Raw genomic sequence first — 55531 nt, 5'->3', positions numbered from 1 at the left:
GCGTGACGGTCTCGTTGTCCAGGCCCAGCCGCGTGTACAGCCGGTAGCGGAAGGCCACGCCGCCGACCAGCGAACCGAGGTTCAGGTTGAAGGCATAGCTCACGAAGGTCACGGCCATCACGGTGCCGGCGCGCAGGCCGTGGCCGGTGATGTGCCGGCCCAGCAGGTCGAAGGTGCTGTAGAGCAGGAAGCTCAGCGCGACCAGGCCGCCCGCCATTCCCAAGGTGGCCGCGGGCAGGCGCGAGAACGCGGCCATCACTTCGTCCCAGTCGATGCCGCGCGCCTGCCGCACCAGCAACCACACGACCCCGGCGAAGAACACCCAGGTGCCGATGCGCTGGATCCAGGGCCAGGCACGGCGCCAGGTGCTCGCCGGCACTGCCTGCGCGGTGTCCGCAGGCACCGTGGCCATCACGCGACCTCGGTCGGCGTCGCGCCGGCCGGGGGGATCGGCGGCGGGTCGAGCGGCTTCAGGCGCGGTGCATGGCGCGGCAGCCAGCCGGTGAGCGAGGGATACCAGCGCAGCACGTGGAAGATGAAGAAGCTGCGCACCAGGCGCCAGCCGCTCCATTCGGTCAGGTCCTTGGCCTCGATCTGCTTGCAGCTGTGCGCCATCAGGTGGTCGAGCCGCTCGCTCAGCGTGCGGTTGAATTCGGCGTCGCGCACGATCACGTTGGCCTCGAGGTTGAGCGACAGGCTCAGCGGGTCGAGGTTGCTCGAGCCGACGGTGCTCCAGCGGTCGTCCATCACCGCGACCTTGCCGTGCAAGGGCCGCTCGCAGTACTCGTAGATGCGCACGCCCGCATGCAGCAGGTGGTGGTAGAGCAGGCTGGCCGCGGTCTTGACGATCGGCATGTCGGGCTCGCCCTGCAGGATCAGCCGCACGTCCACGCCACGCCGGGCCGCACGCCGCAGCTCCTTGATGAGCCGGTAGCCCGGGAAGAAGTAGGCGTTGGCGATCACGATGCGCTCGCGCGCGGTGCGGATCGCGGCGCGGTAGTGGCGCTCGATGTCGTTGGTGTGGTGGCGGTTGTCGCGCGTGACGAACTGCACCTGCGCCTCGCCCGCGGGCGCATTGACCTGGTCGTGGTGGGCCGCGCGCAGCCGGCGCCGGAACCAGCTCGGCCCCTTGCCGCCCACCGCGATCGCATGCAGCACGAAGCGATGGATCTCCGAGACGATCGGCCCGCCGATCTCGACCGCATAGTCCTGCTTGGCCTGCGGGCCGAAATCCAGCAGGTGGTCGGCCGAGTAGTTGATGCCGCCCACGAAGGCCCGTTGGCCGTCGACCACCACGATCTTGCGGTGCATGCGGCGGAACACGTTGAGGCGCTGGCCGAACACGCGCCGGCCCGGGTCGAACACCCGCACCTTGACGCCCACCGAGGTCAGGCCGCCGATGAATCCGGGCGACAGGTCGGGCGAGCCGAAGCCGTCGATCATCAGGTCGACCTTGACGCCGCGCTGCGCGGCCGCACGCAGGGCCGCATGCAGGCCCTCGCCGACCTTGTCCTCGAACAGGATGAAGGTCTCGACGATCACCTCGCGCTGCGCCTCGCGGATGGCGTCGAACACGCGCGGAAAGAACTGCTCGCCGTTCTCGAGCAGTTCGAGCTTGTTGCCCTCACTCCAGTGGCGCGCGTTCACAGCGCGATCTCCGCCACCAGCGGTGCGTGGTCCGAGAGATGGGACCAGGGGCGCCGCGGCAACACCACGGGGGAATGCACGCCGGCGTTGCGCACATAGATGCGGTCGAGCGGCAGCAGCGGAAAGCGCGCGGGAAAGGTCCGGGCCGCGGCGCCGTTGGCCTGCACGAAGACTTCCCGCAGGCCGGCACCGTCGGCCAGCACCGCATGCGCGCGGCCACGCCAGTCGTTGAAATCGCCGGCCACCACCAGCGGCGCATCGGGCGGCACCTCGTCGCGCACGATGTAGCAGAGCAGCTCGAGCTGCTGCTGGCGATGCGACTCGGCCAGCCCGAGGTGGGCGCAGATCACGTGCACCTCGCCGACGCGGCCCGGCACGCGCAAGGCGCAGTGCAGCAGCCCGCGTTTCTCGGGCCCGGCGATCGAGACGTCATGGTTGGTGTGGCTGACGATCGGGAATTTCGACAGCACCGCATTGCCGTGATGCCCCTTGGGATAGACCGCGTTGCGGCCGTAGGCGAACTGCGGCCACATGGTGTCGGCCAAGAATTCGTAGTGCGGCGCCTCGGGCCAGTTGCTGTGCTTGCGCGCATGGCGGTCGTGCGTGCCCTGCACCTCCTGCAGGAAGACCACGTCGGCACCCACGGTGCGCACCGCATCGCGCAGCTCCGGCAGGATGAACTTGCGGTTGAGCGCCGTGAAGCCCTTGTGGGTGTTCACGGTCATGACCTTGAGCGATGCAGGCGCCCGCGCCAGCGGCGTGGAAAGCGGCATCGTGGCCTCGGTGGAGGGAATGGCGCTCACGGCAGGAAGAAGGAAAGAGAAAGCATCGGGACGGTTGTAGGGCCCGGCGCGCGTGCGCGCTGTAGGACGCCTCACCTTCTTCGACCCATGGCCCGCCACGTCCTACAGCCGGCCGTGCCCACGCCCCACAAGAGCGCACCGAAGTGGCTCCTACGGTGAATTCAGGGCTTCACGAGAAGCCCGAATTTTTTGATCTCAATACTTCAAGGAAGACAACATGCGCACCACTTCACTGATCCAAGCCACCCTGCTGGCCGGCCTGATGGCCGCCGGTGCCGTCAACGCCCAGAGCGTGACCACACCCGCCACCTCCGGCCAGCCCAGCACCGAATCACGTGCCGGCGTGCCCAACCCGACACAGCGCCCGGACGGCAGCATGCCGGCGTCGCGCGAGGCCGTGAAGTCCGAGGCCCGCGTGAACAATCGCAACCCGGCCAACACCACCACGCCCGGCGGTGAGCCCAGCACCATGACCAACAACCAGCCGAACGCGATGCCCCAGGTGATGAGCGGCACCACGCGCGCCGAGGTGCGTCAGGATGCGCTCAAGACCAAGCCACAGTTCGGCGAAAAGGGCGAGCGCCCGGAAGTGCCGACCAATCCCAAGACGTCGACCGGCACGCCCAAGTAACATCCTGCGCCCGACGGCAAGAAGCCCGCGGCATCTCACGATGCCGCGGGCTTTTTCATGGGTCCGGTGCGATCAGCCCTTGGGCGGGGGCGGCGCGCGATGGCCCTCGGGGCCGCCGCCGCGCGGGCCGTGACCATGGCCGGGCGGACCGTGCTTCACGGCTTCGGTGTCGAAGGTCTTCTGCTGCTCCGGCCGCAGCGCCGCATAGAAGGTGCGCGTGGCATCGGCACGCTGGGCGAAGCGTGCGGCGCGTTCGCTTTGGCGGGCCTGCATGCGGTCGAGGCGCTGCGGCGTGGTCAGCTGGGCGAACTCGGCGCGTGCGGCCTCGCGGTCGGCGCGCGGGGGCGGGGGCGGTGGCTGCGTGGCGCTGGTGAAGGTGGTCCAGGCGCTTTCCTGCGACGCGTCGAGCTTGAGCTTGGCCTTGAGATCGGCCAGGTGCTTGACGCGGCGCTCCTGCATGCGTTCGGCGAACTTGCCGTCGCGCGGCTTGTGCATGCGCTGTTCGGTGCGTGCATCGGGGCCGGCAGGGGCGGCGGGCGGGGGCGTCTGCGCCGCTGCGGCGAAGGTGGCCGAGGCCAGCAGGCTGGCCCACAGGATGCGTTGACGTGCGGTGATCATGAGAGCATTTCCTTTCAAGGGGTGAGGGCACCGGCCTGCCGATGCATGTCCTCGCAAGAGGGATCGGGCCGGTGTCCTGCCTGTCGCCTCTCGGCAGCAGGTGAAGCGAAGTTTGGCGCCGCCATGTATCGGGGCCTCGGTCTTCAAGTCAACGCCGCGTGAGCGTGCGTAAAGAAGCGTTAAGCGGCGCAGACCGACGACGCGGTCTCACTTGGTGCGCGCCGGCTTCAGCCCTCGGTCCGGTGGCACCAGGGTGCCGGCGCGCAGCGCCTTGACGCCGGCAGCCACCGCCCGTGCCACGTTGCGCACTTCCTCCTGCAGCGCTTCGTCGGCATCGAGCGCCTCGTGGCTGGTGGCATAGGGCTCGTAGTAGCCAAGGTAGCGATCGAGCCGCGCCTTGAAGCCGGCATCGACCAGGCCCATCCAGTCGAGCCAGTCGCTGAGGTTGCGGCGCAGGCTCTCGATGCCGGCCACGTCGCCGTGCACCACCAGGCCGTAGACGCGGCCTTCGAGATGCTTGGGATAGTCCCAGCCCTCGAGTTCCAGCGCCTTGGCTTCGGCCGGCTTCTTGCCGTGCGTGCTGCTCGGGTCGGGGTTGCCGCCGTCGGCACAGACCAGCCGGTCGATCATGAGCTTGAGCACGCTGGGCGCCTGGTACCAGTGGGTGGGCGTGAACAGGATCACGCCATGGGCCGAGACCCACTGCTCGTAGATCTCGTTCATCCAGTCGCCGGTCTGGCGCAGCGAATGGTTGGGATAGCAGCTGCAGGGCCAGTGGCACAGCGGCATGGCGGTCGAGACGCAGCCCTTGCAGGGGTGGATGTGGCGGTCGTAGTCGGAGGTCAGCCGGCTCAGGTCGAGCACTTCGGCCTCGATGCCCGCGGCCGCGAACTCGGCCTGCGCCAGCTGCACCATGCGGTGCGTCTTGGAGATCTCGCCAGGGCAGCTGCCGTCGTTGCGCGGCGAGCCGTTGACCAGCAGCACGCGCGAAGGCGTCGTCGCCTCGCCCCAGGCTTTCTGGGCGCGCCGAAGGCGGCTGCTGGCCTCGAGCCACTCGACCGAGATCTCGTAGGTGGGATCGGCGAAGCCCTCGCCGGCCGGCCGCGTGACCGGCGCCTTGCGACCCTCGTCATAGGCGCTCCAGGCGATGTCCTCGAGCCGCTTCAGCGCCTCCTGCTCGGCCCCGAAGGCCGGGTCCTGGAAGTCCTGCATGAAGCGGGCATGGAATGCTTCGCGCGCGAGAGGGGCCGGCGCCTGGCCTTTGCGGATGTCGGTCATGTCCGCAATCTAGAAGCGCCGCCGCCTGCGCCGCGCATCGCCACGGCGCAAGATGCGGTAGGCGGGCGCCGACAGCCTCAGGCAGCGGGTTCGAGCGCGGCCAGCGCCGCGTCGATGGCGGCGGGGTCGGTGGGCCGCACCAGCCGCGCCACCTCCTGCCCATCGCGCAGGAACACCAGCGTCGGCCAGAGCTTGACCTTGAACGAGCGGCCCAGCGCACGGCCGCTGCCGTCCTCGACCTTGTGATGCGCCAGCCCCGGATGGGCATCAAAGGCGCGGTCCACCAGCGGCTGCGCGGCCTGGCAGTGGCCGCACCAGTTGGTGCCGAAGTCGATCACGGCGGCGCCTGACAGGGCGTCGACCTGCGCGCGGGTCTGGGTTTCGGGGAGGTAGGGCTGGGTCATGTCTTCGTGGCTCCGATCTGCCGCGATGGTGGCATGGCGGCCACGCTGCCGTCGTCAGCCGGTGCCAAAACCCGCCGTCAGTCGAGGGCCGCGAGTTCCCAGGAGACGTTCTGCCAGTCGACGCCGAAACCGCTGTCGAGGGCTTCCTTGCGCTTGAGCGCCTCGACGGCCCATTGCGCGCCGGCCTGCACGCTGTCGATCAGCGGCACCGGCACCTGCGACGCGATGTCCGCCGCCATGCCGGCCAGCCCGGCGCCGCCCAGGATCACGGCCTGCGCACCGAAGCGCTCGGCCGCCTGCCGGCAGGCGTCGGCCAGCAACTGGCGCGCACCCACCGGGTCGGCGGCCAGCTGCGCGCCGGTGGGCGCCACCGTGTGGATGCCGGCCAGCGTCTGCGTGTGGCCCAGTGCATGGGCCAGGCGCGCGAGCATCGGGCGCCAGCGGTCGCCGCCGGTCACGATGGCGAAACGGCCATGCCAGGCCGCCGCCGAGAACGCGGCTTCGGCCAAGCCGCCCACGGGCACGCCCGCGCCTTCGCGCAAGGCGAACAGGCCGGGGTCGCCGAAGCAGCCGATCAGCACCGCATCGGGCCGGCCGTTCTTGGCGACGTCGGCGGCCCAGGCGTCGAGCACCGCATGGTTGGCCACCGCATAGCCGGCCTCGGAGGCGATGTAGGGCGCGCCGAAGCGGGCGGTGAGGGTCTGCACGGCCAGCGCATCGCCGACACCGGCCTGCACGTGCCGCTGCAGCAGCGCCGACACCGCGCTCGAGGTGTTGGGGTTGATCACGAGCAGGCGCGGCATCGGGGACCTCAGCGGCGGGGGTGGGAGGAGCGGCGGCGCAGCCAGGCCACGCCACCCAGCGCGACGGCCATCACCACCAGCGAGACGAGCGTGGTGACCGTGCCCAGCGCGTAGATCGAGGGCGTGGTCACGGTCGAGGTCAGGGCCTGCAGCTCGAGCGGCAGCGTGTTGACGTCGCCGATGGCCTGCGAGGTGCGCGCGATCTCGTCCCAGCTCAGCGTGAAGCCGAACATGCCCACGCCGACGATCGAGGGACCGATCAGCGGCAGCACCACATGGCGGAAGGTCTGCCATGGCGTGGCGCCGAGGTCGCGCGCGGCTTCCTCGTACGCGGGATTGAAGCGGTTGAACACCGCGAACATGATCAGGAGGCCGAAGGGCAGCGTCCAGGTCAGATGCGCGCCGAGCGCGGAGGTGAGCAGCCCCAGCGCGGTGCCGTAGTTCTCGAGCGTGGCGGTCGCGCCCATCGCGGTGAGTGCGTCCTTGATGCCGGTGTCGAGCAGGCGGAACTGCAGCCCGATGCCCAGCGACACGATGATCGACGGCATGATCAGGCTGGCCACGGTGACGAAGAACAGCAGGTTGCCGCCCGCGAGCTTCTTGCGGAAGGCCAGGCCGGCGAGCACCGACAGCACCACCGTGAAGCCCATCACCACCGCGCCCAGCATCAGCGAACGGCGGAAGGCCGCGCCGATGTCGACCGTGCCCAGGCCTTCGGCCAGCTTGTGGAACCAGTGCAGCGACACGCCGCGCAGCGGAAAGGTCAGGCCGCCTTCGGGGCCCTGGAAGCTCAGCACCACGATGGTCAGCATCGGCCCGTAGAGGAACAGCACGAACAGCGCGAACACGGCGGCCAGCGGCCAGAAGCCGGCGGCGCGTCGTTCGCCGATGCGGGCGCTCATGTGCGCAAGCCTCCGAATGCAAGATGGACTTGACCGGACGCAGAGGACGCAAAGAAACGCGAAGGACGCAAAAGATTCAAACGAAGAAAGATTCGAAGTCTCTCTTTTGCGTCCTCTGCAAAACCTCCGCGTCCTCTGCGTCCGGATGCCCGTATTCTTGTCTGCATCACAGCTCCTTCCGGATGTCGACGAGCCGTGTGAGCCCCCAGATGATCATCAGCACCACGGCCAGCAGGATCATCGCGTTGGCCGCGGCCAGGGGAAACTGCAGGTACGAGGTCTGCACCTGGATGATCTTGCCGATGGACGCGATCTGCTGGCCGCCCATCACGCCGATGGTGACGAAGTCGCCCATCACGATGGTGATCACGAAGATCGAGCCGATCAGGATGCCGGTGCGCGACAGCGGCACCACCACGTTCCACAGCGTCTGCCAGGCCGAGGCGCCCGCGTCGCTCGCGGCCTCGAGCAGCGAGCGGTCGATGCGCATCATCGAGTTGAAGATCGGCACGATCATGAACATCGTGTAGAGGTGCACGAAGGCCAGCACCACCGAGAAGTCGGAGAACAGCAGCCACTCGACCGGCTGGTTCACCAGGCCCATGCCCATCAGTCCCTGGTTGACCAATCCGTTGCGCCCCAGCAGCGGCACCCACGAGATCATGCGGATCACGTTGGAGGTCCAGAAGGGCACGGTGCACAGCACGAACAACACCGTCTGCATCGTCGACGAGCGCACGTGGAAGGCCAGGAAGTAGGCCACCGCGAAGCCGATCAGCAGCGTGAGGCCCCAGACCAGCAGGCAGAACTTGAGCGTGCTGAGGTACGTGCTGAGCGTGACGCAGAGGTCGCCGTTGTCGGTGAGCCGCGAACAGCCCTCGAACAGGCTCAGGTAGTTGCGCAGCGTGATGGCCGGGATCAGCTCGTACTCGTTGAAGTTCCACAGGCTCACCATCGCCACCAGCGCCAGCGGGACCAGGAAGAACAGCAGGAACACCAGCGCGAAGGGCGCGGCCTGCCACCAGGCCTTGAGCGCGTGCGTGGGCGGGGAGGCGGCGTGGCTGGAGGCGACAGGTGTGCTCATGGAAGCGCTGGTGATTTTTCTTCCGGGGCAAGCAGCGCGAAGCCCGTTCGTGAGACACCGCGGAACCGGCTTTGCCGGGCCGCTGGTGTCGCCCCCTTACAGGGGGAGGGCGAAGCGAAGCGCAGCCTGGGGGTCGAATTGGTGGATTGCCTTCAGGCAGCCACAAATTCGTTCCACTTCCTCACCATGTATTCGTTCTCGTCCATCACCGCGTTCCAGCACGCGATGCCGCCCATGCGCTGCTCATAGCTGCCGCCGTCGCGCACCGAACCGGCCTTGGCGATCACGTCGCCACCGGGGCTCTTGATGTCCTGCGTGGCGGGCTTGCCCTCCATCCAGTAGGCCCACTCGTAGGCTTCCATCTTGGCCTTGGCGGTCTCGAGCACCGCGCTGTAGTAGCCCTGGCGGTTGAGGTAGGCACCGGCCCAGCCGTCGAGGAACCAGTTGATGAATTCGTAGGCACCGTCGAGCTTCTTGCCCGAGAGCGTGGCCGGCAGGCCGAAGCCCGAGGCCCAGGCGCGATAGCCTTCCTTGAGCGGCTGGAAGGTGCAGTCGATGCCCTTGCTGCGCACGGCCGTGACGGCCGGCGACCACATCGACTGGATCACCACCTCGCCCGAGGCCATCAGGTTGACCGACTCGTTGAAGTCCTTCCACAGCGCGCGGAACTGGCCGGCCTTCTTGGCCTCGATCAGGGTCTTGATCGTGAGGTCGATCTCGGCCTTGGTCATGTTGCCCTTGTCGGCGTACTTGTGGATGCCCTTGGCCTCCACCACCATCGCGGCGTCCATGATGCCGATCGAGGGGATGTTCAGGATCGCGGTCTTGCCCTTGAACTCCGGGTTGAGCAGCTCGGCCCACGAGGCAATCGGGCGCTTGATCAGGTCGGGGCGGATGCCCAGCGTGTCGGCGTTGTAGGTGGTCGGGATCAGCGACATGAACTGCGTGGGCGACTTGGCGAACACCTTGCTCTTCTCGCCCTCGAGGTAGATCACCTTGATCGGCGCCGTGCCCTGGTCGCCGACCTTCTTGCCCGCGACCTCGCCCTTGGTGAACAGCGAGGTGATCTTGTCGGCGTTCTTCACGCGCTTGCTGTCGATGCCCTTCAGGTTGCCCGTGGGCACGATCTTCTTCAGCGAGAAGTACTCGGTGTCGATCAGGTCGAAGCTGTTGGGCGCGGTGACGGCGCGCTTGGTCACGTCGTCGGTGGTCACGGCCACGTACTGGATCTCGATGCCGGTGTCGGCCTTGAACTTCTCGGCGATGGCCTTGTCCTGGTTCACCGCGGTGCCCAGGTAGCGCAGCACGATCTTCTCCTGCGCATGGACGAAGGGCGCCATGCCGGCGGCCAGGATGCCGGCCAGGCCGGCGCCGCCCTGGATCAGGGTGCGGCGCTGGAGGCCGGAAGTCGAAATGTCGAGGGGTTCGGACATGGGGAAGGTCTCCGGTTGCTGGGGAAATCGGGGTTCAGGCCGAGAAGGCGGCGATGGCCGCGGTGTCGTCGCGCAGGGTCGATGCCGGCGCGGGAGCCCGCTCGGCCGGGCGCTGAACGCCGGGCCCGAGCACGCGCACGTCGGCCTCGGCCCAGGACAGGCGCACGCGCTCGCCCGGGGTCCAGGGACGGGCCAGGAAGGCGGCTTCGCCGAGCAGCACCGACACGGCCTGGCGCGCCTTCTCGACGCCTTCCTGTTCGAGCCCGATCAGCACGTAGGTGCCCTGGTACTCGACATCGGTGATGCGGGCCGCCACGCCGGCGCCGCCCTCGGCCTCGGGCGCGATCTGCATGTGGTCGTTGCGCACCGCGACCGGTCCGGCCGGCGTGTCGAACACGTTGTGGCCGCCCATGAAGCGCGCCACGAACTCGCTGGCCGGGTGGTTGTAGACCCGGTGCGACGAGCCGACCTGCTCGATCAGGCCGTGGTTCATCACCACCATGGTGTCGGCCAGCGCCATCGCCTCTTCCTGCGAGTGCGTGACGTGGATGAAGGTCAGGCCCAGCGTCTTCTGCCAGCGCCGCAGCTCGGCACGCATCTGGATGCGCAGGAAGGGGTCGAGCGCCGACAGCGGCTCGTCGAGCAGCAGCACGCGCGGCTCGGTGATCAGCGCCCGCGCCAGCGCCACGCGCTGCTGCTGGCCGCCCGAGAGCTCGCCCGGCTTGCGCTCGGCCAGGTGGCCCATCGCGACGCGCTCGAGAAGGTCCGTGGCGCGACGCCGGCGCTCGGCCCTGGCCACGCCCTTCATCTTCAGGCTGAAGGCCACGTTGTCCACCGCCGAGAGGTGCGGAAACAACGCGAAGCTCTGGAACATCATGGCCGTGCCGCGCGCAGCGGCCGGCAGGTCGGTGATGTTGCGGTTGTCCAGCAGGATGTCGCCGCCCGAGACCGACTCGTGGCCCGCGATCATGCGCAGCGTGGTGCTCTTGCCGCAGCCCGAAGGCCCCAGCAGGCAGCAGTAGCTGCCGCTGGCGATGCGCAGGTCGATGCGGTCGACCGCGGCGGGTGTGCCAGCGGCGTAGCGCTTGGTCAGCGCCACGACTTCGATGGCGGCGGACGGGACGGGAGAGACGGCATCCATGGAAGCCGCTTCGCAAGACATGTGCCACGCCGGCCGCACCACTTTCGTGCATCTGGCAGCGGCCTCGTTAACATCGGCGCCTGCTGCCCCGGCTTCCCCCTTCCTTCACCCCTCCTTCCCTTCCTTCCTCCCCGCGGCCCCGTCAAGGGCCGCCGCGACGCTTCGACGCCCCCGAGACCATGGACCTTCAGACGACGATCGGACTCGGCTTGCTGACGCTGGTGGGCGCAGTCATCGCCATGGCCGGCACACAGCCGGAGAACCGCATACCGTACGCGATCCACATCACGGTGGTCACGACGCTGGCCTACATCGTCTCGAAGCTCGGCACTTGACCGGCTTCAGGACGGCGCCACGAAGCGCGCGGCCGCCACGCCCTTGAGCAGGGCCTCGCGCTGGGCGCGGCTGATGCCCCGGATGCCTTCGGCCACGCGCTTGAAACGCGCGGCATCGATGCTGCCGGTGGTCTGCCACTGCACCAGTTCGGCCGAAGGCTTGTGCAGCATGGCCGCGAGCCAGGCCGCCTGTGCGGGTTCGAGCGTGCGCGCGCTGCGGTTGAAGTAGCGCTTGGCCGCGGCCTCGGCACCGCACAGCGCGCCGCCCCAGGGGGCGTTGTCGAGGTAGAGCTGCAGGATGCGCGCCTTGCCCAGCGTCTGCTCCATTTCCACCGCATAGAGCAGCTCGCGCAGCTTGCGTTCGCCGCTGCGCTCGCTGCCGGTGATCGCCAGCTTGGCCAGCTGCTGCGTGAGCGTGCTGCCGCCGCGTTCGATGCCGCCGCGCTTCTGGTTGGCCGCCAGCGCCGCGCCCAGTTCCTCCAGATCGTAGCCCGGGTGCGTGAAGAAGCGCTGGTCCTCGGCCGAGATCACGGCGCGCGCCAGCCAGCTGTCCTTGGTCAGCTTGGCGCTGGCGCCGCAGCTGCTGCGCGCGCCCAGCAGGGCCTCGGAGCCCAGGCCGTCCACGCTGAAGCCCGCGATGCGCGGCTGCAGCGCGAGCGCACCCTCGGGCAGGCCCAGCTGGGCGCGCAGGCCCAGCGTGCCCGCGATGCGCGCCTGCTTGAGCTCGGGCAGCGTCGGCACCATCACCGCATACCAGCGCGCGATCGGGGCGTCCTCGGCGTCCACCGTGAGATGCAGCGCCTGCTGCGTGAGGCGGCCATCCCAGTGGCCCTTGAGCGCGTCGGGGGTGGCCGGGGCATTGCCCTGCGCACCTTCGGCCCCCTCGGGCTGGGCCTCGAAGCGACCCGCCAGCTGGTTGCCGTCGCGCCGCACCGTGGCGAACAGCTGCGCCACACGCACCGGCTGCGCGCCCAGCGCGGGCACGTTGACGCTGCAGGGCGCGCAGCGCATCTCGAGGTTCTGGCCGGCTTCGTTCCAGCCCAGTTGCAGCGTGCCGCTCGAGGTGTTGATCGAATGGCCGGCCAGGTGCGGTGCGAACCAGCTCGAGGTCGCCAGCCGGATGGCGGTCGGCACCCCGACCTCGAAGCGCAGCGGGCCGAGCGCGATCGGCGCCGCCCATTCGCCGCTGGCCGGGGCCAGCACCAGCCGGACGATCAGCACCAGGGCGACAAGGGCCGTCAGGCCCAGCGCCAGCAAACCCAGCAACACGAAACGCAATGTTTTCTTCACATCAAATGACTCACGAAATCCTCACATCGGCCGCGCCACGGTCACGGCCTGCCAGGGACCGTGCGACCGACCACCCGCCGCCGCCCAGTACCAGGCCGAAGTGTCGGTGAAAGCGCGGCCGTCGGCATCGACGATGCGCTCGCAGACACGCAAAGTCTGCCCTTGCTTGCGCTGGGCGGAAAAACAGCGCCAGAGCCGCTGCTGCGCATCCTCTTCCAACCGTACCTGCTCGACACGGTAACCCAGCGCGCGGTAGCAGTCGACCGCCGGATGCAGCATGCGCGTCGGCGCCTTCACCTGGCGCAGCACGAACATCGATTCGCCATCGGTGCGGCGCGCGATCGCGCCGGGAAATTGCTGTGCGAAGCGGTGCTCGACCTCGCTCAACGCCAGCGGCCGCAGCGGCGCGCCGTCCCATTCGGCGGGCCATTCGTGAAACGAGCTCGACACCGTCGACGGCACCGCCGGCGCTTGCAGCGCCTGGGCCAGCGAGAACAGCGTGCACAGCCCCATCGCCGCGGCGAACAGGCTCTTGTGCGCGATACGATGCACGAAGCGGTTGGCCAGCCAGCGGTCGAGCCAGGGCAGCGCCGACAGGTTGGGTTGCGGGCCTGCAGCCGGCGCGGCCGAGGGCCGCGCCATGGCCACGGCGATGCCGCCGCACACGATGGCCAGCAGCACCAGGCCCAGCGCGCCATGCGCCCATGGTCCGAGCGGCTGGTCCGCGCCCTCGAAGGCCACGAGGATCGCGTTGCGCACGATGTTGCCGGCCAGCACCAGCAAACCCACCAGCGGCAGCCGCGCGAAGAAGCTGCGGTCGCTGCGGCGCGCCCACAGCGCGACGACACAGGCGGTGAAGTAGCCCAGCCACACCATCTGCACGCCCGAGCAGGGTGCATCGACGATCACCAGCCGGCCGTCGACCAGCAGCGTGCTGCCTTCGCGCGACACGTCGAAGCCCGGCATCAGCAGCCAGCGGCTGGCCTCGGCGGTGAGCACGCGCAAGGGATAGCCGGCATAGAACTGCAGCGACGACAGCAACGGCAATGCCAGCACCGCCAGCCCCGCCACCGGGGCCGCGGCCATGCGGCGCGGCAGGAAGGCCAGCAGGCCGCAGGCCCAGGCCAGCACCGCGAGCAGGCCCGCAGCCAGCGGCGGCAGCACCGGATGCAGCACCGTGGCGGCCAGCGTGCCCAGCGACGCGCTCAGCAGCCAGCCCAGCCGCGGCGCGGCGCGCAGCTCGCGCCGCGCCTGCCAGACCAGGGCCGCCAGCGCGGCGATCGCGAGCAGGCCCAGCGGATCGTCGGAGCCGTCACGCATGCGCTCGACCATCCAGGTCCAGGTCGGCCAGAGCGCCAGGCCCTGCAGCGCCAGCCAGGCGGTGGCGGGCACGCGGTCGAGCCGGATGCCACCCTCGATGAAGCGTGGGTGGGTGGAGGCGATGGAAGCCAGCGACATCTCTGGACTCCTGCTCAGGATGTGAAACGACGCGTGTCGTTGCGGCGCGCGCGGCGGCGCAGCATGGCCAGCATCGCGAGCACCACGGCCACCGCGCCCAGCATCTCGGGTTCGGGCGTGCTGGGCACCTCGGCGCCCAGGGCCTGGCCCACCGCGCTGTCTTCCACGCCCTTGGACAGCGGCGAAGGCTGGTCGACGCCGGCCGCGTTCTGCGGCGCCGGGTTGCGCACCACCTTGTCGACCGCGATGAAGCTGGTGTACTGCGTGAGCAGGCTGTACTTCAGGCCCAGCTCGGTGATGCGCTTGGCGAAGGCGTCGCCGCCTTCGAGCGATTCCTGGTCGCTGAGCGCCGCGATGCGGTGGCGTGCCCACAAGGAGCGCAGCGCGGCGGCGTTCTGCGGCGTTCGGCCATCGATCTCGACCTCTTCGCGGTAGGGTCCGCTGGCGCTCTGGCCTTCGATCACCACGCGGCCGCGGGCTTCGCCGCGCCACTTGCCGAACACGATCACCGGACGCTCGCCCAGCACGTCGGGCAACACGCTCGGCTCGACGTCGTACACGTCGAGGCCGCCGAAGGTGGCACGCACATTGGTCAGCACCGGCGACTCGACCATGCGGCGGAAGCGCGCGGCCTGCTCGGGCGCCTGGATCGGGTCGGTGATGATGAAGGGCTCGCCCATGCCGGCGCGTGCCAGGCCTTCCATCAGGTGGCGGTTCACGGAAGAACCGATGCCGAAGGCGAACAGGTTGGCCTTGGAGAGGTTGCGGCGCACGAGGTCGAAGGCCTCGCGTTCGACGTCGACATAGCCGTCGGTCACCACCACCACGGTGCGCGACACATTGGGTGCCTTGGGTTCGGCATAGACGCGCTTGAGGGCCGGGATCAGCTCGGTGCTGCCGCTGCCGCTGTAGTTCTTGATGGTGGCCAGCGCCTGCTCGATGTTGGCGCGCGAGGCCGGCACCGACTTCGGCGACAGCATTTTGTTGCTGCCCGAGAACAGCATCACGTTGAAGGTGTCGCTCGGGCGCAGGCCGCCGATCAGGCGTTCGAGCACGGTCTTGGCGGTGTCCAGCGGAAAGCCGTGCATCGAGCCCGAGATGTCGACCACGAAGATGTAGTCGCGCGGCGAGATCGCGCTGGCCGCCACCGACTTGGGCGGCTCGACCATTGCGAGGAAGAAGTTCTCCGCGCCTTCGCCCTGGCCCTTGTAGAGCATCAGGCCCGATTCGATCTTCTCGCCAGCCAACCGGTAGTCGAGCACGAAGTCGCGGTTCGAGGCGGACTCCGGCGTGGCAGTGAGCGCGACACTCGCATGGCGGTCGGCATCGCTCTTCTTCACATCGATCGCATGCGTGGCCGAGCGCACTTCCTTCAAGCCCATGGGCGTGTCGAGCGCGACCTTGAGCTGGAAGCCTGCGCTCGACGGCACGCCCGCATGCAGCACGGGCTGCGCGACGTTGCGCAACGGCGAGCTTTCCGCCGCCGCCGGGCTGCGGTAGCGCGGGCCCACCACGGTGGGAAACACGAACTGGTAGTTGCCGGCGTTGGGCACCAGCAGTTCGGTGTAGCGCAGTTCGACCTTGACCTCGTCGTTGGGCAGGATGTTGGCCACGTTCATCTGGAACACGTTGGGCAGGTGCTGTTCGAGCAGCGCCGCGGTCTTGCCTTCCTTCTTGGCCGCGTCGTACTCGATGCGCGCCTGCTGCTTCTCGCGGATCTGCGCGGTGATCAGGCGATCACCCAGTCGCACGTTGAGTCCGTTGACCGCGGCCTTGGTCGAACCGGGGAACACATAGCGCGCCTCGATCGCACGCTGGCCTTCGTTGCGGTAGGTCTGCGTGACCGTCACATCGGCGATCACGCCGGATATCTTCACGTCGACCGCGGTGTTCTTCAGCGGCAGCTGGTCGACCGCCGGGTCATCGCTCTTGACGAAGAAATACGGGCTCTCGGTCTTCTCGCGCGGCGCGGCCTCCTGCGCATGCAGCGGCTGCGCGGTGAGCGCCACGAAAGCGGTGGTGGCCAGGGCCAGGGTGCCGGCCCAGAGCCAGCGTCCGGGTCGCGAAGTGTGGTGTTGCATGGCGTCGTTCCTTCTTGAATGCTTGCTTGCTGCGATCCCCTTGGCGGGGGCACAGGAAGGACTGTCGGACGCGCAGGGGAAGGCGGTGCGAAGGGACGGCGTGCTGTGTGAAGTCTGCGTGAAGTCTGCGTGCGCGACGCCTTCATACGGCCTTCCAACGCCGAAGCGAGCATCGGTGCATCGCCACCAAGGCCTTCGCCCCCAGGGGACAACAACATGTTCTTTCAGATGCTCCGCAACTCCATCCTGACCAAGGTGCTCGGGCTGATCGTGCTGACCTTGCTGCTGTGCATTCCGCTCAGCGAGATCGACACGCTCAACCGCGGCCGTGGCGACAGCCAGCGCGAGGCCGCCGAGGAACTCGCGAGCACCTACACCGGCCCGCAGACCGTGATCGGCCCGGTACTGGTGGTGCCCTACACCGAACGCTGGAACGAACTGCAGCGCAACAGCAGCGGCAAGGAGATCGGCACCGTGCAGCGCAGCGCCCAGCGCGTGCACCTGGTGTTCCCCGACAAGCTGCACATCGAAGGCGCGCTCGCGCCGCAGGAACGCTACCGGGGCATCTTCAAGATCCCGTTCTATGCCCTCGACGCCACGCTGAGCGGCGGCTTCGCGCCCTTTGAATCGCGCAAGGTGCAGCGCCTGGGTCCGAACACCAACCTGGAGTTCCGCACGCCCTACGTGGTGTTCAACCTGAGCGACCTGCGCGGCCTCGACGGCTCGCCAACGCTCACCATGCAGGGCGAGACGCTGCGCTTCGCGCAGCGCATGCCCGGCCTGTCGGAGCAGGCCTTCGGCGCCGGCATCCACGCACCGCTCGGCGGCGCGGCGCTCACGGCCTGGCTCGACGGCAAGCCGCTGCCCTTCGAGATGAAGATCGGCGTGGTCGGGCAGGAGACGCTGTCGCTGGTGCCCATCGCCGACGAGACCACCGCGCACCTGCAGTCGCCCTGGGCGCATCCGCGCTTCGGCGGCCGCTTCCTCGCGGCCGAACGCAGCGTCGACGCCAAGGGCTTCGATGCACGCTGGCGCGTGTCTTCGCTGGTGAGCTCGGCGCGCGAGCAGGTGCGCGCGGGCTGGCTCGACGACCGTGCCACGGCCAGCGCTTCGGCGGTCGAGGTGGCGCGCGCCGCGCCGGCCCGCGGGGATTCGGTCTCGGTCGAGGCCATGGCATCGACCACGCATGCCGCGCCGCCGGCCGGCCCGCTGCAGACCTTCGACGTCTCGCTGGCCCAGCCGCTGAACGTCTATGCGATGTCCACGCGCGCCGGCAAATACGGCGCGCTGTTCATCGGCCTGGTGCTGATGGCCGCCTTCATGGCCGAGCTGTTCGGCCGGCTGCGCCTGCACACGGTGCAGTACGGCCTGGTCGGCCTGTCGATCGCGCTGTTCTTCCTGCTGCTGCTCGCCTTGTCCGAGAAGCTCGCGTTCGGCCTCGCGTATGCGGCCGCGGCGGGCGCGAGCGTGGCGCTGCTGGCCATCTACTTCAGCGCCGCACTGGGCGGCTGGCGGCGCGGCGCGGGCTTCGGCGCCTATGTGGCGGTGCTCTACGCCGCGCTCTACGGCCTGCTGGCCTCGGAAAGCAACGCGCTGTTACTGGGCGCCCTGCTGACCTTCGGTATGCTGGCCGCCCTGATGCTTGCAACCCGCAAGGTCGACTGGTATGCGCTTTCGCGCAGCAATACCCAGGTACTCCCGGAAAGCCAGGAACCGATGCGCCCCGCGGCGACTCCGACCGAGCCGACCCCGCGCTGATCTCCCGAACTCCCGATGGCTTCTCTTCCTTCTCCCATTCCCTCCGATCGCGCGGCACGGCGCCGCCGCACGCTGCGCATCGGTGCCATCGCCGGCGCGGCGGCCGTCGTGGTGCTGCTCGCCGCGGGCGGCATCGCCTTGCGCACCATCGACGCGAAGCTGCCCGACGTCTCGGCCCTGGCCGACTACCAACCCAAGCTGCCGTTGCGGGTCTACACGGCCGATGGCCAGCTGATCGGCGAGTTCGGTGAAGAACGACGCCAGCTGGTGCCCATCGATGCCGTGCCCAAGGTGCTCAAGGACGCGGTGCTGGCCGTCGAGGATGCGCGCTTCTACGAGCACGGCGGCATCGACGCCAAGGGCATCGCACGCGCGCTGCTGTCGAACCTGCGCCACGGCACACGCCAGGGTGCATCGACCATCACACAGCAGGTGGCGCGCAACGTCTACCTGAGCTCGGAACAGACCTACACCCGCAAGGTTTCCGAAGCCCTGCTGGCCCTGCGGCTGGAGCGGCAGCTGAGCAAGGGCCAGATCCTCGAGATCTACCTGAACCAGATCTACCTGGGCCAACGGTCCTACGGCTTTGCCGCCGCATCCGAGGCCTACTTCGGCAAGCCGCTCAAGGACATCACGATCGCCGAAGCCGCGATGCTGGCCGGCCTGCCGAAGGCGCCGCGCAGCGCCAACCCGATGAGCAATCCGCGCCGAGCACGCACGCGCCAATTGCACGTGCTCGCGCGCATGCAGGAGACCGGCGCGATCACCGCCGCGCAAGCCAGCGAGGCAGCCACGGAGCCGCTGCAGCTGCGCGACGCCGCCGACCCGCGGCAACTGCACGCCGAATACGTGGCCGAGTCGGTGCGGCGCACGCTGTTCGCGCAGTACGGCGACAGCACCTACACGCGCGGACTCAAGGCCTACACCACGCTGGTCGCGGCCGACCAGACGGCCGCCTACCGCTCCTTGCGCAAGGGCATCCTCGACTACGAGCGGCGCCAGCCCTACCGCGGCCCCGAGGCCTTCGTCGACCTGCCGACCGAAGCCAATGCGCTCGACGAGGCGGTCGAGGACGCCCTGGCCGACCATCCCGACAACGGTGACGTGATCGCCGCCGTGGTGCTGTCGGCCAGTGCCAAGAACCTGGTGGCGGTGCGTGCCAACGGCGACCTGCTGACCCTCTCGGGCGAGGGCCTTCAGCCCGCGCGCGCCGCGCTCTCGGACAAGGCGCCTGCAACGCTGCGGCTGGTGCGTGGCGCGGTGATCCGCGTCGCCAAGGGCGCGAAGGACGATTGGGAGATCACGCAGTTGCCCGAAGTCGAAGGCGCGTTCGTGGCGCTCGACCCGCGCAACGGCGCGGTCAAGGCGCTGGTGGGCGGCTTCGATTTCGGCAAGAGCAAGTTCGACCACGTGACGCAGGCCTGGCGCCAGCCAGGTTCGAGCTTCAAGCCCTTCATCTATTCGGCCGCGCTGGAGAAGGGCTTCACGCCCACCACCGTGGTGAACGACGCGCCGCTGGCCTTCGATGCGGCGGCCAATGGCGGGCAGGCCTGGGAGCCGAAGAACTTCGAAGGCACCTTCGAAGGGCCGATGAGTCTGCGCAGTGCGTTGATGGCTTCCAAGAACATGGTGACCTTGCGCGTGATGCAGTCGATCAGCCCTTCCTACGCACAGGACTGGGTCACGCGCTTCGGCTTCGAGCGCGAGAAGCAGCCGGCCAACCTGCCGATGGCCCTGGGCGCGGGTTCGGTGACGCCGATGCAGATGGCCGCGGCCTATGCGGTGTTCGCCAACGGCGGCTACCGCGTGAGCCCGCAGCTCATCACGCGCGTCACCGATGCCCGCGACCGCGTGCTCACCGAGAACGCGCCACCGGTGCTGGACGAATCGACGCGCGCCATCCCGGCGCGCAACGCCTTCGTGATGAACACGCTGCTCAACAGCGTGATGAAGGGCGGCACCGGCAGCAAGGCCTGGCAGGCGCTGCGCCGCGACGACCTCTACGGCAAGACCGGCACCACCAACGATTCGCTCGACACCTGGTTCGCCGGCTTCCAGCCCGGCCTGGTGGGCGTGGCCTGGATCGGCTACGACATGCCGCGCCGCCTGGGCGTGCGCGGCGAGACCGGCGGCAGCCTGAGCCTGCCGGTGTGGACCGGTTTCATGAAGACTGCGCTACAGGGCACGCCGGTGGTCGAGCCGACCGCGCCCGAGGGCCTGGTGCAGATCGACGGCACCTGGTACTTCGACGACTTCACGCCTGGCCACAGCGTGGCGACGCTGGGCATGGACGACGGCGACACGCCACCGGCCGAAACGCTCACGGGCGCGCCGATCGGCACGCCACCGTCGAACGAGGAACGCAAGAGCATCCTCGACATGTTCCGCTAGCGTTTGCCGCCGAGTTCAGTGCCCTGAACTCAGCGGCAGCGTCAGCACCGCGATCGCCCCGCCGCCCTTGGCGTTGGCCAGCTCGATGCGCCCGCGGTGCAATGCCGCGATCTCCTTGACGAAAGCCAGGCCCAGGCCGGTGCTCTTCTTCTGGCCGTTGGGGCGGGCCAGCGAATAGAACTTCTCGAACACCTTGTCGCGCGCGTAGTCGGGAATGCCCGGGCCGTGGTCGCGCACGGCGACGCGCGCCTGTTTGGCGTCAGCTTCGAGGCTCAGCAGCACGGTGCTGCCGGCCGGCGAGAAATCGATGGCGTTGTCGAGCAGGTTGCTCACCGCGCGGCGCAGCAGGAAGGGGTCGCCTTCCGTCAGTGGCGTGGCGCGCAGGTCGAGCGCTACGCGCACGCCGCGCGCCGTGGCCGCACCCTGCGCGCTGGCCACGAGTTCGTCGAGCAGCGTGGCGAGTGCCACGGGTTGCGTGCGTTCGAGCGTGCGGCGCGTTTCCAGCGCGGTGAGTTCCATCATGCGGTCGACGATCTCCTGGATGCGCCGGGTCTCGCGTTCGATGTTGGCCAGGAAGTGCTCGCGTTCGTGCTGCGGCATCGACGGCTCCTGTAGCAGTTCGGCCGCGCCGCGGATCGCCGACAGCGGGCTCTTCACTTCATGCGTGAAGGTCTGCACGTAGTCGGCCACGTAGTTGCGGCCGGTGAGCGCGTCGCGCATCTCGCCGAAGCCGCCGCGCAGCGCGTCGAGCGCGCGCCGCGCCATGCGGGTCAGGCTCAGGCTCTTCTGCGCGCGGGTCCAGCGCACGTAGTCGGAGATCAGCCCGAAGGGCCGCACCAGCCAGACCGACACGATGATCGCCAGCACCAGCAGCGCGAAGGCCGAGCCGACGCCGACCCACAGCGTGCGGGCGCGCGCATCCTCGACGAACTGGCCGAAGCTCTGCACCGGCTTGCCCACGCTGACCATGCCGACGATCTCGTTGTTCCAGCGGATCGGCGCGCCCGCGTACATCACCGAGGTGCGCGGATCGACCTCGACGTCGCGCGAGGTGCGTGCGCCGTAGACGCCGGCCAGCGCGCGGCTGACGTCGATCCAGCGCGAGTAGTCGGCGCCGGTGGCACGGCCCAGCGAGTCGAAGAGCACCCGGCCGGTGCGGTCGGTCACATAGACGCGCAACTCGACGCGGTTCTTGTGCAGGTTGTAGATCTGCGCCGAGAACTGGCGCGCATAGACCGAGCGGAACAGCGGTTCGAGCCGCGCGGTGTTGATGGCGCCGGCGATCACGTCCTGCTCGATCAGGCTGGCCATGAACTGCGAGGTGTCGACCAGCGACTCCTCGGCCGACTCGCGGTAGCGCGGATCGATGTCGCCGACCACGCGGTAGAGCAGGAAGGCGATGCCTGCGGCGTAGATCAGGAGGATGCCGAGAAAGATGCGGCTGCGTCGGCTCATGCGCAGGCTCAAGGCGTCGCCGGCAATTCTTCGTTCAGCGCATAGCCGGTGCCGCGCAGCGTGCGGATCGGCTCGACCTCGGGCGCGATCGCCTTGAGCTTGGCGCGCAGGGTCTTGATGTGGGCGTCGACCGTGCGGTCGAAGCTGTCGCCCGGGTCGTCCCAGACCATCTCCAGCAGTTCGTCGCGGGTGTAGACGCGTCCCGGCCGCTGCACGAACAGGCACAGCAGGCCGTATTCGTAGCGCGAGAGGTCCAGCGCACGACCGTAGTAACGGATCTGGCGGCGCTCCCCATCGAGCAGGAAGGGCTGTGGCGCGCTGGAAGCCCCTGGGGCAGGCGGGGGTGCGGGCGTCGCGTTTGACCCCCGCGCGCTGCGTCTGAGCACCGTTCTGACCCGTGCCACGAGCTCGCGAGGCGAAAAGGGCTTGGCAATGTAGTCGTCGGCACCCAACTCCAGGCCGACCACCCGGTCGATCTCGTCGCTGCGCGCCGTCAGAAAGATCATCGGAACGGCCGAGCCGCCCGGCAGCGCCTGCAGGCGCTTGAAGAGTTCGAAGCCGTTGAGATCGGGCAGACCCACGTCCAGGATGGCCAGCGCCGGGGCCTCGCGGCTGAATTGCGCGATGGCTTCCTGGGCCGTCGGGCACCAGATGGGCGCAAAACCGTCGCTGCGCAGCACGTACTGCAGCGTGTCGGCGATGCCCGGCTCGTCTTCCGCGATCAAGATGCGGGAGTTGAAGGCGAGGGGAGCGGCGTTCATGCGGGGAATGGTAGCGATGCACCGGGCCGCCCAGGCTCGGCAACGAGGTTTTTTGCGGCCGATGGCGGCGCCGCACGGCGAAACGCGTGATTTTTTGCGTTGCAAGTTGCCCCTTGTCTTCTCTTTTATTTCTTTAATTCAAATTAATAGTAGTAGATAAGGGCCGCACGCTGTCTGTGGACAGGTCTTTATTTTCGTGATGTGACAAGGACTTGCGGTTCGGCCATGCATGTGTGCAGCTGGGTGCCGGTGCTGTCGCGGCCGCAGGGACAACTTGGGCCGCTGCGGCCGCGCTGTGCACAACCGCGCCTTCACCATGAAATTTTCCCCAACTTTGTCCTTTGACAGCGCCCGAAAATTCTGGGAAAGGGCGATGCGGTGGCCGGGACATCCCTGCTCAAGGATTGAGCATTCTGTTGTTTTTCCTTTGAAAACAAGGACTTGCGTCGGCCTTACAAGAAAGCACCTAAGTTATTCACAGTGTTACCCAGCGTTTGTGGGGAGAAATACGTCTTTTCGGACCCGCACGTCGCCGCGGCAGGTCGTTCTGGGCGCTTTTCATGTGTCAGTGTGCATTCGGCTGCGCTTTGTCACCCTCAGGAGCGCCGGGTCCGGCGCGACGGCCGAGGCGACCGTCGCGATGCATGAGCGAGCCGAAAGATGCGCCCACGATCGAATGGTTCATGCAACCCCGTGCGCGCCGTGCCCTGCCGTGCAGAAGACGAAATTCTGGCGAAATTTTTCGCGCTCTCTATCTCTAATTTCTCTTATTTAAATTAGTAGTAGTAGTAGAGGGTCCGACCGTTCTGTGGACAGGCCCTTCTTTTCCTTTCACGACAAGGACTTGCGGTGCTCCGAAGCATGTGCGCAGCCCTGCTTCGGCACTGTCTCGCGCAGAGGAACAACTTCGCCAGCGGCGCTGCCTCTGTGGACAAGTGCTCTCTTGTGCCGGAATTTTCCCCAGAGTTATCCTTTGACAAGGCCGGGAAATGGGTGGGATTTGTCGTTTCGAGTTCAAGACATCCACTGCTCAATTCTTGAGCAGTCTGTTGTTTTCCTTTTGAAAACAACGACTTAGAAACTCCCTACAGAACAGTGCTTGAGTTGTTCACAGCGTTACGCAGGTTTTGTGGGGAAAACGCTGTGTTGTTCGGCACATCGGCAGACCGGCCTGGTGGCTGTGGGTACCTCGAAAGCCATCGGGGCTGCTCCGGTGCCGCAGGCAAAAAAAAGCCCAAAAAAACGAACCTGACGCCGCCACGTCTCCAACCCTCACTTCTCTCGGTCAGCTCCGGCGCGGAAAAGAGGCGAGATCTTGTGGCGGCCAGCCGGCTATTCCTGTTCCATGACAAGGACTTGAGGCCCCTCGATCCCCGGGTACGACGCCATGGAGACATCGCTTCGCTGCCCATCGCGCGACAAGCGTCTGTGGACAACTTTGGGCTTATGCCGGAATTCTCCACAGAGTTGTCCTTTGACAGCCCCCAAAAAATCTGGGAAAGCACTTTTCGACACAAAGACATCCACTGCTCAATTGTTAGGCACCCTAAGGATTTCTCTTTAAAAACAACAGCTTGCAAGACCCTTACAAAGCAGTGCCTGAGTTATGAACAGAGTTATCCAGTGTTTGTGGGGGAAACACCGCTTTTACAGGCAGCGTGCGAACAACTCGGCACTCGGCCCCTTCGAGCGGTGCGCCGACGACGGACCGTCTCCAGGGCGCGGACGTTGATGGGGGCCCGGACCTGGGATGGCGGGCAAGTGGCCGTGGTGGTTGGCAGGTTTTCGCGCCGCCATCGGTCCAACGGGAGCGCTGGCGCGCGATGCGATGAGAGAACGAGCCTCTGACGACCAGTGATCGTTCCATGTCACGGCGAGGCGATGCCCTGGCTCCCTGCAAGGAGGAGGGCGTAGCCTGGGCCCTTTTAAAAACAAAAAAATTTCGCCTTGTCTCTATCTCTTATTTCTTCTATTTAAATTAGTAGTAGTAGATAAGGGCACCGCTTTTCTGTGGACAGGCCGCTATTTCTCTTTGGTGACAAGGACTTGGACCCTCTCGATGCGTGTGGGCAGCCCTGCGTCGGTGGTGTCCCGCGCCGGCGAACAACTTCGCTTGTGCCGAGACGTCTGTGGACAACTGTCATCTTGTGCCGCAATTTTCCCCAGAGTTGTCCTTTGACAGCACCGGAAAAATCTGTGAAAGGACTTTTCCGGAAAAAGACATCCACTGCTTAAAAATAGAGCAAGCTAAGTATTTCTCTTTGAAAACAAGGACTTGCGGGGGCTTTACAAGACAGTGCTTGAGTTGTGCACAGAGTTACCCAGTGTTTGTGGGGAGAAGAGGTGAGGGCTGAGGCGCGCTGCGGATAACTTGTGCGCGCGCGATGGGCGCCGGCGACCCAGGGCTGGAATCCCCCCGGACCGGGTGCCGAGGCTTGGCGCCGACCTCGCGATCGGTTTTGAGGAACGACGACCATCCGAGGAGGCACAGCGGCCAGGAACGGTGGCGAGGCGTGAGCGAGTCGATCAAACTTTGGCGAGCTTTCGCCCGCAATGCGTTGGCCGCGCATATCGCAGGGCGAAGGATGAACTTCGGGCGGTTTTTATGCGAAAAAATTCGTCCTTTTCTCGCCTCTTCTTTCTTCCATTCGAATTGTTCGAACAGCGTGGTAGTCCAAGTCTGTGGACAGCGCCATATTTCCTTGGTGTGACAAGGACTTGCAGCGCATGAATTCTTGTGGGCATCGTCCTGGCGGCGCGGTGTCGGCGGGAAGAAAAAGTGCTCTGGCGCGGCGGTGACTGCCAGCGGCAGGCCGGTTGTGCACGAATTATCCACAGGGTTGTCCTTTGACAGGGGGTGAAAAATCTGGAAAAGCGCTTTTCCAAAAAAAAGACATCCACTGCTCAGAGATTGAGCATTCTGTTGTTTTTCTTTTGAAATCAATGACTTGCGATGCTCTTACAAGAAAGCACCTGAGTTATTCACAGAGTTACCCAAGATTTGTGGGGAGAAAGCGGGCAACAGGCGCCTTCGGCCTCAGCATTGACCGACCAGGCTTCTGAACGTCGCCGCCCCGTCTCCCATCCCCGAGGAAAGAAAGCACCGTGAACCCGTCCGAAACCCGCGCCATCGTCACCCTGAGCCTGCTGGCCGCCTTTGTCGATGGCGACAAGCACGAGCGCGAACGCGCCGAGATCAAGCGCATCGCCGAGGGCCTGTCGCAGGCCGATGGCGTGCACTTGCCCACGCTCTACCAGGATGTGCTGATGAAGCGTGTGTCCTTGCCGGACGTGAGCGCGGCACTGCTCAGCAGCGAGTCACGGCAACTGGCTTACGAGATGGCGGTCTGTGTGTGCGATGCCGATGGTGCGCAATCGGACGCAGAGCGTCTTTTCCTCGCGGACGTCCGCTCATCGCTGGGGCTGGACGCCGAGCAGGCCACGCAGTTCACGGCGCAGGCTGAGGCATTGGCCACGGCATCGGTCGCATCCACTGCGCCGACAGCCACGCCGGCCGCAACGTCCACGGTGGACGAGGCCGCGCTCGACCAGTCGATCCTGAATGCCGCGATCCTCAACGGCGCGCTCGAACTGCTGCCCGAGACGCTTTCGACCATGGCGATCATCCCGCTGCAGATGAAACTGGTCTATCGCATCGGCCAGGCGCATGGTTACGCGCTCGACAGCGGCCATGTGAAGGATTTCATCGCCACAGTGGGTGTGGGCCTGACCTCGCAGTACCTCGAGCAGGCCGGCCGCAAGTTGCTGGGTGGCCTGCTCGGCAAGGTGGGCGGTGGCCTGCTGCGCGGCGTGGGCCAGCAGGCCGTGAGTTCGGGCATGAGCTTTGCCACGACCTATGCACTGGGCCATGTCGCCAAGCGGTACTACGGGGGGGGCCGGACCCTGTCGACGCAGATGCTCAAGGACGCCTATGCCAGCGTCACGAAGGAAGGGCAGGGCCTGCAGGTGCGCTACCTGCCGGCCATCCAGGAGAAGGCGCGCACCCTCGACCCCACACAGATTCTTTCGATGGTGCGCGGGGCCTGATCCGGAGGGCGCGTCAGTCCGTCGGTCGACGAAGGTGGATCTGCCGGCGCGAGGGTTCGGGCGCGACGGCCGCGGACATGGGCGCGAGCCATTCCGGAAAGACGAGCTTGTGAGCCAGGCCCGGCTTTTCGACCTGCAGCCGTTCCAATGTGTCGAGCAGCACGCCCAGGCCCCGCATCCACGAGCGCTTGAGCCGTGACTTCATGTCCGGATGGCTGTCCGGGGTGCCATAGGCGTCGGCGGTCAGTCCGTTCCAATGCATGCCGTCGAGCATGTTGGTGCAGACCGAGATCGACACCGACAGCGCGCGGGCGGCATGCCACCAGCCTGCAGGCACGAAGATCATGTCGCCCGGTTTCAGGACCGTGCGGTACTGGACCGCAGCCGCCAGCAAGGGGAAGCGCACGAGATCCTGCATCGCGGGATCGTCGACCGACGACTGGTTGGGCCTTTCCGGCTTGGGATAAAGCTTCGGCCCGTCTTCCGGTGCGTACATGATGAATTCCTTGTCGCCGTAGATCTCGGTGATCGCCGCGTGCGCGGCTTCGCCGTCGTAGTGCATCACCGGAAACTTGCTGCCCACGCCACCCACCAGCAGCTTGAGGTACCCGTCGGGCCGCTGCCAGCGCGTGGGCATGAGCGGGCTGGCATAGCGGCGGGGGAAGGCATACGGATTCTGCGGAATCAGGTCGGGCAGCACCTCCGGCAGCACCTCGTGCAGGAAGGACCGGTGCATGTACGGGCCCGGCGCATCGGCACTCGAGGCGATGACGCGGTCGATGAATTCGTCGAAAGGGAGGGTCTCGTCGTAGGCGATCGGCATGGGCTTGCTGCCGAAGCGCTGCTGGAAGTAGGCCGGTGTCCACTGGCGCATGGCGGCCCACTGCCTTCCGACGTTGGAGATCACCACCGGCCGGCCGGGCCGCATGTATTTCTCCAGGAAATGCTCGTAACTCAGGTCATCGGCATCGATCTTCTCGATCGGCTGCCAGACCGCGGCAACACGGCACGGCGCCATGTCGGTAGCGAAAGGACCGTCGTGTGCCATGGCAGTGGTTGTAAGTTTTAGTACTTAAATACTAGAAATATGGCCGTACCTCGGCAATGGCTGTTTTGTAATAGATTGTGTGGCAACGCCGTCTCCTTTCTGGCTCCGCCTCGTCTCAGCGGCCGGCCAGGTCATCCAGGATCGGGCAGTCGGGTCGCCCGTCTCCGTGGCAGCAATGCACCAGGTGCGACAGCGTGCGCTGCATCGCCTGCATGCTGGCGATGCGTTCCTCGAGGTCGTCGAGGTGGCGTTGCGCAATCTTCTTCACGCTCGCGCTGGCACGCCGGCGGTTGTGCCAGAGGCCCACCAGTTCGGCGATCTCTTCCATTGAGAAGCCCAGGTCGCGCGAGCGCTTGATGAACTGCAGGCTGTGGATGTCGGCCTCGGTGTACTGGCGGTAGCCGCTCTCGGTGCGCGCCACGTCGGGGAGCAGGCCCAGGCCTTCGTAATGCCGCACCATGCGCGCCGACACGCCCGAGCGCTCGGACGCCGCGCCGATGTTCCACGGGCCGCCGCTGCCGGCGACCGACGCTGCGCTGCTCACTTCACCGCGTAGCCGGCGTTTTCGATCGCGGCCACCAGGTCGGTTCGCGGCTGTTCGCTCAGCACGTCGACATGACCGGTCGGCAGGTCGATCGTGACCTGTGCTTCGGGGTCGACACTCTGCAGTGCGTTCTTCACGGTGCTGGCGCAATGGCCGCAGGTCATGCCGGTGACTTCGAATTTCTGGCTCATGGTGTGTTCCTTGTGGAAATGAATGGAATGAGGCCTCAGTGTGAACCTTGACACCATGAAAAGGTCAAGCGAATTCGATGCTTGACCTTGCCATGGTGTGAGCCTTTAGTCTTGCCTCATGAACACTGCATTGCAAACCCTGGACATCGCCGTTGGCGGCATGACCTGCGCCTCCTGTGTGATGCGCGTCGAACGCGCATTGAAGCAGGTGGCCGGCGTGAAGGACGCCAGCGTCAATCTGGCCACCGAGAGTGCGCGCATCACGCTGGATGCGGGCGCGTCGGTAGAAGTCGATGCGCGCCTGCGGCGGGCCGTGCGCAGCGCGGGCTACGAGCCACGCAGCGCCGAGTCGGTACAGGCCGCGTCCGCCGGCGATTCGGCCTGGCAGGGCTTCGGCCCGGTCGCGGCCGGCCTGCTCCTGTCGACGCCATTGCTCGCGCCGATGCTGCTGGAGCCCTTCGGCATCCATGCGATGCTGCCGCCGCTGTGGCAGTTGCTGCTGGCCGCGCCCGTGCAGTTCTGGCTGGGCGCGCGCTTCTACCGCGCGGGCTGGCATGCGGCGCGCGCGCTCACCGGCAACATGGACCTGCTGGTGGCGCTGGGCACCAGCGCGGCCTTCGGCCTGTCGCTGTGGCTCTGGTGGCGCGCCGGGCCGGGCGAGATGCCGCATCTCTATTTCGAGGCCTCGGCGGTGGTGATCTCGCTGGTGTTGCTCGGCAAGTGGCTCGAGACGCGGGCCAAACGGCAGGCCACGTCGGCCATCCGCGCATTGCAGCAGCTGCGGCCGGAGCTGGCGCACCTGGTCGGTCCGCGCAGCGAGACCGACGTGCCGCTGGCCGAAGTCATGGCCGGCGACCGGCTGGCGGTGCGCCCGGGCGAACGCGTGCCGGCCGATGCCCAGGTGATCGAAGGCCAGTCCGAAGTCGACGAATCGATGCTCACCGGCGAGCCGCTGCCCGTGGCCAAGGGCCCGGGCGATGCGCTCACCGGCGGCTCGGTCAACGGGGCAGGGCGGCTGGTGGTCGAGGTGCGTGCGGTCGGCGCCGAGAGCGTGCTGGCCCGCATCATCCGGCTGGTGGAAGACGCGCAGGCGGCCAAGGCGCCGATCCAGCGCCTGGTCGACAAGGTGTCGGCGGTCTTCGTGCCGGCGGTGCTGGTGATCGCGCTGCTCACGCTGGCCGGCTGGCTGCTGGCCGGTGCGGGCGCCGAGGCCGCGCTGGTCCACGCGGTGGCGGTGCTGGTGATCGCCTGCCCCTGCGCGCTGGGCCTGGCGACGCCGGTGGCGGTGATGGCCGGCACCGGCGTGGCGGCCAAGCGCGGCATCCTGATCAAGGATGCGCGTGCGCTGGAGCTCGCCCACCGGGTCGACACCGTGGCCTTCGACAAGACCGGCACGTTGACGCTCGGCCTGCCCACGCTGACCGAGTTCGTGCCGGCGGCGGGCAGCGACGTGCATGAACTGCTCGCGGTGGCCGCAAGCCTTCAGCGCGGCAGTGGCCATCCGTTGGCCAAGGCGGTGCTCGCCGCAGCGGCAAAGCAGGGCATCGATGCGGTGGCGGCGCGCGACATGCAGTCCACCTCGGGCCGCGGTGTGCGCGGCTTCGTCGGCGCATCGGAATGGGCCATCGCCAGCCTGCGCTGGTGCGAGGAGCTGGGGGCGCTGCCCGACGCCGTGGTGGTCCGGCATCTGCAGCAGCAGGGCGCGACGGTGTCGGCGCTGCTGGCCTTCGGTGCCGAGGGCGCGCCGCAGGTGAAGGCCTTGCTGGCCTTCAGCGACGAGCCCAAGCCCCAGGCCGCGCAGGCGGTGGCGGCCTTGCGGGCCCGCGGCCTGCGCGTGGTGATGATCTCGGGCGACAACCGGCATGCGGCATTGGCCATGGCCGCGCGCGTGGGCATCGCGGCCGAGGACGTGCGCGCCGAGGTGCTGCCGGCCGACAAGGCCGCGCAGGTGACGGCCTTGCGCACCGACGCAAGGGGCGGGGTGCATGTGGTGGCCATGGTGGGTGACGGCGCCAACGATGCGCCCGCACTGGCCGCGGCCGACGTGGGCATCGCGATGGCCAACGGCACCGACGTGGCGATGGAGGCCGCCGGCATCACCTTGATGCGCGGCGACCTGGCCCTGGTGGCCGACGCGCTCGACCTGTCGGCGCGCACCGTGGCGAAGATCCGGCAGAACCTGTTCTGGGCCTTTGCCTACAACGTGATCGGCATTCCCTTCGCGGCCTTCGGCCTGCTGAGCCCGGTGGTGGCGGGCGCCGCGATGGCGGCCTCGAGCGTGAGCGTGATGGCCAATGCGTTGCTGTTGCGCCGCTGGCGGCCGAACAAGGGCTAGGCTTGGTGTAGAAACGCAGCACCTGCGGCCTCTCCTTTTCTTTTCTGCCCCCATGCGAATCCTGTTGATCGAAGACGACGCCGTGCTCAGCGACATGATGTTGCGCAGCCTGCGCGATGCCAACCACCGTGTCGACCTGGCGACCAACGTGGAAGATGCCGACCACCTGTGGCGCGTGCAGCTGTTCGACGCGGTCCTGCTGGACCTCACGCTGCCCCTGACGGCCAGCCGCACCAGTGGCCTGGCCAGCGGCTTGCACGTGCTGCGCCAGGCGCGCGGCCGCGGCGACCGCACGCCGGTGCTGGTGCTGACGGCGCGCGACCGCACCGACGAACGCATCGCCGGCCTCGATGCCGGGGCCGACGACTATCTCGGCAAGCCTTTCGACCTGGCCGAGGTGGAAGCGCGGCTGCGCGCCCTGGTGCGCCGCGCACAGGGCACCGAGGACGTCTCCACGCTGGGTGGCCTGCGCCTGGACCGCAAGGCGCGGCGCTTCGGCGTGGCGGGCGTGCCGCTCGACCTGCCGGCACGCGAGTTCGAGGTGCTGTGGGAGCTCATGAGCCCGCCCGGCCGCACGGTGAGCAAGCGGGCGCTGTCGGACAAGCTGTCCACCTTCGACGAGTCGCTGGGCGACAACGCGCTCGAGGCCTTCATCTCGCGGCTGCGCAAGAAGCTGGCCGGCAGCGGCGCCAGCATCCGCACTTTGCGCGGCCTGGGCTACCTGCTCGAAGCCGAGACCGAGGCAGACGCCTAGTGCACCCGGCGACGCCGCAGCCCGTGGCGCCGTCGCTGACCCGGCGCGTCCTGCGCGGCGTGCTGCTGCCGCTGGCGCTGACCTGGCTGCTCGGCACCGGCAGCGCGCTGGTCGTGGCCAACAGCTTCACCGAGCAGGCCTTCGACCGCACGCTGCTCGACGATGCCTACGCGGTCTCGTCCAACGTGCGCGCCACCGAGAGCGGCATCGAACTGCTGCTGACGCCGCGCGAGGTCACGGCGGTGCTGTTCGACCAGATCGAGAGCGTGCACTTCGCGGTGCGCAAGATCGACGGCAGCCTGCTGGCCGGCGACGAGACCCTGCATGCGCCGGTGCCTGAGGGCGAGGCGCATCACCGCTTCTCCGACATCGTGTTCCAGGGGCAGCGGGTGCGCGCCGTGGTGCTCAACCACGAGGCACCGAATCCCTACCGCGTGCTGGTGGCGCAGACCACGCGCACGCGCGTCGCGCTGGTCGAACGCCTGCTGGCCTACGTGCTGGTGCCGCAGTTGCTGCTGCTCGCGCTGCTCGCGGCCTGGCTGTGGCGTCGCATCGACCGCGAATTGCGCCCCCTGGGCGAGCTCGAGCGGACGCTGGGGCGGCGCGATGTCAACGACCTGTCGCCCGTGCCCGTGGCACACAGTTCACGCGAACTCGAAAGGCTGGGCGACGCGATGAATTCGCTGTTCGGGCGGGTCGCGCACAGCGTGCGTGCGCAGCGCGAGTTCGCGGGCAACGTGGCGCACGAACTGCGCACGCCGCTGGCCGGCATCCGCGCGCTGGCCGACTACGGCCTCACGCAGACCACGCCCGCCATCTGGCGCGAACAGCTCACCCGCATCGCGGCCAGCCAGGCGCGCGCCAGCCATCTGGTCGATCAGCTGCTGGGCCTGGCCCTGGCCGACGAGGGACGCACGGCCCTGCGACGCGAACCGGTGCGCCTGGACGACCTGGTGGAGCAGGCCGTGATGCGGCACCTGGCACAGGCCGATGCACAAGGCGTGGACCTGGGCGCGCGTGGCCTCGAGGGCACGCCGGTGACGGTGCAGGCGAGCGTCGCGCTGATCGAAGGCATCCTCGACAACCTGATCGACAACGCGCTGCGCTACGGCGGCCGCACCATCACCGTCGAGCTGGCGGGCACTATGCTGTCGGTCGTGGACGATGGTCCCGGCATTCCGTCGGAGGCGCAGCGTGCGCTGATGGAACGCTGGGCCCAGGGTCCCGATGGCCAGAAGCTGGGGCAGGGCGCGGGCCTGGGCCTGTCGATCGTGGCGCGCTATGCGGAGCTGCTGGGGGCGGTGCTGCGGCTCGAGGCCGCGGAGCCGACCGGGCTGCGGGTCAGCGTGGCCTTCGGCGACGCGGCCTGAGGGCGCAGCACAGGGCGCTACAGCGGCGTGCCCTGGTGAAACACCATGCGCCACCGACCCTGACGGCATTTCCACAGCGAGCTGCGCAGCGAGTCCGCCGCGGGGCGTTCGGCGCTCGCGTCGCGATGCACCCGGTAGGTCGCCAGCGCCACGTCGTTCGCCACCCGGGTCACGCGAAAATCCGTCATCTCGCGCGAAGAGAAGGCTTCGTTGCGCAACGCATCGATAATGGCCTCGCGAGTCCATGCGGCGCCGGACGCGCCGAGTTCATGAAAATCCTCGTCCAGCAGTTCCTTCAGCCGCGTGGCGCTTGCGCGCACCTCGCGCAGATGCAAGGCCCCTTCGAGTTTCAGCAGCAGCGCATCGAGCGCACCGGCTGGCGCGGCTTCGTAGAGTTCGAGCGGAAGGCCGTCGGGGTCGGCGAAGAAGGCGAAGCGGCGACCGGTGAATTCGTCGACGCGCAAGGGTTCGACGGCAACGCCCTGGGCTGCCAGTTCATCGGCCGCGGCCTGCACGTCCGGCACTTCGAAGCACAGGTGGCGCAGCCCCTGTGCCTCGGGCCGCGTAGGCCGTGCGGGGGCGCCGGCAAAGGAAAAGAGCTCGAGCTGCGAGCCGTCGGGCAGGGCGAGGTCGAGCTTGTAGGAGTCGCGCGCGGTGCGGTGGTTTTCCGCGATCACGCGCAGCCCGAGCAGCTCGGTGTAGAAGCGCTTCGACACGGCGTAGTCGCCGCAGATGATGGCCACATGGTGGATGCGCTCGAGCTGCATCGTGCTCACCGCAAGCGCTTGCGCAGGAACACGCGCGTGCGGCCGTCGAGCGTCTCGCGCCTGTATTCGACGTAACCGATGCGCTGGTAGAGCGCGCGGTTCTCGGTCATCTTCTCGTTGGTGTAGAGGTAGATCGACGCATGGCCCTGGCGCACCGCCTCGTGCTCCGCGTGTTCGAGCAGGACGCGCCCGACACCGGTGCCCTGGTGCGCCGGCTGCACGGCGATCACGTCGATGAGGAAGCCTTCGTCGGTCATGTCGAGCAGCAGCGTGGCCACCGTCTCGTCCCGCAGCGTGGCGAGCCACACCTGCACCTTGGCGATGGCCTCGACATAGTCACGCTGCATCGGCCGGGGCTCGACGCCAAGGCGCGGAACGTACAGGCGAAAGGCGTCGTGCACGCAGGCCCTCACGGCCGCGGCATCGGCGGCCATGGCGCGCCGCAGCGTCCAGGGGATGCCGGACGGCGGCGTGAGGGGGGATGCGGCGGGGGGCGCGGGCACGAGGCCTGCAGCGGCCTGTGGTTGCGCAATGCGGGCCATGGCGGTTCTCTCCTGTGGGCGGACGAATGGTCCGCCGGATCTTGCCATGGCTCCTAGCGGCAGGCCGCTCAGGCCAGTGCGGGGTAGTCGGTGTAGCCCTTCTCGCCGCCGCCGTAGAGCGTGGCCTTGTCGAGCGGGTTCAACGGCGCGTTGTCGCGCAGGCGGCGCACCAGGTCCGGGTTGGCGATGTAGGGGCGGCCGAAGGCCACCAGGTCGTCGCCTTCCTTGACGGCCGTCTCGGCCAGGGGCTTGTCGTAGTTGTTGTTGACCATCCAGGCACCCTTACCGCCGGCCTGGCGGTACGCGGCCTTGAGGGCTTCGTAGTCGAAAGGACGGTCTTCGATTTCGCGCGGGCCGCCGGTGGCGCCTTCGATGATGTGGATGTAGGCCAGGTTCAGGCTGGCGAGCTGCTTGACCACGTACTCGAACAGCGGCTGCGGATCCTCGTCGTGCACGTCGTTGGCGGGCGTGACGGGCGACAGGCGGATGCCGGTCTTGCCGCCGCCGATGGCGTCGGCGATGGCACGCGTGGCCTCGAGCAGCAGGCGGGCGCGGTTCTCGATGCTGCCGCCGTAGTCGTCGGTGCGTTGGTTGCTGTTGCGCTTGAGGAACTGGTCGAGCAGGTAGCCGTTGGCGCCATGCACCTCGACGCCGTCGAAGCCCGCGGTCTCGACCGCATTGCGTGCCGCGGCCGCGTAGCTGTGGACGATGCCCGGCAGTTCCTCGGCCTTGAGCGCGCGCGGCTCGGAGGTCTCGACGAAGCTCGCCACGCCGTCCTTGATCAGCACGGTCTTGCTCTTGGCCGTGATGGCCGAGGGCGCGACGGGCTGGCCGCCGTCGGGCTGCAGATCGGTGTGCGAGATGCGGCCCACGTGCCACAGCTGGACCACGATCTTGCCGCCCTTGGCGTGCACCGCGTCGGTCACGCGCTTCCAGCCGTCGAGCTGCTCGGTGCCGTAGAGGCCCGGCACGTCGGCGTAGCCTTGGCCCTGGTGGCTGATGGCCGTGGCTTCGGTGATCAGCAGGCCGGCGCTGGCGCGCTGTGCGTAGTAGGTGGCGGTGATGGGCAGCGGCACGGCGCCAGGCGAACGGTTGCGCGTCAGCGGCGCCATGACGATGCGGTTGGCGAGGTGCAGGTCGCCTGCCTGGACGGGATCGAAGAGAGTGGGCACGGTGCGTCTTGTCAGGGATGGAAAGGACGCCCAGCGTAAACCGGGGGCCGCATCCCTGCTGCGGTGAGGTTGTCGCTTTGCTGCTAGGCAGGGCCGCCGCGCTGCGCCTGCGCGATCGGCCCCGGGAGACGGGTCTCGGCTTACTTCAGCAGGCCTTCGGCCTTGAGGGCGGCCTGCACCGCAGGGCGCGCGCCCACGCGGGCATGCCAGGCCTGCAGGTGAGGGTAGGGCGTGAGGTCGATGGACAAGGGCTTGGCCCAGCCGACCACGGTGAAGAGGTAGCCGTCGGCCACGGTGAAGTGCTCGCCCATCAGGTACGCCTTGCTTTCGAGTTCCTTGTCGAGCCAGGTGAAGCGCGTTGCGAGGCGGTCCTTGGCGATGGTCTTGGCTTCGTCGGGCATGGCCGGGTTGAACAACGGGCTGAAGCCCTTGTGCACTTCGGTGCCGATGAAGGTCAGCCACTCCTGCAGGCGGTAGCGCGGCAGCGTGCCGTTGGCGGGCGCGAGGTTCTTCAGCGGCACCATGTCGGCGATGTACTGCACGATGGCCGGGCCTTCGCGCAGGCGCGTGCCGTCGTCGAGCTCGAGCATGGGCACGTAGCCTAGCGGGTTGATGCCGTAGTAGTCGGTGCCATCCTGCAGCTTGTGGCTCTTGGTGCTGGCCAGCACCGGTTCGAAGGCGAGGCCGGCTTCGTGCAGGGCGATGTGGGGCGACAGCGAACAGGCGCCGGGCGAGTAGTACAGCTTCATGCAATGCTCCAGGAGGTAGGGGGTGACGGGAAAACCGTCCGGCGCACACGCGTCGGGCGCCGGTGCTCGGGTGCACCGGTCAGCCTCCGATCGTAGCGGCTCGGCCTCGCGTTTTTGTCCTACGGGGGCTTGCGTAGCGCGACTATCCGTCTCGACGAAGGCCCTTTTTAAGCTGCTCTCCATCGCGGCGAGTGCCGTCACTGAGGAGCCTTTCATGCTGAAGTACGCCATCATTTTTGCCCTTGTTTCCCTGGTCGCAGGCGCCCTTGGCTTCGGCGGCGTCGCCGCCGGCGCAGCCGGCATTGCCAAGGTCCTGTTCGGGCTGTTCCTGGTGCTGGCCGTGGTCTTCCTGGTGCTGGCAGCGCTGGGCGTCGGTGCCGTGCGAAAGGCCATCGACTGATGTCCCACCGCGTGCTGCGATGGCCGGTGGAGCGTCGGCTGGGCCTGCTGCTGCAGACGCCGGCGCACCGCGTGCTGCGGGTGCTGCAGGTCACGCAGGCGCAATGGGTGGCGGCCGATGCGATGGCCTCGGCGCATCCGATGCCGGTGCCGCGCGCGCGGCCTGCCCGGGCAGAGGCACTCGCCGCCTGATCTTCTTTCGTCATTGCTATCAAATAAGTAGCAACTGAACGCAGGATGGAGCGACCTTCCGGCCCATATGCCGGATCGCTCGGAGCCCCCACAAGCACTGCGAAACGTGCAGGCCGCTTAAAATCGGGGTCCCCCTCCCTGCAGACTCCCACGCCGCGCACGCGAGAGTGCGCCTCCATCTCATGCTCTATCCTGAAGAATTCGACGTCATCGTCGTCGGCGGCGGTCACGCCGGTACCGAGGCTGCCCTGGCCTCCGCCCGCATGGGCGCCAAGACGCTGCTGCTGACCCACAACATCGAGACCTTGGGCCAGATGAGCTGCAACCCCTCGATCGGCGGCATCGGCAAGGGCCATCTGGTGCGCGAGGTCGACGCGTTGGGCGGCGCGATGGCGCTGGCCACCGATGAATCGGGCATCCAGTTCCGTATCCTCAATTCGAGCAAGGGCCCGGCCGTGCGCGCCACGCGCGCCCAGGCCGACCGCGTGCTCTACAAGGCGGCGATCCGCCACCGGCTGGAGAACCAGCCGAACCTGAGCCTGTTCCAGCAGGGCGTGGACGACCTGATGGTGGAGGGCGATCGCGTGGTGGGCGCGGTCACGCAGGTGGGCATCCGCTTCCGGGCGCGCACCGTGGTGCTGACCGCCGGCACCTTCCTCGACGGCCGCATCCATGTGGGCCTGGACAACTACCAGGCCGGCCGGGCAGGGGACCCGCCGGCCATCAGCCTGTCGGCCCGGCTCAAGGAACTGAAGCTGCCCCAGGGCCGGCTCAAGACCGGTACGCCGCCGCGGCTCGATGGGCGCAGCATCGACTTCTCGAAGTGCATCGAGCAGCCCGGTGACGGCATGCCCGGCGGCGAGACGACCACCATGCCGGTGTTCAGCACCATGGGCCGCGCGGACATGCATCCGCGGCAGATGGCCTGCTGGATCACCAACACCAACGCGCGCACGCACGACATCATCCGTTCGGGCTTCGACCGCAGTCCGATGTTCACCGGCAAGATCGAAGGCGTGGGCCCGCGCTACTGCCCGAGCGTGGAAGACAAGATCAACCGCTTCGCCGACAAGGAAAGCCATCAGATCTTCCTCGAGCCCGAAGGCCTGACGACGAACGAGTACTACCCGAACGGGATCTCGACCAGCCTGCCTTTCGACATCCAGTACCAACTGGTGCGCTCGATGGTGGGCCTGGAGAACGCGCACATCCTGCGCCCGGGCTATGCGATCGAGTACGACTACTTCGATCCACGCGAACTCAAGAGCAGCTTCGAGACGCGCGCGATCCAGGGCCTGTTCTTCGCCGGCCAGATCAACGGCACCACCGGCTACGAAGAAGCCGCGGCGCAGGGCCTGTTCGCCGGCATCAATGCCGCGCTGCAATGCCGGGGCGAGGGCGCTTGGCTGCCGCGCCGCGACGAGGCCTACCTGGGTGTGCTGGTCGATGACCTGATCACCAAGGGTGTGACCGAGCCCTACCGCATGTTCACCAGCCGCGCCGAGTTTCGGCTGCAGCTGCGCGAGGACAACGCCGACATGCGTCTGACCGAGGCTGGGCGCAAGCTGGGCCTGGTCGACGACGCGCGCTGGGATGCGTTCTCGCGCAAGCGCGACGTTGTTTCACGTGAAACACAGCGGCTCAAATCGGTCTGGGTCAATCCACGCAACCTGCCGGCCAGCGAGTCGCAGCGGGTGCTGGGCAAGGCCATCGAGCATGAATACAACCTGGGCGACCTGCTGCGTCGCCCCGATGTTAACTACGCGGCGCTGATGTCGCTGGACGGCGGCAAGTACGCGCCGGCCGAGCCCCTGGCGCCCGTCGAGGTGGAACAGGTCGAGATCTCGGCTAAGTACTCAGGCTACATCGACCGCCAGCATGACGAGGTGGAGCGTGCCGCGCATTACGAGAACCTGCGCCTGCCCGCGGACTTCGACTACAGCCAGGTGAGTGCGCTGAGTTTCGAGGTGCGGCAGAAGCTCGAACGCCAGCGGCCCGAGACCCTGGGCCTGGCCTCGCGCATTTCCGGCGTAACGCCGGCCGCCATCTCCTTGCTGATGGTGCACCTGCGCAAGGGCGGGCATCGCGCCTTCGCACGCGATGCCGTGGCCGACACCGCTGCGCCGGTGGCCGAAGCATGAGCCAGTCGATTCAGTTGCAAGAGGGCGCCAAGGCCCTCGGCCTCGACCTGAGCGATCTGCAAGCCGAGCGGCTGCTGGCCTACGGTGCGCTGATCCTCAAGTGGAACAAGGTCTACAACCTCACGGCCTTGCGCGAGCCCGATGCGGTGCTGAGCCATCACCTGCTCGACAGCCTCTCGGTGCTGCCGCCGCTGCAGCGCGAGCGGCCAGCCAGCGCCGTCGGTACCAAGCTGCTGGACGTCGGCGCCGGGGCAGGGCTGCCGGGCGTGGTGATCGCCATCCTGCGCGAGGACATCGACGTGACCTGCCTGGACGCAGTGGCCAAGAAGACCGCCTTCGTCCAGCAGGTGGCGGCCGAGCTGCGCCTGCCCAACCTGCGCGGGCTGCATGCGCGCGTGGAGGCGCAGCGCGGTGCCTACGACGTGATCAGCTGCCGGGCCTTTGCCTCGCTGCCCGACTTCTACAACGGCTCGCAGCAACTGCTCGGCCCGCAGGGCATCTGGCTGGCGATGAAGGGCAAACTGCCTTCGGACGAACTCGCGCAATTGCCGTCCTTCGTCGATGTGTTTCACGTGGAACAACTGACGGTACCGGGCCTGGACGCCGAGCGCTGCATCGTCTGGGCACGAAAAGCAGCGTCCTGAACGCTGCAGGGGTGTCGGTGGTAGGGATGGCTCGCTTAGACTCGCAGCTCCCTCCCACCTCCGGCCTCAGGCACATCCCATGTTCGGCATCGCTGATTACGGCGCATTCGTTGCGGCCATCGTCCTGTTTCTCGCGATCCCAGGCCCAGGCAACCTGGCCCTGATCACCTCGACAGGGAAGGGCGGCATCCGCGGCGGCCTGGCCGCCACGCTGGGTGTGATCGCCGGCGACCAGGTGCTGATGTGGATGGCGGTGGCCGGCGTGGCGGCGCTGCTGGCGGCCTATCCCACGGCCTTCCACGCGGTGCAGTGGCTGGGCGCGGCCTACCTGGCCTGGCTGGGCGCCCGCATGCTGCTGGCCAAGCCCGGCGCCGCCCCGATCCTCAACATCCGCCCGCGGCAGTTCTTCCGCCAGGCGATGTTCATCACCTTGCTGAACCCCAAGGCGATCGTCTTCTACATGGCTTTCTTCCCCTTGTTCGTCGATCCGGCGCGCCACCAGGGCTTCCGCACTTTCGCCTTCATGGCCCTGACCATCGCGGTGTTGACCTTCCTGTACGGCCTGGCGGCGACGCTGTTGACCCATTTCCTGGCGGAGCGGCTGCGTGCCAACCCGCGCATTTCGCAGACCCTGGAGAAGCTGGCGGGCGTCTTCCTGATCGCCTTCGGCATCAAGCTCGCCGTGTCGCGCTGAGAGAGAAGAGACGATGGCCAAGATTTTCTGCATTGCCAACCAGAAGGGTGGCGTCGGCAAGACCACCACCACCGTGAACCTCGCCGCCGGCCTGGCCAAGGTGGGCCAGCGGGTGCTGATGATCGACCTCGACCCTCAGGGCAACGCCACCATGGGTTCGGGCATCGACAAGCGCCAGCTCGAACTGACGGTGTACGACGTGCTGCTGGAGTCGGCCACGGTGGCCGAGGCTCGCGTGCGGGCCGAGCGATGCAACTACGACGTGCTGGGCGCCAACCGCGAGCTGGCCGGCGCCGAGGTCGAGATGGTCGCGCTGGACCGGCGCGAGAAGCGCCTGCGCACCGCGCTGGCGGCCGTGGGCGCCGAGTACGACTTCATCCTGATCGACTGCCCGCCCAGCCTGAGCATGCTGACGCTCAACGGCCTGTGCGCGGCCCATGGCGTGATCGTGCCCATGCAGTGCGAGTACTTCGCGCTCGAGGGCCTGACCGACCTGGTCAACACCATCAAGCAGGTGCACGCCAACCTCAACAAGAACCTGCAGATCATCGGCCTGCTGCGCGTGATGTTCGACCCGCGCATCACCTTGCAGCAGCAGGTGAGCGAGCAGCTCAAGGGCCATTTCGGCGACAAGGTGTTCGACACCGTGATCCCGCGCAACGTGCGGCTGGCCGAGGCCCCGAGCTACGGCCTGCCGGGCGTGGTGTTCGACCCGTCGGCGCGCGGCAGCCAGGCCTTCGTCGCCTTCGCGCAGGAGCTGGTCGAGAAGATGCCGCCAGCCAGTGCGCTGGCCCAGCCCGCGCCCCCGCCGGTCGAGCTGCCGGCCGAGACCCAGGACGCCGCTGCAGCCGATACGGCCGAGGAATGATGCGATGAGCATCCCTACCCCCATCCTGCTGCTGCCCGGCTGGCAGAACAGCGATGCGCCCCATTGGCAGAGCCGCTGGGAGGCCGTGCATGGCGACCACCGGGTCGAGCAGCACGAGTGGATGCATCCCCGCCGCGGCGACTGGCTGTCCCGGCTCGAGGAAGAAGTGCTGGCCGCGCCCGGCCCGGTGGCGCTCGTGGCCCACAGCCTGGGCTGCATCCTGGTCGCAGCCTGGGCCGCGCACTCGCGCAACACAGACAAGGTCCGTGCGGCCCTGCTTGTGGCGCCCGGCGACCTGGAGCGCGACGACCTGCGCCAGATGATTCCCGGCTGGGCACCCATCGTGCGCCAGCGATTGCCTTTTCCTTCGCTGCTGATCGCGGCGAATGACGATCCCTATTGCGACGCCGCGCGCTCGCGCCAGCTGGCGGCCGACTGGGGCGCACGCTTCGTCGACGCCGGCACCGCCGGCCACCTCAACGGCGAATCCGGCCTGGGCGACTGGCCCCAGGGCCGGGCGCTGCTGGACGACCTCCTGAAGACCACAGACAAAGAAGACTGACCTCGATGGCCACCAAGAAACCCAAGGGCCTCGGCCGCGGACTCGAAGCCCTGCTGGGCCCCACCTTCAACGGCAGCACCGACGAACCGGCCGCCCCCGACGCCAACGCCCCGGTGCCCCAGCCCACGGTGCTCAAGCTCGAGCAGATGGTGGCTGGCGTCTACCAGCCGCGCACCCGCATGGACGAGGGCGCGCTCTACGAGCTGGCCGAGAGCATCAAGGTGCAGGGCATCATGCAGCCGATCCTGGTGCGCCGGCTCGACGCCGAATCGGCCGCCGCGAAGAACGCCGAGTTCGAGATCATCGCCGGCGAGCGCCGCTTCCGCGCCGCCAAATTGGCCGGCCTGGACAGCGTGCCGGTGCTGGTGCGCGACGTGCCCAACGAGGCCGCCGCGGCCATGTCGCTGATCGAGAACATCCAGCGCGAGGACCTGAACCCGCTGGAAGAGGCGCAGGGCCTGCAGCGCCTGGTCGCGGAGTTCGGGCTCACCCACGAAGCCGCGGCCCAGGCCGTGGGCCGTTCGCGCAGCGCCGCCAGCAACCTGCTGCGCCTGCTGAACCTGGCCGAGCCCGCCCAGGCCATGCTGATGGCCGGCGACATCGACATGGGCCATGCGCGCGCGCTGCTGTCGCTGGACCGCGGCACCCAGATCACGGCCGCCAACCAGATCGCGGGCAAGAAGATGTCGGTGCGCGAGGCCGAGGCGCTGGTCAAGAAGCTCGCCGCCGACTTCAGCCTCACGCCCTCGCCACGCCGCAACGGCGCGGCCGACAAGTCGCGCGACCTGCTGCGGGTCGAGGAAGAGCTGGCAGACCTGCTGACCGCTGAGGTCGAGGTGCGCATCAAGAAGCGCAGCAAGCGCGGCGGCAAGATCGAGGAGAGCGGTGAACTGGCGATCCACTTCGGCTCGCTGGAGGCGCTCAACGGCCTGATCGACCGCATCCGTCGCGCGACATAAATCACCGAACGCCGGACTTTCCGGCGCTACGGTTGCCGGCTTCTCGGCCCCTGCCAGTTAGGATTTTTTTCCAACTGGGATTCAAGGGAGCTGAAAAAATGAGAAAGATCGGATTTCCGCTGGCTGCTGTCACGGCTGGCATGCTTTTCCTGGCGGGCTGCCAGACCACCGACATGCAGATGGGCAGCCAGTCGGCCAAGACCGTCGCCACTGGCAGTGCCGCCGGCGCGGCGTCGACCAACGCCAGCAGCCAACTCGAGCGCTGTGCGTCGCCGCTGGGCACCGTCTCGCTGATCGAGAACCAGACGGCCGGCTGGTACACCATCCTCACGGGCGAATACAAGCTGCCGCCCACCTCGACATTGCTGCGCCTGTTGATCCAGCAGTCGAACTGCTTCGTCGTGGTCGAGCGCGGTGCGAGTGGAATGAACGCCATGACCCGTGAACGCGCCATCATGCAGTCTGGCGAAATGCGCAAGGGCAGCAATTTCGGCGGCGGCCAGATGGTCGCCTCGGACTACGGCATCTCGCCGGAGATCGTCTTCAGCGACAGCAACGCCGGTGGAATGGGTGCCGCATTGGGCGGGCTGGTCGGCGGCGGCCGCGGCCAGCTGCTGGCCGGTCTGGGGGGCAGCTTGCAGACCAAGGAAGCCAGCACCTTGCTGACGCTCATCGACAACCGTTCGGGGGTGCAGATCGGGGTTTCGGAAGGCAGCGCCTCCAAGACCGATTTCGGTGGCTTCCTGGGGCTCGCCGGGGCCTCGGCAGCGGGCGGCATCGGCGGCTACTCGCGCACGCCGCAGGGCAAGGTCATCGCCGCCGCGTTCATGGACGCATTCAACCAGCTCGTCGTTTCGCTTCGCAGCTACAAGGCCCAGTCGGTGCAGGGCCAGGGCCTGGGCGGGGGAGGGCGCCTCGGCGTCGATGGCGGTGCCGCACCGTCGCAGACTTCCGCGCCTGGCGCGGCGAAGGCGCCAGCGCGCAGGAAAAAATGATCTGAATCCACGGAAAAAGCCTGGCGCTCGCGAGAGCGCCAGGCTTTTCTCTTGGAGGCCTGCAGGCACTAGAGGCTGAAGATCTTGCCCGGGTTCATGATGTTCTTCGGGTCCAGCGCGCGCTTGATGGTGCGCATCATGTCGACCGCGCCCGCGCCGGCCTCGTCGACCAGGAAACCCATCTTGTGCAGCCCGATGCCGTGCTCGCCGCTGCAGGTGCCTTCCAGCGCGATCGCGCGCGAGACCAGCGCATGGTTGAGCACCTCGGCCTTGGCGCGCTCCTCGGCGTCGTTGGGGTCGATCAGGTAGCCGAAGTGGAAGTTGCCGTCGCCCACGTGGCCTACCAGGAAGTAGGGAATGCCGCTGGCATCGGCCTCGGCCACCGAGTCGAGCAGGCAGTCGGCCAGGCGCGAGATCGGCACGCAGGTGTCGGTCGAGATGGCGCGGCAGCCCGGGCGCGACTGGATGGCCGCGAAGTAGGCGTTGTGCCGCGCGGTCCACAGGCGGGTGCGTTCCTCGGGCGTGGTGGCCCATTCGAAGGCGTTGCCGCCATGGCCGCTGGCCAGTTCCTGCACGGTTTCGGCCTGCTCCTTGACGCCCGCGGGCGAGCCGTGGAATTCCATCAGCAGCATCGGCTCCTCGCGCAGGCCCAGCTTGGCGTAGGCGTTGACCATGCGCACGGTGTTCACGTCGATCAGTTCGACGCGCGCGATCGGCACGCCCAGCTGGATCGTCTCGATGGTGGTGCGCACGGCCGCCTCGATGCTCGGGAAGGAGCAGATGGCGGCCGACACCGCCTCGGGCAGCGGGTAGATGCGCAGCGTGATCTCGGTCACCACGCCCAGCGTGCCTTCGCTGCCGACCATCAGCCGCGTCAGGTCGTAGCCGGCCGAGGACTTGCGCGCGCGCGTGCCGGTGCGGATCGTCTCGCCGGCGGCCGTCACCACCTCCAGGCCCAGCACGTTCTCGCGCATGGTGCCGTAGCGCACCGCGTTCGTGCCGCTGGCGCGGGTGGCGACCATGCCGCCGATGGAGGCGTCGGCGCCCGGGTCGATGGGGAAGAACAGGCCGGTGCTCTTGATCTCGTCGTTGAGCTGCTTGCGTGTGACGCCGGGCTGCACCGTGACAGTGAGGTCGTCGGCGTTGATCGACAGCACGCGGCTCATGCGGCCCAGGTCGAGGCTGATGCCGCCCTGGACGGCCAGCAGGTGGCCTTCCAGCGACGAACCGACGCCGAAGGGGATCACCGGCACGCTGTGCTCGCCGGCCAGCCGCACGGCATCGGCCACGTCCTGCGTGCTCTCGGCGAACACCACGGCCGCGGGCGGCGGCGCCTCGAAGGAGGACTCGTCGCGGCCGTGCTGCGTGCGCACCGCCAGGGCGGTCGAGCAGCGCTCGGCGAAACGTGTCTTCAGGGCGTCGACCAGCGCGTCGGGCACCGTGCGCAGGTGGAATTCGGGCAAGAGCTGGTCGGCGGTGGCGGGCGCATTCATCGTGGGTCTCCAGGAGCGGTCTACCATTCTAAGAACTGCACTCTTTCAACGGACCTCCCATGGGCAATCGACTCACGCAGATCGCGACGCGCACCGGCGACGACGGCACCACCGGCCTGGGCGACAACACCCGCGTCCCCAAGGACCACCTGCGCGTGCAGGCCATGGGCGACGTCGACGAACTCAACTCGCAGATCGGCGTGCTGCTCTGCGAGCCCATGCCGGACGCCGTGCGCGAGCTGCTGGTCGACGTGCAGCACCAGCTGTTCAACCTGGGCGGCGAGCTCTCGATGCCCGGCTACACGCTGCTCAAGGACGAGGCCCTGCTGCAGCTTGACAACGCGCTGGCCGCGCACAACGCGGCCCTGCCTCGGCTGGCCGAATTCATCCTGCCTGCGGGCACGCGCGGGGCCTCGCTGGCCCATGTGTGCCGCACCGTGGCGCGGCGCGCCGAGCGGGCCGTGGTAGCGCTGGGTGCGTCCGAGCAGATCAACGCCTCGCTGCGCCACTACCTCAACCGCCTGAGCGACCTGCTGTTCGTGCTGGCGCGGGTGCTCAACCGCACCGACGGTGGCGACGATGTGTACTGGAAGAGCGAACGTCTGACGCGCGCCGCGGCGGAGGAAGTGCAGGATGCGAAGGAATCCCCGACCTGATCCTGTCCCGTTGCCCTCAAGGAGCGTTCCGATGAACTCTTCAGCTTTACTGTCCCCCGCCTGGATTCTTGGCGCCATGCTGGGCCTTGCACTGGGGCTGCCCGCCGCGGCCCAGGCCCAGAACGCCGACAACCCGCCGCGCGCCCAGCGCGCGCAGACGCTCCAACCGCCGCCGCCACGCGACGGCACCGCACTGGGCGGCGCGAAGCGGGGCGCCGATGCGGCGGGCCGCGGCGTCGACCGCGCGGCAGGCGCCACCCGCCGTGGCGTCGACAACGTCTCCGAGCGCGCCAGCCGGCCGGTGCGCCGGGCCGGTGAGTCGCTGGGCCGCAAGCTGCCCGGCGGCACGCGCCATCCGGCGCCGCCGCCCGTGGGCCCGCAGAGCACCCAGATGGCGCCGTCCTGAGCCGCCGCAGGCGTGTTCGCGTACGGATACGCGCGCTTACCGCCTTCACGCGATGCGCACCTGCGCCGTGGCTGCGCGACACGCGGCCTGCCGATACTGAATCCCTCATCCAACGCAGAAGGAGTTCCAGATGAACAACAACACATCCAAGCGCGTGACCGCCATCGTGGCCGGTGTCCTTGCACTGTGCATGGCGGGCAGCGCCTTTGCGCAGGATCGCCGGTGGGACGACCGCGGGCCTCAGCACCGCGATCAACGCCAGGACCAGCGCTACAACCAGCGCAACGATCGCCAGGACTACCGTGACGGCCGATTCGCCGATCGCCGTGGCTACCCGCAGCCGCACGTCGAATGGCGTCGCGGCGGCCGCGTGCCGACCGAGTACCGGGGTCGCAACTACGTGGTGAACGACTGGCGCAGCTACCGCCTGCAGGCGCCGCCGCGCGGCTACCAGTGGGTCGGGGTGGGCGGCGACTTCGTGCTCGCGGCCATCGCGACCGGTGTGATCGCGCAGATCATCGCTTCGCAATAAGCGCGCAGCCCAGCGCCGCGGCCTTCGCTCAGACGGAGGCCGGCGCGGCGGTCATCTGGGCGCACACATTGCGCCCGGTGATGGTCAGGCGCAGGCCGCCGCCGTGCCACTCGAGCCAGTTCAGGCCGACGAAGGCCTCGATGTCGCTGTCCTCGATCAGGTCGGCCTGACGCTGGTTCAGGCGCTCGACCGTGAGGGGCAGCGCCTGGCGCAATCGCTCGCGCACCGCTGCGGCGGCGATCGCCTTCAACTCAACGCGCGTCTGCTGGTTCGATGCCATGGCGGATCCGTTCAGGAAGCTGAGGAATTGATTCCAATGTACCTCTTGCGGGTGACAGGCCCCTCAACTTATTTGACGCGCTGTGTGGCCTGCGACACGGATTGCCCGCGCATTCACACGTTGCTGGTGGAGCGCACTTCCTCGATGGTCGTCTGGCCCGCCAGCACCTTGTCGATGCCGTCCTGACGCAGCGTGCGCATGCCCTCGCGCAACGCGGTCGCCTGCAGGGCTTCGGCCCGCGCGCCGGTCTGCACCAGGTGGCGCAGTTCGCGCGAGATCACCATCAATTCGTGCAGCCCGGCCCGGCCCTTGAAACCGGTCTGGTCGCAGAAGGAGCAGCCCGGGCTGGCGAACATCTGCAGCCGGCCGTTCTGGCCGTGGCGTGCGGTCCAGCGCGCCAGCACGTCCTCGCGGGTCTCCGGCAGGTCGGTTTCGCCGTAAGCGCGCAGGTAGTCGCCCATCAGCTCCTCGATCTCGGCGTCGGTCGCGTCGCGGTTCGTGCGGCAGTGCGTGCAGAGCCGGCGCACCAGCCGCTGGGCCAGCACCGCCAGCAGCGAGTCGGCGAAGTTGAACGGGTCCATGCCCATGTCGAGCAGGCGCGTCACGGTCTCGGGCGCGCTGTTGGTGTGCAGCGTGGACAGCACCAGGTGGCCCGTGAGCGAGGCCTCGACCGCCATCTTGGCCGTCTCCTCGTCGCGGATTTCGCCCACCATGATCACGTCCGGGTCGGCCCGCAGAAAGGCGCGCAGCGCCTTGGCGAAGGTCCAGTCGATGCGCGGGTTCACCTGCACCTGGCGCAGGCCGGGCTGGGTGATTTCGATCGGGTCCTCGGCGGTCCAGATCTTCCGTTCGGGCACGTTGATGTGGCTCAGCGCCGAGTGCAGCGTGGTGGTCTTGCCCGAGCCCGTGGGGCCCACGCACAGCACCATGCCGTAGGGCCGCTCGACCGCGTGGCGCAGGCGCTCCAGGTTGAGCTCCGACAGGCCCAGCCGGTCGAGCGCGATCGGCTTGGCCGAGGCCAGGATCCGCATCACCACGTCTTCCAGGCCGCTGTTGGTGGGGATGGTGGCCACGCGCAGCTCGATGCGGTGCTGGGGCGAGAACTTGGCGAAGTTGATCTTGCCGTCCTGCGGCTTGCGGCGCTCGCTGATGTCGAGGTCGCACATGATCTTGATGCGCGCGATCATCGCGTTGCGGTAGTTCGAGGGCAGCTCGAGGTAGGTGCGCAGCAGGCCGTCCTTGCGGAAGCGGATGCGGATCTTCTCGCGGCCGGGGTAGCTCTCGATGTGGATGTCCGAGACGCCGCCCGAGTGCGCCTCGAGGATCATCCGGTTGATCAGCTTGACCAGCGAGTTGTCGGACTGCTCGATCGGCGCGTCCTCGTCGACCCGGTCCTCGCCCTCCTTCTCGAGCGACTCGACCAGCGCCGTGGTGTCGCCCGGCTCGAACTCGATCGGGCGCAGCGCCTGCGAGAAGCGGCTGTCCGAGGCCGCGCCGATCTTGTCGTAGGCCGCGTGCAGGCCTCGCTCCATGTCGCGGCACTGCGCCAGCACCGGCGCCACCTTCATCTGCGCAATGAACTCGACCTCGTCGACCGCCGCGCGCCGGTTGGCCGGATCGTCCAGCGCCACCACCAGCCGGCCCTCGCTCATCATCAGCGGCATGACCTGCAGGCGCTGGGCCGCGGCATAGGCGATCTTGCGCAGCGCCTCGGGCTCGGGCACGAACACGTCGAGGTCGACCAGCGGGTAGCCCATCTTGCGCGTCAGCGCGACCTGCAGGTCGGCGCGCGACACCACGCCGCGGCGCACCAGCAGTTCGCCCAACGGCACGCCGCGGTCCTTCTGCTGGTGGGCCAGTGCGTCGCGCAGGTCGTCGGCGCTCACCATGCCCAGCGAGATCAGCGCCTCGCCGATGCGCACCATCGGCATGCGCGCCTGGTGCTGCAGCGCGTCCACCAGCTCGGCGGCCGTGGTGACGATGCGCGACAGCAGCGGCGTGGCCAGCGCCTGCGCCGGGTCGCCGTCGTCGGAGGGGGCGTCGACCTCGAAGCGGGCGAAGGCCGAACGCGGCAGGAATTCGCGCAGCACGCCGCCGTCTTCACCGGCCGGCGGGAACAGGAACAGGCCGAACGGGCTCTCCACATGGCCAACCGTACGGCTCTGGCGCTCGGTGCCGTCCTTCATGATCACGCGCACGGCGGCGCTGGCCGGTTCGCGCGGTGCGCCGGACTGCGGGTCCACCGCGGGCGTGGCCAGCGGTGCGAGCGGCGTGGTCAGCGTGATCGAGCGGAACTGGTCGAAGCGCAGCGGCACCGTGGTGCGCGCGCGTGGCAGCTGCACCAGGGCCACGGCCTGGTCGGGAATGAAGAAAGTCATGCGGCCGGCCGCATGCTGGCCGTTGATGCCGCGGATCTCGCAGGGCAGCGGTTCGGTCTGCACGCTGGGCGGCGGATAGGCGCCACCGGGTGGGCGGGGCCACAAAAAACCTTCGGCATCGGCCGATTCGGCCGAGGTCGCCTTCTTCGGCGCGTCCCACTCGAGGGGCTTCAATGTCGTCATCTGCAACTCCAGCGGTCGTGCTGCGCCATCGTGTGCCGTGGCGGCTTTGCCCCTCCCTGTCCCCCCGACTCTAGCGCGCGGAGGCGCGCCGTCGAAGCGAAGAAAGCCTCAGCGGGCCGGAACGGCCGTGCTTTCGGGCAGTTCGATCTTGATGTCCAGCACTTCGAGGTCGTCCTGGCGTTCCAGGTGGACCTTGATGTCCTCGGGGCTGATCGACACGTACTTGGAGATCACCGCCACCAGTTCGCGCTGCAGGTCGGCCAGGTATTCGGGCCGCTTGGCGCTCAGGCTGGAGCGTTCGTGGGCCAGGATGATCTGCAGGCGTTCCTTGGCGACGCTGGCCGTCTTCTTCTTTTCGCCGAGAAGAAAGGAAAGGAAGGACATGCTCATTTGCCTCCGAAGATGCGCTTGAAGAAGCCGGGTTTCTCCGCATCGATGAAGCGCATCGGGCGGTCTTCGCCGAGGAAGCGCGCCACCACGTCGCTGTAGGCTTCCGAGACGTCGGTGCCCTTGTCGTGGATCGCGGGGATGCCCTGGTTGGAGGCGTTCAGCACGGTTTCCGATTCCGGGATCACGCCGATCAGCTTGATGCGCAGGATGTCCTGGATGTCCTCCAGCGACAGCATCTGGCCGCCGGCCACGCGGTTCGGGTTGTAGCGGGTGATCAGCAGGTGTTCCTTGATCGGCTCGCCGCCGTTCTTGGCGCGCTGGGTCTTGCTGCCCAGCATGCCCAGGATGCGGTCGGAGTCGCGCACCGAGGAGACTTCGGGGTTGGTCACGATCAGCGCTTCATCGGCGAAGTGCATGGCCATCATCGCGCCCGTCTCGATGCCCGCGGGCGAGTCGCACACGATGTAGTCGAAGTCCATCGCCGCCAGGTCCTTGAGCACCTTCTCGACGCCTTCCTCGGTGAGGGCTTCCTTGTCGCGCGTCTGCGAGGCGGCCAGCACGAACAGGTTGTCGCACTGCTTGTCCTTGATCAGCGCCTGGTTCAGGTTGGCCTCGCCCTGGATCACGTTGATCAGGTCGTACACCACGCGGCGTTCGCAGCCCATGATCAGGTCGAGGTTGCGCAGGCCGACGTCGAAGTCGATCACGGCTGTCTTCTTGCCCGCCAGGGCCAGGCCCGACGCAAAGCTTGCGCTCGTGGTCGTCTTGCCGACGCCGCCCTTGCCCGAGGTCACCACCACAATTTTGGCCATTGCCGTTCCTCTTTCGTTATCCGGTTGTTCAGTTGCTGCGAAGCGGCGATCAGAGGATCGGCTCCATGAGAATTTTCTTGTCGTCCAGATGGATCTGGACCGCCTTGCCCGCCAGGTTGGCCGGCAGCGCGATTTCGGAGGTGCGATAGATGCCGGCGATCGCCACCAGCTGCGCTTCCATGCAGGTGGTGAAGATCCGGGCCTCGGTGTTGCCGCGCGCGCCGGCGATGGCCTTGCCGCGCAGCGGGGCGTAGACGTGGACGTTGCCGTCGGCGATGACTTCGGCGCCGAAGTTCACCACCGCCATCACGATCACGTCGCCGCCGCGGGCATAGACCTGCTGGCCCGAGCGCAGCGGCTTGTCGATGACCAGCGTGCCGTTGGCGGGCACCTGCACCTCGCGCACGATCTGCGGCGCCTCGCTGGCCGGGGCCGCGGTCGGCGGCGCGGGCGCGCGCGGGGTGGGCGTGACCGGCATCGCGGCGATCGACAGGCCGGCGGCGCGGGCCGCGGCGTTCTGCTCGTCGTTGCCGCCACGCACGGCGATCGGCTGGGTCTGGTGGCGCGCCAGCAGGTCGCGCAACGCGGTGAAATCGAGCGCGTTCGCGCCGGTATCCTCGGGCAGCAGGGAGAGGTCGATGACCACCGGCTCCTGCTCGAAGAAGTCGGGCGAGTCGGCCAGCTGGGCGTCGAGCGCCGTCGTCAGCACGCCGAGGTCCGTCGTCTTGAGGATCAGCGCCACCAGCGGCAGCGTGGCGCTCTTGAATTCGAAAACCGCCTTGGTGCGCGCGGCGGAAGCATCGGCCATGTGAAAAGGTCGTCCGAAAAGCGTTGAAGTCTAACGGGCGGAAGGAACTGCGTCGGCGCTGCTCGGGTTTGTGCTCACCCGCCCCAACACTTCTTGCAATGGGTTGCACCTGCGCCGGAGGGCTCGCGTGCGGTCGATCAGAACGCAAGCACGGAGTTTGTAAGGCTTTTGAGTTCATTCGAGAGGCTGTCGCTAGACTTTATGCGCCGCCCCGACGGCACCCCTGTGTTCCGCCGACCCCTTCTGGACAGCCCATGAATCGAAACGACGCGCTCGATACCGTTCCCACCGGGCAGACCTGCCCTGGCGTCAACCGGGCCGTCGTCGAACTGCTGCTGGAGGACGATCGGCATGCGGTCGGCAGCCACGTGCTCGATATCCCGTGCGGAAACGGGGAGCTGGTTCGCACGGTGCGGTCGTTCTTTCCCGAGGCCGCGGTGCGGGGCTGCGATCTTCAGAAGCCCGAGGGGCTTGCGGCGGAGGACTTCGCCGTGGTCGACGCCAGCCGGCCGTTCTCGGTCTTTCCGGACCGGCCCTTCGATTGCATCCTTTCGGTGAGCGGCGTCATGGAGTTCGACAACACGCTGCAGTTCTTCGAGAGCTGCCACAAGCACCTGCGCCCAGGTGGCCGCTTCATCGTGACCAACGACAGCGGCGTGACGATGTGGGATCGGCTTTCCTACCTCCTGCTGGGCAAGACCCGGCAGTTCCAGATCTTCGTCGACCAGAACCAGCCGACCTGGAAGGTGCTGCCGCTGCAGAACATGATCCGGCTGCTGCGCGATGCCGGTTTCACGGTGCGGGAAAAGCCGAAGTACGTGTCGATCGAGCGCAGGAACTGGCTGATGCTGCCCTTCGCCCTGCTGGTCTACCCGGTGCAGTGGCTCTACATCCACTTGGCGCGCAACCCGATGCCGGTGGCGGAGAAGCGCGGGATGTACCCGTTTCGATCGCTGCTCTGCAGGCACTACATCCTGGTCTGCGAGAAGCCTGCGACCTGAGGGCCTCGCGCCCGCCACGGCGCGAGGCCGGGGATTCAGGCGTTGCGTGCGCGCCCGAGCAGGGCCCACAGGATGATCGCGCCGAAGGTGGCGGTCCCGATGCCGCCCAGCGCGAACTGGCCGAACTTGAGCGTGAAGTCGCCGGTGCCGATGATCAGCGTGATCGCCGCGACGATCAGGTTGCGGTTCTGCGAGAAGTCCACCTTGTTGTCGACCCAGATCTTGGCGCCCGCGACCGCGATCAGGCCGAACACCACGATGCTCACGCCGCCCATCACCGGCAGCGGGATGGCCTGGATCAGCGCGCCGAACTTGGGCGAGAAGCCCAGCACCAGCGCGATCAGCGCGGCCACCACGAACACCGCCGTGGAGTAGATGCGGGTGGCGGCCATCACGCCGATGTTCTCGGCATAGGTGGTCACGCCGGTGCCGCCGGCCGAGCCGCTGACCACCGTCGCCACGCCGTCGGCGATGAAGGCGCGGCCCATCAGCGGGTCGAGGTTGCGCCCGGTCATGGCCGTCACCGCCTTCAGGTGGCCCAGGTTCTCGGCCACCAGGATGATCGCCACCGGGGCGATCAGCAGCATCGCGCTGCCGGTGAACACCGGCGCCGTGAACACCGGCAGGCCGAACCAGGCCGCGTTGGCGATGCCGCTCAGGTCCATCGGCTTGCCCAGGCCCAGGCCGTTGGTGAGCGCCGCATAGACCACGGTTGCGAGGATCAGCCCGACCAGGATCAGCAGCCGCTGCACCATGCCGCGCGCGAACACCGCCACCAGGCCCACGCAGAGGAAGGTCACGGCCTGCATCCAGGCGTCGAAGTTGTTCGCCGCCATGTTCTTGATCGGCACGTTGGCCAGGTTGAGCCCGATCACCGCCACCACGGCGCCGGTCACCACCGGCGGCATGAAGCGCTCGATCCAGCCGGTGCCGATGGCCTGCACCAGCAGGCCGATCAGGATGTAGAGCACGCCGCAGGCCACGATGCCGCCCAGCGCCACCGCGAGGTTGGCGTTGGGCCCCGAGCCCGCATAGCCGCTGGCCGCGATCACCACACCGATGAAGGCGAAGCTCGAGCCCAGGTAGCTGGGCACGCGCCCGCCGGTGATGAAAAAGAACAGCAGCGTGCCGACACCGCTCATCAGGATCGCGATGTTGGGGTTGAAGCCCATCAGGATCGGCGCCAGCACCGTGGCGCCGAACATCGCGATCACGTGCTGCACGCCCATCGCGGCGGTCTGCGGCCAGGGCAGCCGCTCGTCGGGCGCGACGACCGCGCCCTCGGTGGCCTGCACCTCGCGCCATTGGAAGATTCCGGACATTGATTTCTCCTCGTTTGTAGTGCGCCCGATGATGCCCGCTCCGAGGCGCTTTGGCGGCCTGGAATCGAGCGAATCGGCGCAGCGAGGACGGCGCGTGCCGCGCCTACCTGGGGAGCAGCATGGACATGGTGATGCGCGACACGCAGGTCAGCTCGCCGGCTTCGTTGGTCAGGTCGATCTGCCAGACCTGGACCGTGCGGCCGCGGTGCACCGGCCTGGCGGTGCCCGTGACCCAGCCGCTGCGGGCCGAGCGCAGGTGGTTGGCGTTGATGTCCAGGCCCACCGCGGAATGGCCTTCGGGCGAGGAGTAGTAGGCCCCCATCGAACCCAGCGTCTCGGCCAGCACCACCGACACGCCGCCGTGCAGCAGGCCGAAGGGCTGGACCGTGCGCTGGTCCACGGGCACGCGGCCGCGCAGGAAGTCGTCGCCGATCTCGATGAATTCGATGCCCAGGTGGGCGGAAGCGGTGTTGACCGCGGCCTTCGCCATCATGTCGAGCGAGAGGGGTTTTTGCCAGATGGCCATGGAGACTCCAGAGAAAGATGGTCAAAACTATAGCGACAGGACGCGCCCCGCGACTACACGGCCTGTCGCCCCCGCGCGGCTAAGCTCGCCGCATGAAACGCTCGGTGCTCTGGCTGGCAGGTGGCGCGACCGCGCTCGCGGTGGCGGCTGGGTTGTTCGCGTGGTGGGTGCCGAGCAACGCCGAGCTGGTCGCGCGTGCGCAGGCCGAGTTCGAGCAGCGCACCGGCGTCGGCCTGCGCATCGGGGGCCTGCATTGGTCGGTGCTGCCGGCACCCCGGATCGTGCTCGAGGAGGTGGCCACCGTGCAGGACGAGCCGATCCGTGTGCGCCGGCTCGAGGTGCGTGCGCCCTGGCGCGCGCTGCTCGAGCGACGCATCCGCGTCGATTGGGCCGAGGCCGATGGCGTGGCGCTGCCGCGTGAATCGGTGCGGGCCTTCCGCGGCCAGGGCGATGCGGCGGCGACGCCCGCGGGCGGCGCCTGGACGCTGGACACCGTGCCCGTCGCGCAGGTCCGCTTCACCGACGTCACCTGGGTCGACCGGCGCGACATCGCGCTGGCCTACGACGGCCAGATCGACTTCGACCCGAACTGGCGCCCACGCAGCGCCGAGCTGCGCCGGGCCGCCGACGCCTCGAGCCCGGTGCGCCTGCGCCTCGAACGCGAGGGCCAGGCCGACCGCTGGCGCACGCTGATCGACGTGGGCGGCGGCACGTGGAACGGCCAGACCGCGCTCGAGACCGCCCAGGACGGCAGCCTGCTGCTGACCGGCGAACTCGAGCCGCGCAACGTCGACATCGAGCAGCTGATGAAGAGCTTCGGGCGCTCCACGCCCGTGGCCGGCAAGGTCAACGGGCGCACCGAGCTGCGCGCCACTGGCGCCGACCCGGGTGCGCTCTGGCGCAGCGCCCACACCCGCACGCGTTTCACGGTGCAGCCGGCCACGCTGACCCGTTTCGACCTGGCCAAGGCGATCCGCACCGCGGGCACCAGCCGGGGCGGGCGCACGCCGCTCGATGCGCTCACCGGCACGCTCGACACCCAGGCCACGGGCGACGGCACGCGGCTGCAGTACCGCGATCTCAAGGCGCGCTCCGGCGCGCTCACGGCCACCGGCAGCGCACGCATCTTCCTGCGCAAGCTCGATGGCGAGGTGGCGGTCGACATCGTCGACGGCGTGGTCGGCGTGCCGCTCAAGCTCGGCGGCACCCTCGACGATCCGGAACTCTCGCTGACCGGCGGCGCGCTCACCGGCGCGGCCGTGGGCACCGCCGTGCTGCCGGGCGTGGGCACGGCCATCGGCGCGCGCATCGGCCAGCAGGTCGAGCGGCTGTTCGGCGGCGACAAGAAGAAGCCGGCACCCCGCGGACCGCGCGCCCCCTGAGGCCGGCGCAGCGCGTCGCGCGCGGGACAGTCGCGCGGCGCCATCGGGCATTCCCGTGGGGCGCGGCGGCGGTGCGCGCCGTAAGCTCGAATCCTCATGAATCCAGCACCACCGAA

The 55531-nt window shown here is 68.0% G+C and carries 53 protein-coding genes (1 of these 53 running past the window's edge); 22 read left to right on the top strand and 31 right to left on the bottom strand.

Features of this window, described 5'->3' with window-relative positions:
- The 3 genes in view from K0H49_RS16605 to K0H49_RS16595 are tightly spaced (each overlapping or abutting the next) and all read right to left on the bottom strand, a layout consistent with a single transcriptional unit that may run on beyond the window.
- Window positions 1–412: the start of a lysylphosphatidylglycerol synthase domain-containing protein gene (locus K0H49_RS16605; RefSeq protein ID WP_219214710.1), read on the bottom strand. 578 nt of this gene lie to the left of the window's left edge; the window shows 412 of its 990 coding nt (coding positions 1–412); the start codon lies at window positions 410–412; its stop codon lies beyond the left edge, outside the window.
- On the bottom strand, window positions 412–1647 hold the full coding sequence (gene clsB, locus K0H49_RS16600; RefSeq protein ID WP_219214708.1) for a cardiolipin synthase ClsB: 1236 nt from the start codon (window positions 1645–1647) through the stop codon (window positions 412–414). Before clsB ends, K0H49_RS16605 begins: the two co-directional genes overlap by 1 nt.
- Window positions 1644–2420 (bottom strand): endonuclease/exonuclease/phosphatase family protein, encoded by a 777-nt coding sequence (locus K0H49_RS16595; RefSeq protein WP_219215492.1) that lies wholly within the window; start codon window positions 2418–2420, stop codon window positions 1644–1646. The genes clsB and K0H49_RS16595 overlap by 4 nt, the downstream gene beginning before the upstream one ends.
- Before the next feature lie 247 nt (window positions 2421–2667).
- Here K0H49_RS16595 and K0H49_RS16590 point away from each other — a divergent pair, with 247 nt between their 5' ends.
- On the top strand, window positions 2668–3081 hold the full coding sequence (locus K0H49_RS16590; RefSeq protein WP_219214705.1) for a serine/threonine protein kinase: 414 nt from the start codon (window positions 2668–2670) through the stop codon (window positions 3079–3081).
- A 72-nt stretch (window positions 3082–3153) separates the two neighbouring features.
- Here K0H49_RS16590 and K0H49_RS16585 read toward each other — a convergent pair whose 3' ends face one another.
- The 8 genes from K0H49_RS16585 to K0H49_RS16550 all read right to left on the bottom strand — a co-directional run bounded on the left by K0H49_RS16585 (window position 3154) and on the right by K0H49_RS16550 (window position 10744).
- Window positions 3154–3699, bottom strand: a complete 546-nt coding sequence (locus K0H49_RS16585) for a Spy/CpxP family protein refolding chaperone (protein WP_219214703.1) — start codon at window positions 3697–3699, stop codon at window positions 3154–3156.
- A gap of 207 nt (window positions 3700–3906) precedes the next feature.
- Window positions 3907–4977, bottom strand: a complete 1071-nt coding sequence (locus K0H49_RS16580) for a flavodoxin family protein (RefSeq protein WP_219214700.1) — start codon at window positions 4975–4977, stop codon at window positions 3907–3909.
- 77 nt (window positions 4978–5054) lie between these two features.
- Window positions 5055–5381, bottom strand: coding sequence for a thioredoxin family protein (locus tag K0H49_RS16575; protein ID WP_219214697.1), 327 nt, complete (start codon window positions 5379–5381; stop codon window positions 5055–5057).
- Window positions 5382–5458: 77 nt separating this feature from the next.
- Window positions 5459–6184 (bottom strand): aspartate/glutamate racemase family protein, encoded by a 726-nt coding sequence (locus K0H49_RS16570; protein ID WP_219214695.1) that lies wholly within the window; start codon window positions 6182–6184, stop codon window positions 5459–5461.
- Between the two features lie 8 nt (window positions 6185–6192).
- On the bottom strand, window positions 6193–7086 hold the full coding sequence (locus K0H49_RS16565; RefSeq protein ID WP_219214692.1) for an ABC transporter permease: 894 nt from the start codon (window positions 7084–7086) through the stop codon (window positions 6193–6195).
- A 166-nt stretch (window positions 7087–7252) separates the two neighbouring features.
- Complete coding sequence (locus K0H49_RS16560) at window positions 7253–8170, bottom strand: ABC transporter permease (protein ID WP_219214690.1); 918 nt, start codon at window positions 8168–8170, stop codon at window positions 7253–7255.
- Window positions 8171–8322: 152 nt separating this feature from the next.
- On the bottom strand, window positions 8323–9603 hold the full coding sequence (locus K0H49_RS16555) for an ABC transporter substrate-binding protein (RefSeq protein WP_219214688.1): 1281 nt from the start codon (window positions 9601–9603) through the stop codon (window positions 8323–8325).
- 34 nt (window positions 9604–9637) lie between these two features.
- Window positions 9638–10744, bottom strand: a complete 1107-nt coding sequence (locus K0H49_RS16550; RefSeq protein ID WP_219214685.1) for an ABC transporter ATP-binding protein — start codon at window positions 10742–10744, stop codon at window positions 9638–9640.
- A gap of 179 nt (window positions 10745–10923) precedes the next feature.
- Between K0H49_RS16550 and K0H49_RS16545 the strand changes: the two genes are divergently transcribed.
- Window positions 10924–11079 carry a hypothetical protein gene (locus tag K0H49_RS16545; RefSeq protein ID WP_219214681.1) on the top strand — a complete coding sequence of 52 codons (156 nt, stop codon included), beginning with the start codon at window positions 10924–10926 and terminating at the stop codon, window positions 11077–11079.
- A 6-nt stretch (window positions 11080–11085) separates the two neighbouring features.
- On the opposite strand, the gene K0H49_RS16540 is transcribed toward K0H49_RS16545, so the two are convergent.
- Genes K0H49_RS16540 through K0H49_RS16525 form a run of 3 tightly spaced genes read right to left on the bottom strand, consistent with a single transcriptional unit; the run spans window position 11086 to window position 15908 of the window.
- Window positions 11086–12369: a biosynthetic peptidoglycan transglycosylase gene (locus K0H49_RS16540; protein WP_219214679.1), complete on the bottom strand. Its 1284-nt coding sequence runs from the start codon at window positions 12367–12369 to the stop codon at window positions 11086–11088.
- 21 nt (window positions 12370–12390) lie between these two features.
- The gene (gene xrtQ, locus K0H49_RS30655; protein ID WP_257624925.1) at window positions 12391–13827 is read right to left on the bottom strand and encodes an exosortase Q; all 1437 of its coding nucleotides are present in this window, start codon (window positions 13825–13827) and stop codon (window positions 12391–12393) included.
- Between the two features lie 14 nt (window positions 13828–13841).
- Entirely contained in the window at window positions 13842–15908 is a 2067-nt protein-coding gene (locus K0H49_RS16525) for a VIT and vWA domain-containing protein (RefSeq protein ID WP_219214678.1), read from the bottom strand.
- 228 nt (window positions 15909–16136) lie between these two features.
- On the opposite strand from K0H49_RS16525, the gene creD reads away from it, so the two are divergent.
- Complete coding sequence (creD, locus tag K0H49_RS16520; RefSeq protein ID WP_257624924.1) at window positions 16137–17666, top strand: cell envelope integrity protein CreD; 1530 nt, start codon at window positions 16137–16139, stop codon at window positions 17664–17666.
- 15 nt (window positions 17667–17681) lie between these two features.
- The gene (locus K0H49_RS16515) at window positions 17682–20057 is read left to right on the top strand and encodes a penicillin-binding protein 1A (protein ID WP_219214674.1); all 2376 of its coding nucleotides are present in this window, start codon (window positions 17682–17684) and stop codon (window positions 20055–20057) included.
- Window positions 20058–20072: 15 nt separating this feature from the next.
- Here the strand turns inward: K0H49_RS16515 and creC are convergent, their stop codons facing one another.
- A complete protein-coding gene (gene creC, locus K0H49_RS16510; protein ID WP_219214671.1) occupies window positions 20073–21512 on the bottom strand; it encodes a two-component system sensor histidine kinase CreC in 1440 nt (479 codons plus the stop codon).
- Window positions 21513–21520: 8 nt separating this feature from the next.
- Window positions 21521–22273 carry a two-component system response regulator CreB gene (creB, locus tag K0H49_RS16505; RefSeq protein ID WP_219214670.1) on the bottom strand — a complete coding sequence of 251 codons (753 nt, stop codon included), beginning with the start codon at window positions 22271–22273 and terminating at the stop codon, window positions 21521–21523.
- 3105 nt (window positions 22274–25378) lie between these two features.
- Between creB and K0H49_RS16500 the strand changes: the two genes are divergently transcribed.
- Complete coding sequence (locus K0H49_RS16500) at window positions 25379–26320, top strand: YcjF family protein (protein ID WP_219214668.1); 942 nt, start codon at window positions 25379–25381, stop codon at window positions 26318–26320.
- Between the two features lie 13 nt (window positions 26321–26333).
- On the opposite strand, the gene K0H49_RS16495 is transcribed toward K0H49_RS16500, so the two are convergent.
- The 3 genes from K0H49_RS16495 to K0H49_RS16485 all read right to left on the bottom strand — a co-directional run bounded on the left by K0H49_RS16495 (window position 26334) and on the right by K0H49_RS16485 (window position 28103).
- Window positions 26334–27368 (bottom strand): cupin-like domain-containing protein, encoded by a 1035-nt coding sequence (locus K0H49_RS16495; protein ID WP_219214666.1) that lies wholly within the window; start codon window positions 27366–27368, stop codon window positions 26334–26336.
- 115 nt (window positions 27369–27483) lie between these two features.
- Window positions 27484–27912: a Cu(I)-responsive transcriptional regulator gene (gene cueR / locus K0H49_RS16490; RefSeq protein WP_219214663.1), complete on the bottom strand. Its 429-nt coding sequence runs from the start codon at window positions 27910–27912 to the stop codon at window positions 27484–27486.
- Window positions 27909–28103 carry a heavy-metal-associated domain-containing protein gene (locus tag K0H49_RS16485; RefSeq protein ID WP_219214660.1) on the bottom strand — a complete coding sequence of 65 codons (195 nt, stop codon included), beginning with the start codon at window positions 28101–28103 and terminating at the stop codon, window positions 27909–27911. Before K0H49_RS16485 ends, cueR begins: the two co-directional genes overlap by 4 nt.
- A 118-nt stretch (window positions 28104–28221) precedes the next feature.
- Between K0H49_RS16485 and K0H49_RS16480 the strand changes: the two genes are divergently transcribed.
- From K0H49_RS16480 to K0H49_RS16470, 3 genes are read left to right on the top strand one after another with little or no spacing between them, the layout of a single operon-like run.
- Window positions 28222–30438: a heavy metal translocating P-type ATPase gene (locus K0H49_RS16480; RefSeq protein ID WP_219214657.1), complete on the top strand. Its 2217-nt coding sequence runs from the start codon at window positions 28222–28224 to the stop codon at window positions 30436–30438.
- Window positions 30439–30490: 52 nt separating this feature from the next.
- Entirely contained in the window at window positions 30491–31192 is a 702-nt protein-coding gene (locus K0H49_RS16475) for a response regulator transcription factor (RefSeq protein WP_219214654.1), read from the top strand.
- Window positions 31193–31215: 23 nt separating this feature from the next.
- Complete coding sequence (locus K0H49_RS16470; protein ID WP_374122368.1) at window positions 31216–32562, top strand: sensor histidine kinase; 1347 nt, start codon at window positions 31216–31218, stop codon at window positions 32560–32562.
- Window positions 32563–32579: 17 nt separating this feature from the next.
- On the opposite strand, the gene gloA2 is transcribed toward K0H49_RS16470, so the two are convergent.
- From gloA2 to gstA, 4 genes are all read right to left on the bottom strand, one after another.
- Window positions 32580–33329 carry an SMU1112c/YaeR family gloxylase I-like metalloprotein gene (gloA2, locus tag K0H49_RS16465; protein ID WP_219214649.1) on the bottom strand — a complete coding sequence of 250 codons (750 nt, stop codon included), beginning with the start codon at window positions 33327–33329 and terminating at the stop codon, window positions 32580–32582.
- A gap of 5 nt (window positions 33330–33334) precedes the next feature.
- Entirely contained in the window at window positions 33335–33871 is a 537-nt protein-coding gene (locus tag K0H49_RS16460; protein WP_219214646.1) for a GNAT family N-acetyltransferase, read from the bottom strand.
- Window positions 33872–33939: 68 nt separating this feature from the next.
- Window positions 33940–35043 (bottom strand): alkene reductase, encoded by a 1104-nt coding sequence (locus tag K0H49_RS16455; protein WP_219214643.1) that lies wholly within the window; start codon window positions 35041–35043, stop codon window positions 33940–33942.
- A gap of 140 nt (window positions 35044–35183) precedes the next feature.
- Entirely contained in the window at window positions 35184–35792 is a 609-nt protein-coding gene (gene gstA / locus K0H49_RS16450; RefSeq protein ID WP_219214641.1) for a glutathione transferase GstA, read from the bottom strand.
- A 214-nt stretch (window positions 35793–36006) separates the two neighbouring features.
- Between gstA and K0H49_RS16445 the strand changes: the two genes are divergently transcribed.
- From K0H49_RS16445 to K0H49_RS16405, 9 genes are all read left to right on the top strand, one after another.
- Window positions 36007–36192: a DUF1328 family protein gene (locus K0H49_RS16445; protein WP_183028484.1), complete on the top strand. Its 186-nt coding sequence runs from the start codon at window positions 36007–36009 to the stop codon at window positions 36190–36192.
- Window positions 36192–36383: a hypothetical protein gene (locus K0H49_RS16440; RefSeq protein ID WP_219215538.1), complete on the top strand. Its 192-nt coding sequence runs from the start codon at window positions 36192–36194 to the stop codon at window positions 36381–36383. Before K0H49_RS16445 ends, K0H49_RS16440 begins: the two co-directional genes overlap by 1 nt.
- A 182-nt stretch (window positions 36384–36565) precedes the next feature.
- Entirely contained in the window at window positions 36566–38524 is a 1959-nt protein-coding gene (gene mnmG / locus K0H49_RS16435) for a tRNA uridine-5-carboxymethylaminomethyl(34) synthesis enzyme MnmG (RefSeq protein WP_219214638.1), read from the top strand.
- Window positions 38521–39168: a 16S rRNA (guanine(527)-N(7))-methyltransferase RsmG gene (gene rsmG, locus K0H49_RS16430; RefSeq protein WP_219214634.1), complete on the top strand. Its 648-nt coding sequence runs from the start codon at window positions 38521–38523 to the stop codon at window positions 39166–39168. Before mnmG ends, rsmG begins: the two co-directional genes overlap by 4 nt.
- Before the next feature lie 79 nt (window positions 39169–39247).
- Window positions 39248–39862, top strand: a complete 615-nt coding sequence (locus K0H49_RS16425; RefSeq protein WP_183028481.1) for a LysE family translocator — start codon at window positions 39248–39250, stop codon at window positions 39860–39862.
- 13 nt (window positions 39863–39875) lie between these two features.
- Window positions 39876–40730, top strand: a complete 855-nt coding sequence (locus tag K0H49_RS16420) for a ParA family protein (RefSeq protein WP_257624922.1) — start codon at window positions 39876–39878, stop codon at window positions 40728–40730.
- 4 nt (window positions 40731–40734) lie between these two features.
- Complete coding sequence (locus K0H49_RS16415; RefSeq protein WP_219214631.1) at window positions 40735–41292, top strand: RBBP9/YdeN family alpha/beta hydrolase; 558 nt, start codon at window positions 40735–40737, stop codon at window positions 41290–41292.
- Between the two features lie 5 nt (window positions 41293–41297).
- Window positions 41298–42251 (top strand): ParB/RepB/Spo0J family partition protein, encoded by a 954-nt coding sequence (locus K0H49_RS16410; RefSeq protein ID WP_219214628.1) that lies wholly within the window; start codon window positions 41298–41300, stop codon window positions 42249–42251.
- Between the two features lie 98 nt (window positions 42252–42349).
- Complete coding sequence (locus K0H49_RS16405; protein ID WP_219214625.1) at window positions 42350–43246, top strand: CsgG/HfaB family protein; 897 nt, start codon at window positions 42350–42352, stop codon at window positions 43244–43246.
- 68 nt (window positions 43247–43314) lie between these two features.
- On the opposite strand, the gene K0H49_RS16400 is transcribed toward K0H49_RS16405, so the two are convergent.
- Window positions 43315–44739, bottom strand: a complete 1425-nt coding sequence (locus K0H49_RS16400; RefSeq protein WP_219214623.1) for an FAD-binding oxidoreductase — start codon at window positions 44737–44739, stop codon at window positions 43315–43317.
- Between the two features lie 59 nt (window positions 44740–44798).
- Between K0H49_RS16400 and K0H49_RS16395 the strand changes: the two genes are divergently transcribed.
- The 3 genes from K0H49_RS16395 to K0H49_RS16385 all read left to right on the top strand — a co-directional run bounded on the left by K0H49_RS16395 (window position 44799) and on the right by K0H49_RS16385 (window position 46333).
- Entirely contained in the window at window positions 44799–45395 is a 597-nt protein-coding gene (locus K0H49_RS16395) for a cob(I)yrinic acid a,c-diamide adenosyltransferase (RefSeq protein ID WP_219214620.1), read from the top strand.
- Window positions 45396–45426: 31 nt separating this feature from the next.
- Entirely contained in the window at window positions 45427–45801 is a 375-nt protein-coding gene (locus K0H49_RS16390) for a hypothetical protein (RefSeq protein ID WP_257624921.1), read from the top strand.
- Window positions 45802–45931: 130 nt separating this feature from the next.
- Entirely contained in the window at window positions 45932–46333 is a 402-nt protein-coding gene (locus tag K0H49_RS16385) for an RcnB family protein (RefSeq protein ID WP_219214617.1), read from the top strand.
- Between the two features lie 28 nt (window positions 46334–46361).
- On the opposite strand, the gene K0H49_RS16380 is transcribed toward K0H49_RS16385, so the two are convergent.
- The 5 genes from K0H49_RS16380 to minC form a co-directional block, all read right to left on the bottom strand.
- Complete coding sequence (locus K0H49_RS16380) at window positions 46362–46613, bottom strand: hypothetical protein (protein WP_219214614.1); 252 nt, start codon at window positions 46611–46613, stop codon at window positions 46362–46364.
- A gap of 113 nt (window positions 46614–46726) precedes the next feature.
- Window positions 46727–49174 (bottom strand): GspE/PulE family protein, encoded by a 2448-nt coding sequence (locus tag K0H49_RS16375; RefSeq protein WP_219214611.1) that lies wholly within the window; start codon window positions 49172–49174, stop codon window positions 46727–46729.
- 108 nt (window positions 49175–49282) lie between these two features.
- Window positions 49283–49558 (bottom strand): cell division topological specificity factor MinE, encoded by a 276-nt coding sequence (gene minE, locus K0H49_RS16370; RefSeq protein WP_183028471.1) that lies wholly within the window; start codon window positions 49556–49558, stop codon window positions 49283–49285.
- Between the two features lie 2 nt (window positions 49559–49560).
- Complete coding sequence (gene minD / locus K0H49_RS16365) at window positions 49561–50376, bottom strand: septum site-determining protein MinD (RefSeq protein WP_219214608.1); 816 nt, start codon at window positions 50374–50376, stop codon at window positions 49561–49563.
- Between the two features lie 49 nt (window positions 50377–50425).
- Window positions 50426–51184, bottom strand: coding sequence for a septum site-determining protein MinC (gene minC, locus K0H49_RS16360; protein WP_219214605.1), 759 nt, complete (start codon window positions 51182–51184; stop codon window positions 50426–50428).
- Window positions 51185–51438: 254 nt separating this feature from the next.
- On the opposite strand from minC, the gene K0H49_RS16355 reads away from it, so the two are divergent.
- A complete protein-coding gene (locus tag K0H49_RS16355; protein ID WP_219214602.1) occupies window positions 51439–52185 on the top strand; it encodes a methyltransferase domain-containing protein in 747 nt (248 codons plus the stop codon).
- Between the two features lie 35 nt (window positions 52186–52220).
- Here K0H49_RS16355 and K0H49_RS16350 read toward each other — a convergent pair whose 3' ends face one another.
- Together K0H49_RS16350 and K0H49_RS16345 are read right to left on the bottom strand one after the other, a co-directional pair.
- The gene (locus tag K0H49_RS16350) at window positions 52221–53507 is read right to left on the bottom strand and encodes a solute carrier family 23 protein (protein ID WP_219214600.1); all 1287 of its coding nucleotides are present in this window, start codon (window positions 53505–53507) and stop codon (window positions 52221–52223) included.
- 103 nt (window positions 53508–53610) lie between these two features.
- Window positions 53611–54033: a hotdog fold thioesterase gene (locus K0H49_RS16345; protein WP_219214597.1), complete on the bottom strand. Its 423-nt coding sequence runs from the start codon at window positions 54031–54033 to the stop codon at window positions 53611–53613.
- A gap of 92 nt (window positions 54034–54125) precedes the next feature.
- On the opposite strand from K0H49_RS16345, the gene K0H49_RS16340 reads away from it, so the two are divergent.
- Window positions 54126–55415 (top strand): AsmA-like C-terminal region-containing protein, encoded by a 1290-nt coding sequence (locus K0H49_RS16340; RefSeq protein ID WP_219214595.1) that lies wholly within the window; start codon window positions 54126–54128, stop codon window positions 55413–55415.
- Window positions 55416–55531: the final 116 nt, after the last annotated feature.

This window comes from Variovorax boronicumulans, assembly GCF_019352895.1.
In the GTDB taxonomy this organism is placed as follows: Bacteria; Pseudomonadota; Gammaproteobacteria; order Burkholderiales; family Burkholderiaceae_C; genus Variovorax; species Variovorax boronicumulans_A.
Note: the sequence above shows the minus strand (reverse complement) of the source record. Positions and strands in the feature narration are given on the sequence as shown.

Coding starts and splice junctions, on each gene's coding strand:
- K0H49_RS16595 (WP_219215492.1), bottom strand. CDS start 2,420: ATGCCGCTTTCCACGCCGCTGGCGCGGGCGCCTGCATCGCTCAAGGTC.
- K0H49_RS16590 (WP_219214705.1), top strand. CDS start 2,668: ATGCGCACCACTTCACTGATCCAAGCCACCCTGCTGGCCGGCCTGATG.
- K0H49_RS16585 (WP_219214703.1), bottom strand. CDS start 3,699: ATGATCACCGCACGTCAACGCATCCTGTGGGCCAGCCTGCTGGCCTCG.
- K0H49_RS16580 (WP_219214700.1), bottom strand. CDS start 4,977: ATGACCGACATCCGCAAAGGCCAGGCGCCGGCCCCTCTCGCGCGCGAA.
- K0H49_RS16575 (WP_219214697.1), bottom strand. CDS start 5,381: ATGACCCAGCCCTACCTCCCCGAAACCCAGACCCGCGCGCAGGTCGAC.
- K0H49_RS16570 (WP_219214695.1), bottom strand. CDS start 6,184: ATGCCGCGCCTGCTCGTGATCAACCCCAACACCTCGAGCGCGGTGTCG.
- K0H49_RS16565 (WP_219214692.1), bottom strand. CDS start 7,086: ATGAGCGCCCGCATCGGCGAACGACGCGCCGCCGGCTTCTGGCCGCTG.
- K0H49_RS16560 (WP_219214690.1), bottom strand. CDS start 8,170: ATGAGCACACCTGTCGCCTCCAGCCACGCCGCCTCCCCGCCCACGCAC.
- K0H49_RS16555 (WP_219214688.1), bottom strand. CDS start 9,603: ATGTCCGAACCCCTCGACATTTCGACTTCCGGCCTCCAGCGCCGCACC.
- K0H49_RS16550 (WP_219214685.1), bottom strand. CDS start 10,744: ATGGATGCCGTCTCTCCCGTCCCGTCCGCCGCCATCGAAGTCGTGGCG.
- K0H49_RS16545 (WP_219214681.1), top strand. CDS start 10,924: ATGGACCTTCAGACGACGATCGGACTCGGCTTGCTGACGCTGGTGGGC.
- xrtQ (WP_257624925.1), bottom strand. CDS start 13,827: ATGTCGCTGGCTTCCATCGCCTCCACCCACCCACGCTTCATCGAGGGT.
- K0H49_RS16525 (WP_219214678.1), bottom strand. CDS start 15,908: ATGCAACACCACACTTCGCGACCCGGACGCTGGCTCTGGGCCGGCACC.
- creD (WP_257624924.1), top strand. CDS start 16,137: ATGCTCCGCAACTCCATCCTGACCAAGGTGCTCGGGCTGATCGTGCTG.
- K0H49_RS16515 (WP_219214674.1), top strand. CDS start 17,682: ATGGCTTCTCTTCCTTCTCCCATTCCCTCCGATCGCGCGGCACGGCGC.
- creC (WP_219214671.1), bottom strand. CDS start 21,512: ATGAGCCGACGCAGCCGCATCTTTCTCGGCATCCTCCTGATCTACGCC.
- creB (WP_219214670.1), bottom strand. CDS start 22,273: ATGAACGCCGCTCCCCTCGCCTTCAACTCCCGCATCTTGATCGCGGAA.
- K0H49_RS16495 (WP_219214666.1), bottom strand. CDS start 27,368: ATGGCACACGACGGTCCTTTCGCTACCGACATGGCGCCGTGCCGTGTT.
- K0H49_RS16485 (WP_219214660.1), bottom strand. CDS start 28,103: ATGAGCCAGAAATTCGAAGTCACCGGCATGACCTGCGGCCATTGCGCC.
- K0H49_RS16480 (WP_219214657.1), top strand. CDS start 28,222: ATGAACACTGCATTGCAAACCCTGGACATCGCCGTTGGCGGCATGACC.
- K0H49_RS16475 (WP_219214654.1), top strand. CDS start 30,491: ATGCGAATCCTGTTGATCGAAGACGACGCCGTGCTCAGCGACATGATG.
- gloA2 (WP_219214649.1), bottom strand. CDS start 33,329: ATGCAGCTCGAGCGCATCCACCATGTGGCCATCATCTGCGGCGACTAC.
- K0H49_RS16460 (WP_219214646.1), bottom strand. CDS start 33,871: ATGGCCCGCATTGCGCAACCACAGGCCGCTGCAGGCCTCGTGCCCGCG.
- gstA (WP_219214641.1), bottom strand. CDS start 35,792: ATGAAGCTGTACTACTCGCCCGGCGCCTGTTCGCTGTCGCCCCACATC.
- K0H49_RS16445 (WP_183028484.1), top strand. CDS start 36,007: ATGCTGAAGTACGCCATCATTTTTGCCCTTGTTTCCCTGGTCGCAGGC.
- K0H49_RS16440 (WP_219215538.1), top strand. CDS start 36,192: ATGTCCCACCGCGTGCTGCGATGGCCGGTGGAGCGTCGGCTGGGCCTG.
- mnmG (WP_219214638.1), top strand. CDS start 36,566: ATGCTCTATCCTGAAGAATTCGACGTCATCGTCGTCGGCGGCGGTCAC.
- rsmG (WP_219214634.1), top strand. CDS start 38,521: ATGAGCCAGTCGATTCAGTTGCAAGAGGGCGCCAAGGCCCTCGGCCTC.
- K0H49_RS16425 (WP_183028481.1), top strand. CDS start 39,248: ATGTTCGGCATCGCTGATTACGGCGCATTCGTTGCGGCCATCGTCCTG.
- K0H49_RS16420 (WP_257624922.1), top strand. CDS start 39,876: ATGGCCAAGATTTTCTGCATTGCCAACCAGAAGGGTGGCGTCGGCAAG.
- K0H49_RS16415 (WP_219214631.1), top strand. CDS start 40,735: ATGAGCATCCCTACCCCCATCCTGCTGCTGCCCGGCTGGCAGAACAGC.
- K0H49_RS16410 (WP_219214628.1), top strand. CDS start 41,298: ATGGCCACCAAGAAACCCAAGGGCCTCGGCCGCGGACTCGAAGCCCTG.
- K0H49_RS16405 (WP_219214625.1), top strand. CDS start 42,350: ATGAGAAAGATCGGATTTCCGCTGGCTGCTGTCACGGCTGGCATGCTT.
- K0H49_RS16400 (WP_219214623.1), bottom strand. CDS start 44,739: ATGAATGCGCCCGCCACCGCCGACCAGCTCTTGCCCGAATTCCACCTG.
- K0H49_RS16395 (WP_219214620.1), top strand. CDS start 44,799: ATGGGCAATCGACTCACGCAGATCGCGACGCGCACCGGCGACGACGGC.
- K0H49_RS16390 (WP_257624921.1), top strand. CDS start 45,427: ATGAACTCTTCAGCTTTACTGTCCCCCGCCTGGATTCTTGGCGCCATG.
- K0H49_RS16385 (WP_219214617.1), top strand. CDS start 45,932: ATGAACAACAACACATCCAAGCGCGTGACCGCCATCGTGGCCGGTGTC.
- K0H49_RS16380 (WP_219214614.1), bottom strand. CDS start 46,613: ATGGCATCGAACCAGCAGACGCGCGTTGAGTTGAAGGCGATCGCCGCC.
- K0H49_RS16375 (WP_219214611.1), bottom strand. CDS start 49,174: ATGACGACATTGAAGCCCCTCGAGTGGGACGCGCCGAAGAAGGCGACC.
- minE (WP_183028471.1), bottom strand. CDS start 49,558: ATGTCCTTCCTTTCCTTTCTTCTCGGCGAAAAGAAGAAGACGGCCAGC.
- minD (WP_219214608.1), bottom strand. CDS start 50,376: ATGGCCAAAATTGTGGTGGTGACCTCGGGCAAGGGCGGCGTCGGCAAG.
- minC (WP_219214605.1), bottom strand. CDS start 51,184: ATGGCCGATGCTTCCGCCGCGCGCACCAAGGCGGTTTTCGAATTCAAG.
- K0H49_RS16355 (WP_219214602.1), top strand. CDS start 51,439: ATGAATCGAAACGACGCGCTCGATACCGTTCCCACCGGGCAGACCTGC.
- K0H49_RS16350 (WP_219214600.1), bottom strand. CDS start 53,507: ATGTCCGGAATCTTCCAATGGCGCGAGGTGCAGGCCACCGAGGGCGCG.
- K0H49_RS16345 (WP_219214597.1), bottom strand. CDS start 54,033: ATGGCCATCTGGCAAAAACCCCTCTCGCTCGACATGATGGCGAAGGCC.
- K0H49_RS16340 (WP_219214595.1), top strand. CDS start 54,126: ATGAAACGCTCGGTGCTCTGGCTGGCAGGTGGCGCGACCGCGCTCGCG.